Origin of the sequence: Microcoleus sp. K5-D4 (assembly GCF_036704575.1) — a bacterium.
Lineage (GTDB): Bacteria > Cyanobacteriota > Cyanobacteriia > Cyanobacteriales > Microcoleaceae > Microcoleus.
The window spans coordinates 1-57,671 of record NZ_JAUBSD010000018.1 but is presented as its reverse complement, the minus strand read 5'-3'; the positions used below and the strand labels follow the sequence as shown (position 1 = coordinate 57,671).

The window sequence follows — 57,671 nt, the reverse complement described above, 5'->3', positions numbered from 1 at the left end:
TGCCTTTAACCGCGATTTCCCGCCAGACAATCCCAGAAACTTGATGTTCCCGCTGGTATTCGTGCACGGCAGCCTTAAAATTTTGATAAGCAGTGAACTTCTGAACTCCCTCAGATTTGAGAAAGCGGTCAATCACGGGGTTGCCTGTAGCAGGAGTTTCAGTCAAATTGAGACGCCGCCCATGCAAGCAGGCTTGGCGCTCTTCTTCGAGGATTTTAATGAGTTCCGCCGTGCTGTAGACCTTGGACATCTTTATTGAGGCAAAATCAAGATATTGGCTGATATTCGGCTGGTTTTCTCGACTAATCTTCGGTAAAGATAGTTTGGCTGTTCTTGGCAATATTCAGTTTTGCCGTTATTCTAACTTTTCTTGCTGCTTAATTCTAGTTTGATAGTTTACAGGAGTCGAGCCGCGAAATCCCGACAGCCTCTTAAAAAAGCAGTTAAGAGGGTACTGAATTACGAACGAGACAGGGAACTGCACCGCCGACGTACCTCGCGGGATTTTTCGCCAAAAACAAAGCCCCCTCGAAGGAGGGGGCAAAACTGATTTAGAGGTTTGGGAGTTTTATGTGATGGGTCGATCGAACCACCAGAAAAAGAAGCAGCATTCGCACCTGCCGTCAACTACCACAACTCAAATTTTCAGTCTCAAAGTTTAGTAGCGTCCGCGTGAAGAGCGATCTTTGTCGCCCCAGCCGCCGCCACCCGATGAGCGTTTGTTGTCTTCGCGAGGTTTGGCTTTGTTGACTTTCAAGTCGCGGCCCATCCATTCAGCACCGTCTAGAGCTGCGATGGCTGCTGCTTCTTCTGCCTCGCTTGCCATTTCCACAAAAGCAAAACCCCGCATCCTGCCTGTTTCCCGGTCCACTGGCACTTGGACGCGGCTTACAGTACCGTACTCGGCAAATACTTCGTTGAGGTCGTCTGATGTTACCTCATATGAAAGATTACCCACGTAAATCGACATAAAATCTCCAGAATCATTAGGGTGCAGAGACTTAGATTCGGAGAGACGCTTGTAAATAAACACCAACAAACTACGCAACCGAATTTAATTCTTGGAAAACCACTATAACATGAAGCCACCAGAATCAGCAATTGGCTGTCATAATTTTCAATTTTCTGTGCCGTCGGGCAATCGCCAACAGAAAGTATTCGTGATAACTGACATCTTACACTCTTGGCATCCTCCACTTGGTTTCTTGCTGCGCGATCGACCTGATATCTGAGATTTTTCATCGCTGTTACCAGGTTGATTGGGTCTGATTGAGAACAGTGCCTGAGATTCAGTTATAACTGACATCAGGCACTGTTCTCCTTGGGCAAGCCTCCTGCCCGTTCCACCAGAGATAAATGTTTTTAGCCCAGGATTAATCTTCGGAGTCAATCTCCCATCTCCCATCTCCCGTCTCTTATCGCATCCGATTTAGCGCCAGAGAATGGCGGTTCCCAAATAATTATCAAAATAGTTATTAGCCATATCTACGCGCATTTTATACATATAGACATCAAATTTCACCCGATATAGAGGGACTTTGCCAGAATTGCCCTCTTGAATTGTGGCTATTCCTCCATAAGGAGGAAAATCACTTGTAATTTTTATTCAAAATAGATTCACTTTGAGCTTATGAAAAATCTCATTGGCGACTCTCAATACATTGTAAAAATGTAAAAAATGATTGTACTTACCCGGTAAAAAAAATTAAGTGTTGATATTAGGGAACAGAATTGCTCACGGCTTCAAAACAAAACTGACTTTTAAAGAAACAAGAGAGGTGATTATCTGGTCTTTATCATACAAACTATATCTATCTTCTGTATTTGTGAGCTACTTAATTTTGTGCCGTCGCTAGTTTTTCAAGGAGCTGCTAATCTTTGAGCGGTTCCTCTGCCAAATTTATATTCTAATTATTGGTGAGGTGGTAATATTATTATTTAACCACCCTTAAATATTAATATACTCATCTTTTAGAATTGCTAAATTCTCTGGATTTTTCTAAATGAACTAAGAAAAAAAATAAACAAAAAACACAAAAAATCAGCGGATTTAGCTATATCGTTGCATTATTCAGTAATGATGTAATCATTATTTTTAATATAAGGTTTCCCTTTTATTCGTTTTTTAACGCTTTCTGTAGTTTCTCTATTGGCTCTTTCTCTGAGATGATTCTCTGCTGTCATTTTGACACTAATTACATAAAGTTTGTTTTGGATTATCCCGTATTTCAATGCCTAACAGCTTATGTCCTGGGAAAGATGCGATCGCACTCCTACCTCCCTAGCATTGTAAAAGTTGAAAGCCCACAGTTCACAAAGATTGTCTGGTACAGAGATAAGCAAGCCTAGACAAACGAGCGTGAAGCAGTTACAGAGGATTTTAAATGGTTATAAACAGTTCGTTGACCCGGCCCTTGGCTGTAGTGACGGGTGCCTCTAACGGTATCGGTTACGAACTCGCCAAACAGTTCGCTCAAAACGGATTCGATCTCCTAGTCACCGCCACCGGAGCGAGCATCAATGAAGCGGCTCAAGCCTTTGAGGGGCTCGGTGCCAAAGTCGAGACAGTGCAGGCAGACCTCGCTACCTACGACGGTGTTGAGACGCTCTACAACCAGATAAAAGCGACTAACCGACCGGTGGATGCGATCGCAATTAATGCCGGTGTCGGCGTCGGGGGCGACTTTGCCCGCGAGACAGACTTGAAGGACGAACTAAATCTGATTAACCTCAACGTTGTCTCGTCTGTGCATTTGGCTAAACGGGTAGTTAAGGATATGGTCGATCGCGGCCAGGGACGGATTCTATTCACTTCGTCGATTGCCGCCCTGATGCCCGGCCCGTTCGAGGCAGTCTACGCGGCATCTAAAGCATTTATACACTCCTTCTCAGAAGGGCTGCGTAACGAGTTAAAGGACACAGGCGTCACCGTTACCGCGCTGATGCCAGGGCCGACGGATACCAACTTCTTCCATCGGGCGGGAATGGACGACACGAAGGCGGGCGCAGACAAGAAAGACGACGCGGCCGAAGTTGCCAAGCAGGGCTTCGAGGCGCTGATGGCGGGTAAGGACGACATTATCGCCGGTTCACTCAAGACAAAGATTCTGGCCAGCGCGAGCAAGGTTTTGCCTGATACCGTTAATGCCGAAATGCACCGCCAGCTTACTGAACCGGGATCTGCTAACAAATAATTCGCGCCCGTCTTATCTATTCTTATGTGCAGATTTAAAGGACGTAAACATCGCAGATAATGGCAAGATTGCTGCCGATAAAAGCGTGTTTACTTCTCCGAGTAGTGACGATTTAGCACAGTTTTCTCAGGCGTTCATCGATGGCATTATGCAGCATCGGCATTGGATGCGAACTGAGGAATAAATGGTTCTCGCCTAAGTAATTTAGTGCAGCACATTTATGCAAATTCATCATCTCAATTGTGGCTGTATGTGTCCCATTGGAGGGGCGCTTTTCGATGGCTTCAGTCGGGGTTTGACGGCTCACCTCGTCTGCCACTGTCTGCTCGTTGAAACGAATCAGGGACTTGTTCTGATCGATACCGGTTTCGGATTGCGGGATATCGAGTCGCCTTACTCCCGGCTCAGCCCGTTTTTCGTCCACTTTAATAACATCCAGTTCGATCGCAAGTACACGGCAATCCATCAAATTGAACAGCTCGGATTTTCACCAAGCGATGTGCGCCATATTGTGCTAACCCACCTCGATTTCGATCATGCCGGTGGTCTAGAGGATTTCCCGGAAGCAACGGTACACGTCATGCAGGCTGAAATCGATGCCGCACAGGATCGGCACGGTTTCATCACAAAAAGGCGCTATCGTCCGGGGCAGTGGGATGAAGTCAAACGCTGGAAATACTATTCGGCGGGTGGCGAACCTTGGTTCGGTTTTGAAGCTGTCCGCGACCTCGACGGGTTGCCGCCGGAAATTTTGCTAATCCCGTTGGTGGGGCACACGCGGGGTCATGCTGGCATTGCCATTGATACACCCGATGGCTGGCTCCTGCACGCAGGCGATGCCTATTTCTACCGACACGAGATGGATGCCACTAACCGGCGCTGCACGCCCGCTTTGCGCGCCTACCAATGGATGATGGAGGTCGATCGCAAGGCTCGGTTGCTCAATCAAGGCCGGCTGCACGCATTATCGGTGGAACATAGTAAAGATGTGCGCCTGTTTTGCAGTCACGATGCTATTGAGTTAAAAGCCTTCGTTGACGGGTCTAGTAGCTCTTAAAACTAGAAATTTCATCATTACTATTGATTAGGTAAAGTAGGCGATTGGAGAAGTTGCACCCGGACTGCTGTCTGGATTTTGAGACATCTTAAATTTACAACTCAAAACTCTTTAGTGCAGCGAAGCGGTGAGTGAGTCCTAGTAGTTTCTTGAAGAAGGCATTTATGAATATCAGCAGACGCAATATGTTAAAAGTAACTTCTGCTTCGGGTTTGGTTGCAGCAGGGCTGGCAGCTTCCGAAGGGTTGTTGAAACCTGTGTTAGCTCAAGATGAACCGACCCAACTAGATGCTGAAAGTCCAGTTGCCCAAGGTCAAACCCAAAGCGGCGAGATGAGTTACAGGACGCTGGGACGCACAGGAGAGCGAGTGTCTGCAATTGGCTTGGGGGGACACCATATCGGACGCCTTCGAGAGGAGCAAGAAGCTATTAAGCTCATTCGCAGTGCGATCGACCGCGGCATCAATTTCATGGACAATTCTTGGGATTATCACAACGGACGCAGCCACCGTTGGATGGGACAAGCGCTCAAGGATGGCTACCGACAAAAGGTGTTTCTGATGACCAAAATTGACGGCCGCACTAAGGGCGCTGCGATGATGCAGATTGATGAGTCACTGAAGGGGTTGCAGACCGATCGCATTGACCTAATGCAGCATCACGAAATTATTCGGATGGAAGACCCCGATCGCATTTTTGCTCCCGGCGGGGCTATGGAGGCCGTAGTAGAAGCGCAGAAGGCGGGCAAGATTCGTTACATCGGCTTTACAGGACACAAAGACCCTTTGGTTCACCTGCGAGTGATGGAAATTGCCGCTCAAAACAATTTCCGTTTTGACGCGGTACAGATGCCGCTGAACGTGATGGACGCTCATTTTAGAAGTTTTGAGCAAGAAGTTCTGCCGGTGCTGGTGAAGAACCAAATAGGTGTATTGGGGATGAAATCTATGGGCGACCCTTATGTTCTTAGAAGCAATACAGTAAGCCCGATCGAATGTCTCCACTATGCGATGAATCTGCCTACTTCTGTTGTGATTACTGGCATTGATAGTATGCAACTCCTCGATCAAGCGTTTGAGGCCGCTCGCACGTTTAAGCCGATGGATCGAGCACAAGTTGCAGCAATGCTTAATCGCACTCGCGAGGCGGCGGCAAAAGGGCAATACGAACTGTATAAAACTACCAACCAATTTGATAGTACCGCCATGAACCCATCGTGGCTAGGTTGACACTCCCCTGGCTAAAGCCGAGGGGATTCTTGTTTCGCAGAATCGACTTGCCGATGCAGAATTGCTTCAACATCGGTAGCGGTCAATTCTCCACAAGCGTTCGGATCTAAGATCCAAGTTCCGGTGTGCCCCACCGTACTTAATCCCCGACTCAGGATATTTCTAGCGGCGTTCCAATCTCTATCAAGGGTGCATCCGCACTGACAAGCGTGGGTTCGCGTTGATAGACTTTTCTTAACAACTGTCCCGCAGCTAGAACATTCTTGACTTGTTCCATTGGGTGGCACGGCAATCGTAATCCTTCCGAATACTTTGCCGAAATATTCCATCCATGTTCGGAACATATACCAAGATGCGTCGTTAATCGATTTGGCTAAACAGTGATTCTTCACCATATTTTTAATCCTCAAATCTTCGTAGGCTACACAGTCGTTTGACTGGATGACGCATCTTGCCAATTTCACGGCAAAATCTTTACGCTGTCTACTTATTTTGAGGTGGCGCTTTCCTAGAATCACTCTAGCTTTTCTTCTGTTTTGCGAACCCTTGACTCGTTTTAAAACTCGTCTTTGAGCTTTTTTTAATCTGTACTCTCCCTTGCCCAGAAATCGCGGATTTTCGACGGCAACGCCATTTGAGTCTGTGTAGAACTCTTTGAGCCCCACGTCTAATCCAATCGCATTGCCTGTGACCTCAATCTTTTGAGAGCGGTCAACTTGGACGCAAAACTGGACGAAATATCCGTCTGCTCGCTGTACTAAGCGTACTCGCTTGATTTGACGGAGCTGATAAAAATGTAAGTCGCGCGTCCCTTTTAGTTTGAGTTTCCCGATTCCTTTCTTGTCGGTAAAAGTGAGAGATTTCCGGTCGGTTGCCAGACGCCATCCGGTTGTCTTATATTCGACCGAGCGGTTGTCTTTCTGGAACTGCGGAAATCCCTTTTTTCCCGGAATTTTCTTTTTACAGTTATCGTAGAATCGGGAGATTGCCGACCACGCTCTTTCTGAGCTAGATTGCCGAGCCATGCTGTTCAAGTCATCGCAAAACGAAAATTCTTTAGCTAAAACAGCGCTGTACTTATTTAAGTCGTATTTATCGACTTTTTGGTTGTCCATCCAAAAGCGCAATGCTTTGTTGCGGATGAACTGCACTGTTCTAATTGCTTCATCTATAGCATCTAATTGCTGCTTTTTACCGTATGCTTTGAATTCAAAAACTAGCATGACTTCGACCCGATCACGATACTCTTATGCTAGCAACGCTAGCTTAACATCGCTAAACTTGTTCACAAAGCTTTACAAGTACGTGTCGTATCCCCTACATTAGGAGAAAGCCGTCGAGCGAAGGACGGGGTTTTAAACCCAATTTCTTGATAACCCACCAAGGCTAGAGGAGAGGTTGTCTCCGGCTCTTTTGGATTGTTTCTAGGGAGCAGAGAGAAGAGGGAAGTTTTTTAGTTTTAACTTAAATAGTTCAAGCTTTACCCCAGCGCAGTATTACGAGGAACAAAGCAATTTCAAAAATCAAAACTATCTGTCAATTTCCCCTTACCACTTTCCTGACATCGCGCCCTTGAGCCTCAATTCTTCTCGACTGACTAGAGCTTCGTAGTAATCGGGTTTGATTTCGAGGGCGACTCCGTAAGAGCTAATAGCATCTTGAGTTCGCTGCAATTTTTGCAAAACGTCGCCCCGCTGCGCCCAAGCTTCCCAGTTGTCTGGCTTGAGTTGAATCACTTGGTCAAAAGCGACGAGTGCTTGGGAATAGTTCTGCATTTCCCCTAGGATCAGACCTCGCTGTACCCAGCCTTGATAGTTGTCGGGCCAGACAGTAATTGCTCGATCGTATGATGCTAGAGCTTGTTCGTACTGCTGCAATTTTGACAAAGCGTTGCCGCGTTGCAACCAAGCTTCAAAATTGTCTGGCACGATTTTTAGTACGCGGTTGTAAGCTGCGACGGCTTCTTCGTAACGCTGCAATTTTTCCAGCGCTGCGCCTTGCTGCAAACCTACTTTTGATGTAATTTCTGATTCTGAAGTCAGAGAAATTACTTTATCAAAACAGGCGATCGCTTCTTCGTATTGCTGTAATTTTTCCAAAGCTTCCCCTCGCAAGTTCCAAGCTTCTAGAAAATTACCTTCAATTTGTAAGGCATTGCTGTAAGCGATAATTGCCTCTTTGTAGCGTTCCAATCCTGCCAGGGCGATGCCTCTACCCAGCCAAGCTTCGGGAAAATTCGGATTAATTTGAACGGCTTGGTCAAAAGCAGCGATCGCCCCTTCATAATCTCTCGCTTCTGACAGTGTTTGACCGCGCCCGATCCATGCTTCGGGATAAAAAGAATTAATTTGAATTGCCCGATCGAAACAAGCAATTGCCGCATCCGCCCACTGGTGTTTGAGGGCCATTCCTTTATAAAACCACGCTTCGCAGTCGTTGGGCTGCATTTGCAGTACGCGATCGTAAGCTGTCACGGCTTCTGCATATTTGTGCAATTTTGCGGAAGCAATGCCCCGATTGAACCAAGCCAGACTATTTTGTGGTTGCAGTTGAATGGCGCGATCGTAAGAAGTTACAGCTTCAGCGTAGCGTTCCGCTTTCATCAAAGCCAAACCTCGGTTCAGCCAAGCTTCCCAATTAGTCGGGACGAGTTTCAGCGCGCGCTCGAAAGCGGCCACGGCTTCAGGATAGCGCTCCGCTTGAACCAACACGTTGCCTTGCCGGTACCACATGGCTGGCAAATTCGGATGAAGTTGGGTTGCTTTTTTGTAACAGCTTGCGGCTGCATCCCACTGCTGCAATTCCTCTAAAACTCGGCCTCGCTGATACCAAGCTTCGTGCTTTTCTGAATTGATTTGAATTGCGGTGTCGAAAGCCGCGATCGCTTCTGAGTGATTTTGCAAACTTAACAGCCCTGTGCCGCGCAGCATCCAAGCCCAGTATTCTTCGGGATTAATTGCTGTAGCTCGATCGGCGCAGGCTACGGTTTCTGCGTAGGAATGCAGTTGCTTGTAAGCTTTGCCCAGATTCAGCCACGCCCGGGCCCAGTCCGGCTTAATTTGAACGGCTTTTCCGTAGCAAAGGACTGCCGCTTCGTACCTTCCTGCGGCGTACAATCTATTGCCCCGATCGTAATCTGGAAATGCTGCAAAAATTCTTAAAATCGGCGGCAGCAGAGCTGGTTGGGGGTTTGAGGAGTTTTCTGTAGCCGAAGTCGAGAGGTCTGGCATACGCCTTTCACATAAAAATTTAGTGGGATAACAAGCTTGCGGTCTTATATATTAACTTATGCTTTTCTTAATATCGCTGCTGTTTTGAAACAAATTTAGCATATCAGGCTTGGTGCGACAAATCCTTTTTACTTAATTCGAGTAGGTATAAAATTATGCAGCCTTCTCACTTTTGGTACACCCCTGTAAGATACGGTCAGTCGATTTTCGATTTTCGATTGACCGAAAGCATCGAGGACACAAGCACATATGCCCTAATTCAGGTTTAAAACCAAATTTAAGATGCTAGAGTTGCACACGCTTTTAGATTTCACTGACTGCGATCGGGAGTCGATGCACTCCCACCCGAATTATTGGTACGAAGGCCGTTGTCCTCAAAGCGGCGAGCTGCTGAGACTGCCGCGCACTCGAATGTCCGAGGATCTCGCCCGCGGTTTGATGCGGTACCTTGCGACTGACGATTCCGACGATCGCGAAGGGAAGATGTACGGCATATTACTGGTGGAGATGCCTTCGGGGGAACAGCGGATACTCAAAGCATTTTCCGGGCTGCTGAACGGTTGCAGCATTGTTGAGGGCTGGGTGCCACCGATTCCGGGACGCGATCGAGTTGCTTTTGAGGAAGCCCGCACGTTAACTCAATTGGAGGCGATGAAACAGGAACTTATTGCACTGAATCAACTCCCGCAGCGACAAGAGTATGAAGCCTTATTTCGGGAGTTTGAATTGCAAATGCAAGTTCTGAGCGATCGGCACCGCAATTGCAAGCTGCAGCGAGATGAAAAACGCCAGTTACTGTGTCAAACTATCGCAGCAGAAACACTAGCAGTTGCCCTGGAACAACTGAATCAAGAAAGCCGTTTGGAAAAAATGGAACGCAGGCAATTAAAACGGCAGCGGGATGAAACATTGCAGCCGCTAAAACAATTAATTGAAGCTGCAGATGGGCGGATGCGGGCGCTGAAACAGCGGCGAAAAGAACTTTCCCGCGAACTTCAGACACAAATGCACGCGGCTTACACTCTGGTGAATTTTTTGGGGAAATCGATCTCGCTATCCTCATTGATGCCAACCAATTCTATTCCCACTGGCACCGGCGACTGTTGCGCGCCAAAATTGCTCCACTACGCGGCAGTACACAACCTGAAACCGCTGGCAATGGCTGAGTTTTGGTGGGGACCACCATCGGGCGATAAGATACAAGGAGAATTTTATGGTGCTTGTAGCGATCGGTGTCAGCCGTTGATGGGTTTTTTGCTGTCAGGGTTGGCTCAAAATCCGACTGTTTCTAATATGGATGAGGGTTTGACGGGCGGGCTAGAAACCCACGGCACAAGGAATAATTTTTCTTGTGGAACAGGCATCTTGCCCGTTACGGAAATGCTACCGATTATTTATGAAGACAAATGGTTAATCGCGGTTAATAAACCCTCTGGCTTGCTGTCAGTTCCCGGTCGTTATTTGGAAAATCAAGATAGTGTTTTTAGTCGTTTGCGTAACTTGTTACCGGATAGTTCAAATTTGACAGTTGTGCATCGTTTAGATGGGGAAACATCTGGGATTTTGCTATTGGCACGGGACAAAGAAACTAGCAGTCAACTCAGGCAGCAATTTGAAACTAAGCAGGTTCAAAAAGTTTATGAAGCGGTGCTTTCGGGTACTGTAAAAATTGATGCGGGAACGATCGAACTCCCACTTTGGGGCGATCCCGCAAATCGCCCTTACCAGCAAGTAAATTGGGAGTGCGGAAAACCCAGTGTTACTCGTTTTCAGGTAATGGCGACAGAGGGAAATTGCGATCGCGTCGAGTTTTTGCCGCTGACGGGACGCACGCATCAATTAAGGGTTCATGCAGCGGATGTTCGAGGGTTAGGAATACCGATTTTGGGCGATCGGCTTTATGGATGTCGGGCTGCTGCAAAGCGGCTACACTTGCACGCGCGGGAACTTTCGTTTGAGCATCCGCAGTTGGGAGAAAGGTTATACTTAAAGGCAGAAACACCATTTTGAGCTAAGGGCGGCAACGAAGGATTGTTACGCAGTAGGAATTACAGATAGAGGCAGGCCATATTTATTGTTGAGTAATTGGAGCAACAGATGGGGGGACTTCAGCTTAACTTGTCACCCATGAGTAGAGCAGGGAACGAGCTACTTATTACTGATTACTTCTTACTTCTTTTATATCGCCTTACTCGGAAATCTCTGCTTCAAAACAGGCATTATCGGACAAGGTTTTTGCTCCTGTAAATTCTCTGGTTTGTTCCAAGTAAAAGGCCCTTTTTTCTCCGCAGCCATCCACAGCAAGCTTTTTGCTCGCGTCATCGCCACATACAGCAGTCGAAACTCTTCGGCTGTTTTCAAATAACCTGCTTGTTCCCAGGCTTCGCCTAGATTTGGTAAAGGATATTTTTCGTGCAAACTTGCTCGAATTTGTGCTCTCGCTACCTCTGCTAAAGTGAAATCTCCTAAAAATCGGGCTTGCGGCAAAACTCGCAAATTTCCGGGGATAGTTTGTTCGTGCAGAAACGGCAAAAATACGCAATCCCAATCCAATCCTTTAGCTTTGTGCATGGTAATAATTGTTAGTTGACCTTTGCTGGTATAACGTTCTTCTATTTTGTCATCTGCATCCACAGGTTCAAATCTTTCGGAACTGACAATTTCGCTCAGTACGGCCAAAATATTACGCATTGAATTGTTGCCGGCTGTTTGGATTGCTACCCGTTCTGCTAATTTGTCGGCGGTGGCTAATTCTGTTTGGTCGTATTGCAGCGCTAAGGCTAAGAAGGAAATGATTTGGTAGGGTGGAAGTTCTAAGCTGGCTTGCAGCAAACCGCAGCAAAAATAGCGGCATTTGCGAACGGGATCTGACTGCTGGGGGTCTAGCGGGCCTGGGTAAAGAAATTGCTCGGGGCTAGTCGCAAAAGCATTGTAGTCTTGTTTGGGGATCAGTTGCCGATCGCTCAAAATCTTTAAGGCTGCTTTCAGGTAGTCTGGAGAGTGCGGGCGATCGAGGAATTGCAGCAGTGTTAAAATTTCCCAAGGTACTTGAGAATGTCTGTCCCGCTCTCCCACATCCTCAATTTTAATCCCGTATTTCCGCAAATCAAAGCTTAATCCGTGTTTTCGAGGATTTTCCAGCACTTCTTTGATAAACTTACCTTGTTTGTTTTCCCGCACCAAAATAGCCATCGATTTCAGATTTTCTAACGGCAATTTGGCACTATTTTCCCCCTCGCTCGCTTCCGCGCCTGAATCGATAGCTTTTTCATTCCTTGCGAATTCAAAATCGGGGGGTAAAAATTCCTCAACTAACTCAATTACCCGCTTGCCAATTAACTCAATTGTATGGTAAATATCGCGGGGAGTATGCAATTCTAAGCCGCGACCAATTGGGGCCGGATTGGCATTCTGCTGCGGGTCATGGCTGGGTACTGGCTTAATAGTTTGGTCGCGAAAAGGCTGTTCGGTTCCCGCTAATTTCGAGCTATTTACCCATTGCAACATAAAGTTAGCCGCATCGATAATCACCTGGGTGCTGCGACCTGCCCCGTCCATTGTCGCTAACTTATTTTCCACTTCGCACCGATCGCAAAATTGGTTAAAATAAATCGGGTCTGCGGGAGTGAAAGTAGAATTAATCGCTTGATTTGGGTCGCCAACTCTGATAAAATTGGGAGGTAAAGTAGGATGATCGGGATCGATCGCCAATGTTTCCAAAAGCCGAGTCTGCAAAGGTGTAGAATCCTGCGCTTCGTCCTCGAAAACAGCAAATACTTGCTTTTGCTCGATCGCCCTCGCCCTCGGATTGTCCAACACCCGCAAAGCGGCTAAAATCATTTCGTCGTAATCGATGAATTCCCGACTCCTCAACAAAGCCTGATATTTTTGATATAAACCCCCAGCTACTGCTAAAATCTCATAACCATCCCCTGTATCAAGAGCATTCATTTCTAACAACTGTTCGGGAAATAAACCCGAAGATTTCGCCTCGTGAATCACAGTTTTAGCTACCTGCGGCAAAATTTCTGTCCGCAAAACCGATTGTCGCCGCAGCCTCTCCGTTTCCTCTCCGTCGAATTGCTGTCCTTCCAACAAAACTTGATATCGGCGGGGATTTTCGGCAATCCAAAGTTCTACACAGGTACGAATTAATCGGTGACTTTGAGTAGGAGTAACTAAGGTTGAATTTTCTAAATTTAAACCAGACAAATCCGGATGGCGCATCGCAATATTCAAAGCTAAACCGTGCAAAGTGTGCACCGCAAAACCGCCTTGAGATAAAGACAATTCTGCCAATCTTTCCCGAATTTTAGCTTTAATATTAGCAGCAGCCGATCGCGTAAATGTCACGACAATTAACTGGCGGCGGCTGTGAAGCTGGTTGCGGGCGATCGCAATTGCCGACGCAGCAGCCATTCCCGTAGACTTCCCGGCCCCCGGAACAGCCGAAACAGCAAGGGGGCCACCTTGCCAATCCGCCATGTCCTGCTGCCCCGCACGCAAGCTTTCGCGAATTTTAAGGCAAGCTTGTTCTCGCAAAACGGCGGCAAACCCTGATTCTGAGAGCGCTGAGGCTACATCCGGGCGATCGATCTGGGTTGTCGATCGCATAAAATCAGTATCAAATTCATCTGTCATTCGATTTTAGATTTTAGATTTTAGATTTTAGATTAGAAAAATATTTGTCGCGTTCAGCCTTTTCAAACGGTATCAGAAACCGAGTTGCTTTAGTTGCGATCGCGTATGGCCAGAACCCAAACCGTCAATCGATTTTAGATCTTAGATTTTAGATTAAAGAATTGAATAAAGCGACCCCGCTGAGAAATCCGGGCGCTGGTCATTGGGAGCGAGGAGCTTTTTTATCCCTCCACGGATGAATCCGGGGACTTGTGACCCAATTGTTTTCGGTCATCACACCGATATTTATTGGCTTTCATCTGCGTTCATCTGCGTTTATCTGCGGTTAAAAATCCCAAAGTATTCAACCTCTACCGTTTCCATTTCGGTATCGGCTAAACTAACACTATCTATTGAAGCTTAAATTGAAACCAGCATAAAATTCAATACCCAAGACTTTTTAGAGGAGTCACCCAAATGAAAACTCACCTCAAAATCAATTCCCCCCCGCCCAAGCCAAACCCAAACCCAGCCAAGAACAGCACAACTCGTTTTGCTGTGGCGATATTCTTAACTGTATCTTCAACAATTGCTTTGCCTAGCTGCGGAGGAGCTCAAACGTCCAGCAGCGCTCCAGGCGGCGCAGGTTCATCCAGCGGCCCTGAAAACCAAGTTGCGGCATCGGCTCCACAATCGGCACCAGCACCCGAACCAGCAGCCCCAAGGTCACAAACTGCTGCTGTACCAAAAAAAGCAGCAGAAACTCCCGCAACCCGTCCCCAACTGATTAAAAAAGCCGAACTCAGTGTAGTTGTCAAATCTATTGACGCCACCACTAAATCTGTTACCAATATTGTCGAAAAACAGCAAGGCGATATCTTGGGTTTCCAAAACCAAAAGCCTCCGGATTCCAGTGTCCGCCAAACGGCGTCTGTCGAGATTCGCGTGCCTCAAGAACGGTTAGAAACTACTTTAGAGGCTTTGGCAAAACTCGGAACTGTAGAGAACCGTTCTCTGACGGCTGAGGATGTTACCGCTCAATTAGTTGACAGCGAGGCTAGACTGCGGAACCTCCGCAAATCGGAAGAAATGGTGTTAAAAATTATGGAGCGATCGGGATCTGTCGGCGATGTGCTCAAAGCTGCTCAGGAGTTGAGCAATATTCGGGAGTCGATCGAACGCATTGACGCTCAGTTAAAAAGTTTGCGAAATCAAGTAGCCTATTCGACTATTAGCTTAACTCTAGAAGCAGCAGTATCGGCTCAACAAACTCAGGAACCCTCTCTAGGTTTGCGGGTACAGGAAACTTGGGGGAAAGCGACTCATTCGGTTGGTGAATTGACGCTCGGTTTGTTTGCTTTGGGTATTTGGCTGTTGGCTTACAGTCCTTATTTTCTGTTAATTGCGGCGGCGGTTTACGGCTTTAATCGATTTAAGAAACAGCATTCTGATCCGACAACTCCAGAACCGAAACCGCCTCAGTAGTCATTAGTCAGTTGACTGTTGACTGTTGGCTGTTGGCTGATAACAACTAACAACTGACAACTGACAACAACTAACAACTAACCACTAACAACTGACAACTGACTAATCATCAATTTGCCATCCATCTTTGGTATAGTCTTCATCCACAATCTTTTTGGGACGCATCACCAGAACAACTCGCCCCAAAATAGGAATATCCGGGGATTGTTCAAACCAGTACAATTCTAAATTGCCAGCGTTATCGGCAAGGAAATAACTCTCAGCATCCCACTGTCTTTGAGCTCGATCGGCAATAATCAAAACTTCTTCAACTTTGCCTTGCAGCGGTACCGGCAATTTATCACTCATTCCCAAAACCGCCACCGGATCTTCAGCGTTCAAAATTACCTGCCATCCGGGAATCGCCACCCAAGCTCCGGCTCCGGAAAATTTTACCATTCGGAACGGCTCGATTTCCTCCGGCAAAGGCACTGCCACCAAATCTGTAGTAGAAAGCGGCAATTTGCCCACAACCGGGACAACGCGCGGCAATTGTTCCTCGGTATCGAGCCGGTAGACGGGCAATCGGGGCGCTTCCCGTCTCGGAACTACGGTAAAATCAACCAGCAATTGCTCGATTTGCGCCCTAGCGGTTTGGCTGCTAGCTAATTTTAAACCGCGAGCAATTAAGCGCGATCGCTCTTGCAAATCGCTTTTCTGTCTCGCCAATTGCCAGCATTGGTAAGCCATAGCATCGCCGGGAGTGTCTGTGAACCCTTGGGGGAGACTCCCGAAGTGCGAAAACTCCTTGATGGCTTTAGCAACTTGGCGAGCATCGTCAACATCCAAATTGTGGGTTAGCATCAAAGCAGCCGCCCCGGCCCGCTCTACTTGAGAGAGAATCCGAAACTCGTATAAGATATCACTACCTTTGCCCAAAAAGTGCGATCGAACTTCGTCTGAAGCCCCAGCATTTACCATGCTGGTGTAGACTTGGGCTGCGACGCTCACTTGATTTTGCTGAATTGGCTCAAAACCTGTTTCTTCAAAAATCCTTTGAGAGTTGTAGCCAGCTTTTAGCAGTGCAGTGCAGGCTTGTCCCCACTCTACCCAAGTGCCTTCTTTTCGGCGGAGCGATCGAATTAACTTTTCGGCATCCACAGCAGTTGTGGAGGATGCAGATGCAGGAGGGGATGAATCTTGCGGTGTATCAGTCATAATTGAATCAAAAACTAGCGCTAAGTTATGTGTGGTTGGATACCGGCAAGGCTCGTGTCGCGGCAGAGCGATAGATTAATAGTAAGTGAGTTATGAGACTATTGTTACAGAATAGTTGCTCGCCTAAATTTACAAAGGGGAGTTTATCGTATTGTTATGGATAATGCCATTTCAGAGCTAGATCAAATTAAACGCCAGCTCATGACCCTACACAGACCGAAAAAGCCCAAAATGCTGGTAGTAGACGACGAACCAGACAATCTGGATTTACTCTACCGCACTTTCCGACGAGATTTTAACGTGCTCAAAGCTGAGAGTGGAATTCGCGCCTTGGAAGTCCTCGGCATCGAAGGCGAGGTCGCCGTCATCATTTCCGACCAGCGGATGCCCGAAATGAAGGGAACGGAGTTTTTGAGCAAAACCGTGCCCCAGTTTCCGAATACGGTCAGAATTATCTTGACTGGTTTTACGGACATTGAAGACTTGGTGGATGCGATTAACTCAGGACAGGTTTACAAGTATATCACCAAGCCTTGGGACCCGAACGAACTGAAAATGGTGGTGCAAAAGGCTGCCGAGACTTATGAAATTCTCAAGCAGCGGACTGAGGAATTGGATCGCGCCCAAAATCAAATACAACTGTTAGCAACAATCATGCAAACGGCTGTGGATTATCCGAGTTTGGAAGCAAGTTTAGACCCAATTGCTACTGCTATAAGTGATAATTTTTTGGCGGACTATTGCATTTTACAACTGGTGGACGGAAATGTTTTAATGCCACTCCAAGGCTGTCACACCACTGGTTCACCTGTGGAAAATTGGCTGGCAGATGATCCTCTGGTTCGAGAAGCAATTACCTCTCAAACTATTCAGGGTGCTGTGAATATTGGACTCGACACAAACCTAGCGAGTCTGCCGCACTATCAGAAATCCGGCATTCAAGCTCACCTGACCATCCCGGTGATTCACAAAGGTCGATCGATCGCCCTGATTTCCATGCAGTGGAAGCAGCCTTGTTCCCTGCGCCCAGACGAACTCACAACAGTTCACCTCGCCGCTCAAGAAGTTGCTTTGGTATTGACGAGTTTTCAGGGTCATTAGTCATCAGTCATGAGTCATCAGTCATTAGTCCTTAGTCCTTAGTCGCCTCTAAGTCTTGAGTTTAAAATGATAGCAAACCAATGAGTTTCGACAAAAGCTCAGCGCTCGCTAACAAATAAAAAAGCATTAATGACTGGCGACAGCATGACATGAATGCACGGATTAATTATTTTTTCCGGCTGACTTTACAAATTATCAATCACCAATGACAAATGACCGATGACTAATAACGCCGAACAAATTAAAACTATATTTAATCGAATTGCACCAGTTTACAACCAATTGAACGACTGGTTGAGCTTTGGGCAACACCGGATTTGGAAGCAAATGGCGGTGAAATGGAGCAGTGCGGGCCCCGGAAATACTTGTTTAGATTTGTGCTGCGGTAGCGGGGATCTCGCTTTGTTGCTGGCTAAACAAGCAGGGCCGACCGGTTGCGTATTTGGAGTAGATTTTTCCGCCGAACAATTGGCCGTGGCTGCCCGGCGCGATCGACCTTTTCTCACCCCTATAAGTCCCATTTCCTGGGTAGAAGCTGACGCCCTAGACTTGCCTTTTGCTGACAATTACTTCGACTGCGCCACAATGGGTTACGGCCTGCGTAACGTGACAGACATCCCCCGCAGTCTTCAGGAATTGCACCGCGTGCTCAAACCCGGTGCCAAAGCAGCTATTCTCGACCTCCACCGCCCCAGCAATTCCCTAATGCGGAGTTTTCAGCAGTTTTATCTGGACAGTCTCGTAGTGCCCATTGCTCAGCAATTTGGCATGACTCAAGAATATGCTTACATTAATCCTAGTTTAGAAAAATTCCCGATCGGCCAGGAGCAAGTCGCGATCGCCAACAAAGCCGGATTTGCCGCCGCCACCCACTACCCCATTGCTGGAGCTATGATGGGAGTATTGGTACTGGGCAAAGCAATTTAAAATTAAAAATGCTTGCAGTCTAGATCGGCTATCTAACTATAGGGTGCACCGATCCCTGTGCACCTTACTCTATTTTTAATCATTTATGAATCCGTCTGAAATTTGGCTGTTGTTGGCCCCACCTGTAGTGGGAGGAATTATTGGCTATTTCACTAACGATATAGCTATCAAAATGCTGTTCCGCCCCTATCGAGCTATTTACATCAAAGGGCGGCAGTTGCCTTTCACTCCCGGTTTGATCCCCCGCAACCAAGAGCGTTTAGCAAAGCGAATTTCCGACACAATTATGGGTTCCCTGCTGACGCCGGAGGAACTGCAAAACTTGGCGCGCCGCCTCCTGCAAACCGAGCGGATGCAGTCGATAATTCTCTGGCTGTTGCAGTTGGCGCTGGATCAGGTAAAAGCAGACGCCGAGCAAAAAACCGCTAAAATTCTCGCAAACATTCTGCGAGATTTGCTGGGGGAATCTATGCCGCGAATTCTCAAAGTTTTGGCGCGCCGGGAAGATTTTTTAGAAGTTCAGCTAAATCAAATTTTTGACCAAGTTTTGCTGGAGATTCAGCTAACTGAAGCTCAGGCTGCTCAGCTTGCTGAGTGGTTGTTGCAGGTAGTAATACCCCCGGAAGTGCTGCGGCAGGCTTTAATTGACTTTTTGACGGATCGCAATATTTCGATCATCGATGAAGGCTTTCGAGAAAAAACCAGCGGCACTTATTGGGTAGTAGCAAATTTGTTTGGTTTGCGGAATACTTTAACTCGGCTGCGGACTTTTTGTCTTGATGACAGAGAAGCGACAAATCAGCGCTTAGCAGAGTTAACTATTTCTTTGGGAATTCGCGGGCGAATTCAGGAATGGCTGCAAAATTTGTCGATGCAAAATTTACCGGTTTCGACTGTGAGACAGTTGCGAAAAACTATGCGCGACAGCGTTCGCAGCTACGTTCAACAGCGCGGTACAGACGTACTTGAGGGGTTGAGCAAATCTATTGATTGGGAAAATATTTCGCGGTTGCTTCTCAATCGATTGCAAACTTCAGCGGTGATGAGCGCTTCCCTCGGAATTGTCAGCCAAGAACTGGCTTTGGTTTTAGAGCGCTATTTAGAGCGGGATTTAGAAAATATTGTAGCTCAGGCTATCCCGATTTTGAATATTGACCAGGTGATTGTCGATCGAGTAAAAGGTACTTCTCCTGAAGAGTTGGAGTTAGCTATTCAGGGAATTGTCCAAAGCGAGTTGCAGGGAATTGTAAATTTAGGAGGGATTTTGGGTGTTTTTGTCGGCTGTTTGCAGACAGTTGTGGTTTGGATTCAACGGTGATTTATTTCGGCAGTTGTGAGATATTTGTTGTAGTCTAATATTCGCTCTCTCTGGCGCACCCAGTACCAAAAACCAGGTTTTTCGGCAGTAGTTGCCACCTAAGCCAGAAGGTTTTTGGTAGAAACCGGGTTTTTGTGGCCCAATCCTAATTTACCTATTTCCTAAATCTATGCCAGCCCCCAATTCGGACGATCGCACAAACATCCCCAAAAACCCGCGCAACCTCAGCCGCCAACAATACGAGCGTTTAACCGCAGAAATGGCCACTCCCTACCGGCCTCTGCGACAGTTTGTTTACATAGCTTGTGGCGCTTCGGGCTTTATCGGCGGCTTGGTTTTCCTCGCTAAAATTGCCTCTGGGCGGGAAATTGGTTCTGCTTTGCCTAATTTTGCCCTCCAAGTCGGAGTTGTGGCACTGATGGTGTTCCTGTTTCGCTGGGAGCAGCGCGCCGAGGGCCGATCCCCGAAGTCGAAGTAACAAAAGTTTACAAATGGAGACAAAAATCTATCTGAGGCAAGGAAAAGTTAGAAATATAAAGAAATTATTATGAAATCGTGGTTTGCCAGCGATCCCTGTAATTATAATAATGTGGCTTCAATTGGGGTCAGCAAATTTAAAGGCCCTAATCATAAACCGCTTGTAATTCGTTCAATTGGGGTCAGCTTTCATAAAGACCCTAAATATATTAAATAAATTTAAGCCCAGCGCCAGCCTTCACTGATAGAATAGCTGGCGTTCGGCATTTTGCTAGGATCGGGAGCTTGGGAGAGAGAATCATATCAATTTCGGTTGCACCGTCGGTGATGCTTGACTGTTGACTGTTGAGTATTGACTGTTGACTGTTGAATCGTGGTCGCAAAACTGAATGGTTGAGTGTTATCAGTAGGGTGTGTACCGCGTACAGAGAGGCCGCTACAAGTGCCCTGAACCGAGTTTTTTGCCTAGCATCCGATATAGGTAATACCAGTTCCCCAAAATCATCCAACTGTAGACTTGTGATCGAAACCACGATCGTCATCACTCATTCGCAATTCTAAAATCTAAAATCTAAAATGGTATAAGTGCGGGGGCGATCAAATAATTTGGTATTTCCCGAAGACCTTAGCCTGTGCAGTAAGTAATGAAATGTGTCAAAGTCGAAGTAGAAAAAGATGTTGGGAGATTTTACTATGGGTCGATCCTTTTTCAAAGGGCGGTGGACATTATTTTTAGCAGCAGGCGCGGGAATTGTCTTTTACAGCAATGCTGCGGCGGCTGCCGAAAAGGTAGTGCTCAAATACAGTGCGATCCGAATGACTTTACCTGTCAGCGAATTAGAAATTTTTGCAGAAACTGGGCAAATGTCCCCCGCGTTAGAAATGCTGCTGGGAAAGGCAAAAAAAGACCCGGAAGCGGTTCGCAACAGTCTGATGAGACCGGTGAAAGTCAGTCAAAGCTTTTTGGATCGCACGCTTAACAGTAAGGTTGGGGAAATAATTCTCGATGAAGTGGGTCAGGTAATTCGCACTCCTTCTGGGGATGCAAATCGAGAAGCTTTGCGCGAGGCTTTGGTGCTATCGGCCACTAATGATAACGAGATTACACTGCTGGAAGCTATGAAGAATTATCCTACTCCAGAAGTTTACGTTGAGGGCGATCGTTTAGTTGAAGCTTACGGCAAACTTGTAGCTTTGTCAGAACAATTGGGCGGCGTTTCAGAACGGCTGCAAGACATTTTGAACAAGATTCGTCTGCCTAGATTGTAGTAGTGGATTTTGTCAAGGACGGTTGATTGCTTCGAGCGATCGCAGAATATTGCTGAACCTGCATCAATTACAGGGAAGTTACCTTTTTTTTGTGCAAAATTTGCCTAATTTTGACACGAGTTAAAAACAAAATCTAACTCCAGGCAAGCTTCAAACCAGACGGAAATCAGTCATTCCTAATGCAAAAATCAAAAATCAAAAATCAAAAATCAAAAATTAGATAACTTCCCTGTAAAATCTATATGGGGATAGATTTTCGACAGTTGACAAAAAAATTATCCCGAAGTAGTCTTGTTTTTTTTGAATAAAGTATTTAAAACACAAAATGCACGCAAGAGCTTGTGTATCGCCCATAAAATGAAATCCGATCGGGTGGACATGGGAGATTATCTATATTAATATAGAGAAACGCTGTCAGAATCAGGCGCTTGCGGAAAAACGGCTGGTCATTAGTAAGCTCGTGCTATAACAAATGCCATTGCGCAAGGCATCCCCAAAACTCTTGACTAAAAAAAGGTGAGAGAGTGGATTAATTAACAGCACCTCCAATCCCAATAAAATCTTACTTTTTAGGGGTCTACACTTTCACTCGCTCGACTCTATTTACTGGGTAACACTAGAAAAATGAACAACAATCCTATTCGTTCAAAAGACCGTTTTTTGGTTTTCGGCGCTCCGGCGATCGAAGATGCTGAAATTCAAGAAGTGGTGTCAACCATGAAAACAGGTTGGTTAGGTACAGGCCCTAAAGTCATGAGTTTTGAAAATGACTTCAAAGCTTACAAGGGTTCCCAGTACGCGATTTCAGTCAATTCCTGTACGGCGGCACTGCACTTGAGCATCCTCGCTGCTTCGTTAGAACCGGGGGATGAAGTCATTACTACTCCGATGACTTTTTGCGCTACAGTTAATGCGATCATCCACGCCGGGGCAACACCGGTACTGGCGGATGTAGATCCGGTGACAATGAATATTGACCCGGCTCAAGTAGAAGCTAAAATAACTCCAAAAACAAAAGCAATTTTGCCGGTTCATTTTGCAGGCCGTCCCTGTGACATGGATGCGCTTTGCGAGATTGCTCGCCGTCACAACTTGAAGTTAATTGAAGACTGCGCTCACGCGATCGAAACAGAGTACAAGGGGCGGAAAGCAGGCACATTTGGCGACTTCGGATGCTTCAGCTTTTATGTTACCAAAAACATTACGACGGGCGAAGGAGGAATGATTCTGGCCGGCCGTCAAGAAGACGCCGACAGGCTCAAAATATTAGCGCTGCACGGTATGAGCAAAGATGCTTGGAAGCGCTTCGGAGACTCGGGTTACAAGCACTACCAAGTGGTGGAGGTCGGTTTTAAATACAATATGATGGATTTGCAAGCTGCGATCGGCATTCATCAAATGAAACGAGTTGCTCCTTATTGGCAGCGGCGGGAGCAGATTTGGCAGCGCTACAACGAAGCATTTGCGGATCTGCCGATTACTTTGCCCGCCAGCCCCGAACCGGATACAATTCATGCTTATCACCTCTACACCATTCTGGTAGATGAAGCCAAAGCAGGAATCAGCCGCGACGAGTTTCTCAACGCTATAAATGCTGAAAATATCGGTGTCGGCGTACATTACATGAGTATGCCGGAACATCCTATCTATCAACAAATGTTTGGATGGCAGCCGGAAGACTATCCGAATGCTAGCTACATCGGACTGCATACAATTAGCTTGCCGATTTCGGCCAAACTAACAGATGCAGATGTGGAAGATGTAATTGCTGCTGTTAAAAAATGTTTGGCGATCGGCAAAGATCGGACTCAATTAGAATTGACAGCCGGCCAAGCCACCTAGACTATTAGCTAGACAACAATGTGAAACCTCTCCGGCTAGTCACCATCTATTGAAGAACTGCTCACATTCAGTAACCTAAAATTCTACACCCTTTCAATGTAGTGGGGTTGGAGTCTTTTTTTCCTACATCTAGACTTTTGGGTATCCCCAAAACTATATTTGTAGCTATTAAAAATTCTGAGACATGAACTCTTTGGGGTGCCGAATGTGAGTCCAAATCCTGTGAACCTAGATTTTGTAAAGCTAGTTATTGAAATCACCGACTACCTCTCCCAAAAAAATGGCAGGGCGTGGGTTCAGCCAGCTAAAAATCATCTTTGCTCAGGAACAAATAACCGATGGTTTAGCATATTTCAATTTGTCAAGTTGCTAAGGAAAATAATCAATAATGAATAAACAGATTGGCTACTTTATCCCTGAATTTCCCGGACAAACTCATACTTGGATATGGCGAGAATATCAAGCAATGCTCGATCTTGGTATGGAACCTCACATGATATCAACCCGCCGTCCGCCCACTCAAGTTGTACATACTTGGGCTGAAAAAGCGCAAAGTATGACTGATTATTTGATACCATTTGAGATCAAAGATTTTGTGAATGTTCCCATAGAGCTCATCAAAGCTGGCCCGATTGCCTGGTGGCGCTGTCTCAGTGTAATTGCTAATATTAAAAATATATCCTTTTCTCAAAGACTTTACTATTTGGTATTGGTTGTTATGGGGGCTAAGCTAGCTTGGCTTGCCCGAACCCAGGGCTGGTCTCACGTCCACGTTCATTCCTGTAGCAATGCTGCTAATATTGCCCTATTTGCCTCCATACTTTCGGACATAACTTATAGTCTGGCTCTTCTCGGTCAGTTAGAAGATTTCGGGCCCAATCAAGAACAAAAATGGAAATATTCTGCTTTTGCTTCTGTAATGTCTGAACAACTCCTCAACTCGGTTAAAAATGACCTGGCAGGCTTCTTGCCAAAGGATGTGAGGGTGTCACCAGTCGGTGTAAATCTCGATGAAATTAAGCGTGAAACTCCCTATACTCCTTGGCAGGAAGGCAGTCAATGCCTAATTTACACTTGTGGCCGTCTCAATATAGCCAAAGGACAAAAGTACCTGATTGAGTCAATTAAGTTGCTTCGACAACAAGGGTTTGATGTCCGCTTGCAGATTGCTGGGGAAGATGCAAACTCGGGTAATGGCTACCGTAAAGAACTCGAGAAATTCATTCAAGAGCAATCAATGTCTGATTATGTTGAGCTGCTTGGTTCTGTCTCAGAAGAACGAAATCGCCAAGGTTATCAAGAGGCTGATATTTTTGTTTTACCCAGCTTGAAAGAGGGAATTTCTGTAGCTGTTATGGAAGCAATGGCTATGCAAACTCCTGTAGTAGTGACGCAGGTGGGTGGAATGGCGGAACTGATAGATAACGGTGTTGACGGTATGCTAGTCCCGCCGGAAAATCCCGAAAAAATGGCAGAGGCCATAGCAAAATTGCTAAAGGACAAAGAATTAACATTGAGCCTGATTCAAAAATCACGACAGAAGATTGCTGCTAAATTCCACCATCGGCGTAGTGCTCAGATATTACTTCAATCCTTGGAGGAACTCACTTCACGGGGTGAAAAGCAGGTTGAAAGCATTGCTGCGTCAAGGTTTTGAGTAAATGGTCAAGCGAAAATATCTGTGCGGGCATGAGTCAATAAAAGAGAGTGGCGATCGTAGAGAATCAGGTTCAAGCCTATCTCGGACGATCTTATGAGTCAATAAGCCTGTCTAGAATCCGCTATCTTTGTTGAGGTTCAGGGGATTCAATGCTTTTACTATCAAGGTAAGATAGGCGTTGTCGCCCCCTTAAGGAACTCAGCTCATTTTTTTAAGATGGAACACGGTGATTTTTTTGAGTAGGTATCGATAACGTCCTAGCTCCTGAATAGAAGGAGCTAGGATATCTATGATTCATTCTAAAACGCCCTTTGTTCTGAAAAATCGTGAAATTAACGCCGTGTTTCAAGTTGGTTTTAAACATGGGGCGATGGGAAGGTACTATCGGTTACAGCATTTGGCTTGGCTGCTCTCAATAAGCCAAAGTTTCTAAAGTTTCCCGCAGATAGGAACGAACCTGCTGATCGATGGTGGCATTTTGCTGCTGACGATCAAAATTGAGTTCTAGCTGCCAGCGTTGAAATCCTGAACTTGCGCCGATCGCTGATTTGAGACTGCCCCAGATTTCAGAATCTTCGCACAGCTCAATCGGCTCGGCGGCTTGAGGTTCTTGCGCGAGCGGTAGATAATTCGCCATATTGTTATACCTCTGTTTTAATCCCCTGTAAGGATTGAAAGCTGACCTTGACACTCTCTATTATAGATTCTTCTCTCCAGATAGCCAATATAAAATATCCACAACCTGCGATTAAAAATTAAATATTAAGACTATTAATAATCTCTATCCGAAGAGGGGCCTTACCTATTTTTTTCACAGCATACATCTGTACAAATTAAAGTAGCTTAAACTACAATTGTCCCCCTCTTAATTTTTAATTTAACTTTTTTTCGCTCGACTGTTCGGGTAGAGATTTAAGGCCGTTGCTGTCAGCAGGTTGTGGGTTGACAAGACTGCCGACTGACGAATTCCCTATGGCGGATGCTGGCCCAATTGACTCTACGGGTGCAGCCACAGTGGCAGTTGTCTCGGCTGCCAAAGCCGGCAAAAGTCGATCGACTTGCCAAGGCGCGATCGTAAAATCCTGCCGAATTTTTTCTAAAACATGAGGCTTTGTCGCGGCAAATTCTGATTCCGGCGTCAGCAAAACCGCCATGACACTAGCAGACACCTGGAAAAACAAATTGCTAGATAAAAAAGCAGAAGCTGCCAACAACAATCCAGCCCACCGCCAGGAAGGAGGAAAGGGAGCCACCGAAGCCGCCAGGGGGGCCCATCGGTAAAGCTGCCACAAAATTACTGCCAGCAAAACAGCGACAAAAAGAGCGAGTCCTTGATTTAACTTAGTTTTAAACCGAGTCAGAATCCGCTGCTGCACAGAAGTTAAATTCTGCGGTTTTACCGCCACCACTAAAATACTAAAAATGTAAAAAGGGCGGAACCACTGCATCCACAGCACAGGAACAATACCTGCTACAGCCACTAAAAATATTTCTAACCAGACAGGGAGCAGGGGAGAACCCACTGCGAGTCCCAGCAAGCACAGTCCCAGGAAAATCGGCAGTGTAGCCGCCCCAGAAAGGTGAATCCACAAAAAAGGATCTGACCAAAAAGAACGCACTTTCAATAATTATGAGTTATGAGTTTTTAATTTTGAGTTTTGATAGTGTAGGACGCACTCTTAACCAATAAACCCGGTGTGAAGACTACATATCTAGCGGTAACACCAAGCATTTTGGGAGGAAACTCGATTGCTGTGCGTAAGTTTTATTGGAGTTTTAAATTTTGAATTTTTAGCAACAGCCAAGACGATGAGGACGTTGTTAATTGCGGACATCTTTGCTTTTATTACTTCTTCCTTCTCTCCTCGATAACTAAAACCTTCTTCCTTCTGCTATAAGTTAAAAACAAAAGTTGCGAGTGATGAGTTTGGGAGTATTGAGTGAAGAGAAGAGTTGCGAGCGATCGGCAATTTGGTTGCGATCGCTCAAAAATTCTCTTCCCCCTCAACACTCATAACTCAAAACTATTGAGAGAGAGTCCGGCGTTTAGTAACCATCCGGTAGGCTTCGATAATATCGCCATCCGCCCAGTCGCTAAAGCCGCTCAAGGAAATGCCGCATTCAAAGCCAGCATTGACTTCCTTGGCATCTTCCTTCATCCGTTTTAGGGAGTCGAGGACACCTTCGTAAACGACATTGTTACCCCGGCGTACCCGCACCTTACAGTTACGGATGACTTTGCCAGAGAGTACCATACATCCAGCCACAGCCCCGCGACCTATCGCGAAGACAGCGCGCACTTCGACTTGACCCAAAGGTTCTTCGACCAGTTCGGGTTCCAGCAGACCTTCCATCGCCCCTTGAATGTCATCCAAGAGGTTGTAGATGATGCTGTATTCCCGCACGTCTACCCCCGCTTGGTCAGCCGCGAGGCGAGCGTCAGTGGCGAGAGTAGTATTGAACCCGATAATTACAGCATTACTGGCTGCTGCGAGGTCAATATCCGTTTCTGTAATTTCCCCAGGAGCAGATAGCAGCAGTCGGAGTTGAACTTCTTTTTGAGGAAGTTGAGTCAGAGCGCCGACAATTGCTTCGAGGGAGCCTTGGACATCTGCCTTCAAGATCAAGTTGAGTTCCTTGAGAACGCCTTCCTTAGCTTGTTGAGAGAAGCCGCTGAGGCTGATCCGGCCGCCTTGCAGCAGGCGTGAATCTCGTCGGGAGGTAGCTCTTCCAGAGGCGATCGCCGCAGCTTCTTTTTCGTTTGCGAAGACATCAAACTCGTCTCCGGCGCGAGGAACTTCCCGCAGCCCTAGCACTTCCACCGCGAAGGATGGAGTTGCTTGCTCTACGCGTTCGCCCCGGTCATCGATCATTGCCCGCACCTTGCCCAAAGCCGAGCCTGCGACCACAATATCGCCCACTCGCAGAGTGCCGTTCTGCACCAGCAGAGTTGCCACAGGCCCCCTTGCCTTGTCGAGGTGAGCTTCAATCACAGTACCCTTAGCCGGTCGGTGCGGGTTGGCGTTGAGGTCTTCCATTTCCGCCACTGTCAGAATCATTTCCAACAGCGTATCCAGGTTTTCGCCTCGGATCGCGCTAACTGGAACCATCGTGATATCGCCGCCCCAGTCATCTGCCACCAAGCCGTACTCAGTAAGCTCTTGCTTCACCCGTTCCGGCTGAGCACCCTCCTTGTCAACTTTATTGATAGCCACGACAATTGGCACTTTCGCCGCTTTCGCGTGGCTGATCGCTTCAATTGTCTGGGGTCGCACGCCGTCGTCCGCCGCCACCACCAAGATGGCGATGTCCGTAACCCGTGTTCCCCGAGCCCGCATCGCTGTAAAGGCTTCGTGACCGGGCGTATCCAAAAATACCACCTGCTGGCTCTTGCCTTCGTGTACCACATCCACGTGGTAAGCACCGATGTGCTGGGTAATGCCCCCAGCTTCTCCCTGAGCCACCTTGGTTTTGCGGATCGAGTCGAGCAAGGTAGTTTTGCCGTGATCCACGTGTCCCATAATCGTTACCACTGGGGGACGGCGTTCGAGGTATTCCAAATCCGCTTCGTCCAGCATCTCGATCACTTTGATAGCTGGGGCTACTTTTTCTGGGGTTTCCACCTCTACGCCCATTTCTTCGGCTACCATTCTCACCGCTGAAATGTCCAAGGTTTCGGTAATGTTGACCGCAATACCTTTAGAGAACAGCCGCTTAATAATTTCGGTTTCGGGAACTGCCAAAGTAATTGCTAGTTCCTGAACGGTCATCGGCCTGCTCAGCAGCAGCTTTTCTGGACGTTCTACCTTAGCTTCGGCTGTTTTGCCCCGGTTGCCGCGTCCCCCACTAGAACCAGAAGAAGAACTTTTATCGTGAGAAGGGCCCGGTCTTTTATTTTTTCCACTGCTTCCGGGTGCGCCCGGAGTTGGTGTTGACTTGGGTGCTGCTTGTGACTTCGCTTTAGCTGGGCGGGCTAGGGACAGGCTGACCGTGACCGGTGCTGGCATATCCAAGCCGTTTTCTAAGTCATCGTCATCCTCGTCTATGGGTTTGAGGCGAGAACGTTTTGCCTTAACAGCCTTAGCAGCTTTTGCAGCATCTGAGTTTTCGTCATCATCTTCTTCCCAAATGACCGATGTCTTTTTGGCAGGACGAGGGAGGGAGGGCCTTTCGAGGAGAGGAATCTCCAGCAACGGCGTATTATCTTCTTCATTGTCATCCGTGTCATCCCCTAGGGCTCCGGTGTCACCGCCGCGGCTACGCAGCCCGGTAGCTGACGTTGCGGGGGCAAGGCTCCGGCGCGGGCCACCGGGCTGGGGTCGAGCGGCCAGTGGAGTTTTTACTGGGCCACCAGCGCCTTCCCGGCGCGGTCTTTGCGCGTCGCGAGATTCGGTAGGAGCTCCCGGTGTCGGTCTGCTGGGCCGGCTCGGTTTAGCCGGCGCTTCCAGAGTTTCTGACTGTTCTGATTGCTCTTGCTCGGTTTTTGCAAGTTTGAGTACCGGCTTATTCCCCAGATTTTGTGGGGTACGGCTAGCCGACTCTGATGCCCCTCTGACTGGCGGCGACGTGAGTTTGGCCGACGGCGCAGGGGGGGCGATCGGCGGTTGCTTGGTGCGTTCGGGAGCCTTTTCCGACGGCGGTTGAGGTGCCGCAGGTGCCTGAGCCTGGGCGGTTGTTTCCGGGGCGATCGCACCTACATTTTCCGAGACTGTTTCCGAGACTGTTTCCGACACTATTTCTGACGGAGCCGCCGAGACTGCGACATTTGGCTTCGACAGTACAGGTCGATTGATATTCGGTTTAGCTGGAGGCTGGAGTTGTTGAGCTGCAGGCGACTTGGGAGGAGTTGCCACGGTTGCCGCCGGCTGATTTTTGTTCTCCTCGTTGCCTGCAGGCTGGGAGTTTGCACCAGCCGGTCGTACTTTTGGACTGCGTATTTCTAAAATTTGCTGCTTTTTTTGTTGGTCGTTAGGGTGAGGGCCAGATTCTCTAGATGGCGCTGCTGCTCTTTCGGGTGGAGCTGGCTTGCCGGGGGAAGAGTGGCTACTGGCTACGTATTTTTCCGCCGTTTTGCGAATGCGCTCTGCTTCGGATTCTGTAATTGTGCTGCTGTGGCTCTTGACTGAAATATTGAGCCGCTCGCATACTGCCAAGATGTCTTTATTATCCAAATTTAGTTCCCGTGATAATTCGTAAATTCTTACTTTGCCGTTGTTCATCCACTCTGCCCTCTTTTGTGCCAACCAGTTTTTACATTGTGATTTTTTGTTCTAATGACGACATCATTCGCTGTGATTGATTCAGTGTCAGGAATCGGGGTTTTGGTACTCGCTCAGCAATTTTATCTAAAAGATGCAACTCGCTGAAGTCTGCGGTTGAAGAATTCTCAAGTCTGTTTGGGAACTTGGAACTCCGAAGTCTGAGTTTTGGCAAAACCCACTCTCTCAAGCTTCAAAGTTTGCCTTTCCACCTTGAGGATACCTCTGCTAGTACCCTACCCTTATCTAATCTGACACAAATCTTTCCAGACTGGTGGGCAGATCGGATTGGGGTTTTATAGCTGGCGCTACCGGTAATTACTGGTAGGGCTGCCAAGAGGGTTTATACAGTCGATGCCGAACTATTGTCGGTTTTTCGTCCGGGTGAGCCAGAGTAAGATGTACAGTCAGATGTGGCTAAACGCTGCCAAAGTGTTTGGTACAGTTCGTCAGACACAGGCGCTTTGAGCGATCGCCCAAGTCGATTTTTTTTCTGAGCTGCTTTGAGGCATTCTGTTTCCCGACAAAGGTAAGCAGAACGGCCCATGCCACGATCTAATTGTACCTGATGAGAAGGATAGAGCCTGACTACTCGCCAAAAAGCTTCCTTAGGAGCTATTTTTCGACAACTTGCACAGCACCGGTAGTTCGGTTTCATTTCTTGTGAGGGAGAGAGAGGGGAGTAGGGGACAAGTCCTGCTTGTCTCCCGAAGAGAGAAAATCTTGTAAATGTCACAGTTTTTAGACTGTGGCTTCGGTTTCCTCCGTGGTGGCTGCCTCCTCTTCCTCAAATTCTGCGGTTTCCTCGTCGCTGTCGTAGTCGCCCGCTTCGTCTGCGTCGTAGTCGCCTGCTAGTTCTTCGAGCCTAGTTGCTTCTGCGGCCAATTTGCTGTCTTCGGCGGCGCGATCGTACTTAGCAATATCTTTGATATCGATTTTCCAACCTGTCAGGCGAGCTGCGAGGCGGACATTCTGACCTTCTTTGCCAATGGCAAGACTCAGTTGGTCTTCAGCGACCAAAATGTGAGCTCTCCTGCCTTCTGGAGCAACCAAACGCACTTCATCTACTCTAGCGGGACTCAGAGCGTTAGCAATATAAGTTGCTGGGTCTGGAGACCAGCGGATCACGTCGATTTTTTCGCCGCGCAATTCGTTGACTACTACCTGAATCCGCGATCCCCGCGCTCCGATGCAGGCTCCTACCGGATCTACGTCGCGATCGAGAGTATCAACTGCTATTTTAGTCCGGGGGCCGACGTGCCGGGAGGGCGGATTTGCCTCCCTAGCCACCGCGACAATCCTCACCACCCCGTCTTCTATTTCTGGTACTTCGTTAGCAAACAGGTATACCACCAAACCTGCGTCGGCTCTAGAAACAAGTAACTGCGGCCCTCTAGTAGAGCCTTCGCCTACCTTTTTGAGATAAACCTTGAATGTAGCGTTGGCCCGATAATTGTCGTTGGGCAACTGTTCGCGCTTAGGGAGTTCGGCATCTACTTCTGGCTGACCGAAACTGCTGGTAACTGCTAAAATTACCGACTGCCTCTCAAACCTGAGCACTCTTGCTTGAAGAACAGTTTCTTCTAAATCTTTAAACTCTTCTTGAATCATTTTGCGCTGTTGGTCGCGCAGTTTTTGAGCGAGAACTTGTTTGGTCTGGATGGCGGCCATGCGACCAAATTCTTTTTGATTTGGTGTTACGTCTACGAGTACGATGCTCCCAGGCTGAGCTTCCGTGGCTACTTCTTGCACTTCCGTAAGTGAGATTTCGTGATCGGGATTGATGACTTCTTCGACAATAGTTTTGTTGGCTAAAACGCGGAAACCTTCTTGTTCTGCGTCGAGTTCTACATCAAAGTTGTCGAAGTATTCTTCGCTGAAGTGATCGAGTTTTTGGGTACGGCGGTAGCGTTCGTATCCTTTGAGCAGGGCTTCTCGCAAGGCTGCTTGGACGGCGTGTTTGGGTAAATTGCGTTCTTTGCTAATACCTTCGACCATTTCTTTTAGTCCGGGCAGGGGAACCATTGACATATAAAACTCTCCTTTTTTGCTGTGGTAATAAGTAACTGGTAATCGGTAATTGGTACTTGGAAATTTTCAAGAAAAAGTGATGACAGAGGAGTGATGAGTTACTGGATAGGATTAGGGAAGCTAGGTGCAGTAACAATTTATTTGTTGTTCCTCTTCAACCCGCTGCTACAGATGTGATTGTTAAAAATTAACTCGCAGCCAAGCGTTTTCAGCTTGCTGCGAGGCAATCGCAAAACTCAAAACTCAAAACTCAAAACTCAAAATTTCCCTTTACATCTCCTTTCCTTCGTCTAGTTCAACTTTGACAATCTGAGGGCGGGGAATTTTAACCTGTCGCCCTTTTTGATTGAGATAAACCGCTGTTTCATCCCGGCCCAGGAGTAGTCCTTTCCACTCTTTGATTCGCGAGTCCGGTTCGGTGGTTTTGGCTGTCACGGGGAAACCTTTAAAGGTAATAAATTCTCGATCGCTGCTGAGCAATCGGGATATTCCGGGACTGGAAATCTCTAGCACGTAGGCATCGGGTATGATGTCGGCTGCCTCTAACTCAGCATCGAGGGCTGTGCTCATGCGCTCGCAGTCGGCTAAACCAGTGTCTTGTTGGAGGTTGCGGATGTCTACCCGCAACACGGGAGGATTTTGGTTGGTGTGAAACACTGCTCCCACTACTTCCAATCCCAGTGTTTCCGCAACGGGGGTAGCTAAGTCAATGATTTGTGGGATTAGGGGATGAGTCATATCGAATACTTAAGTTAAAACTCCTAAACTCGGACAGGGGCAAGGAAAAATTTGGTGTTGAGATTGCTTGGCTTTGAGGTGGTTTGATTAGGTGGCTGCGACTTTCGTCTTCAACTTTGGGACTTACCCAACATCCCAGCAGGGGATCTCAAGCGGGGGGTACCCTTACTAAATCAGTCCTCAACTTGCAAGTCAGACGCCCCGAGCTCTTTTCCTGCGACTAATGCAACAAAAAAAGTGGGCTTGACCCACTCCTAGGTAAAACAATTTCTTCCAAGAAGTTTGAGGACTTCTTCTGATCGAAGGGAGGCCTCTGTTCTCAGTTTAGCTCGATCGCCCGCCCGGTGACAAACCGAATCGGCATCGGCGGACTGTCCGAGGGCAGAAGAGGAGAGCTGACAGGGGAAATAAGGACGACTCGATCACCGTTTTGGAGCGGGGTGGGGCGAGGGCAAATTCCTGGTTGATACCGAAGCCGGTGCGATCGTCCCTAAAACTGTTGGCGATGGTCACTCAGGCGTTCTAGGACTTGCGATACGGGAGTTTCTTGGGGAAATTCTCATTTTAGTTCGGACAAGCCCTCTGCTTCTTGATAGGTGGCGAAGAGTTTGACAGTGAGGGTGATTGGTAGATTCGACATGAGCGATCCCATGATTAACGGTATATTGACAAAACAGCAAAACTAAGATTTACCCTAAAAAAGTCCCCTTACTAATGCTGGATTGGAAGCTCAATTACAAACTCTACCCCCCATTCGGGCGAGGAAATGCAAGTCAGCTTACCACCATGTTTTCGTTCTACGATCTCACGGCTAATAGACAAACCTAAACCTGTCCCTTTACCTACAGATTTAGTAGTAAACATCGGCGTGAATAAATGCTGCATTACTTCCTGAGTTATGCCAACCCCATTATCAGCAATCCGAATCACCACTCTGTCATCCTGAAGCATTTCAGTGCAGATCCGAATCTGTGGAGTCTCATTGCTCTGTTTGTTTTCCCCGCACAGCGGACAACTAATCGTAGACTCTTCTAAAGCATCAATTCCATTCGCCAATATATTCATAAACACCTGATTGAGTTGCCCCGGATAACACTCTACTAGCGGCAATTCCCCATACTCTTTAATCACTGCAATTCCTGGGAAACTTCCTTTAGGTTTCAGTCGATGCCCTAAAATTAATAAGGTACTATCTAGCCCATCGTGAATATTCACTGGCGTTAGTGCCGATGTATCCAAGCGAGAAAAATTACGCAGTGACATAGAAAGATTGTAAAGTCGCTCTGTTCCGACCGCCATTGAATCAAGAATTTTTGGCAAATCTTCAACAATAAAATCTAACTCACTCTCCTGGGACTTATCCTCAAATTCTGATGTCGAAGTAACATTGTGCTGGCACAGCCGAGTCATTCCGATCAAATCGGCAATATATTCCTTGGCAATAGGGATATTATTGGAGATAAAACTAACTGGATTGTTAATTTCATGAGCTACCCCAGCTACAAGTTGACCAAGGCAAGCCATCTTTTCACTTTGAACGATTTGCACTTGAGCTTTTTTAAGATTATCCAAAGCTTGAGAAAGTTCAGAGGTTCGTTCTTCCACCCGTTTTTCTAACTGCTGCGCGAGCTGATGCAACGCTGCTTCTGCTGCGAGCCTGTCTTCAATTTCCCGTTTGAGAAGCAGATTTTGGGCGGCGAGAGTTTTAGTCAAAGAACGTAGTGTTAAATGGAGATTGACGCGAGCTAAAACCTCCTTTTGTTCAAAGGGCTTAGTAATGTAATCTACAGCCCCTAGATTAAAGCCTTTGACCTTATCTCCTATGTCAGACAGAGCCGTCATAAAAATTACCGAAATTTCGTTCGTCAACGGACTTGCCTTCAGGCGATGGCAGGTTTCAAACCCGTCAATTCCTGGCATCATCACATCTAAAAGAATCAAATCAGGCTGAGTATATTCAGCCTGTTCGATGGCACTTTCACCATCAGTTGCTACCAATATCTCCCATCCCGAACCCGCTAAAGCTTCAGAAAGCACGTCCAGATTGCTAGGATTATCATCGACGATTAAGATGCTACTTGTTTCCATATTTGCTGCCTTCATTCTTTTTCTATTCTGTGGGATGTAATAAACTCTTTTATTTTTTTGACTTGATAGCCTTGGGCTAAATGGCGCAGCTCAACAGCAAAGGACACAAATTTCTGATCCAATTTCTCTAGGTGTTCACTGCGCTTCACAATTCCTTTCACGTTGCCTCTCATCGCCAGTTCAAGTAGGAGTTCAATTTCTCCGGGCGGGGGCGCTACTACAGAGGTCGATTCAGAAAGTGATTGAGTATCTGATGAAAAAGGAATAGTGCTGATTTTTTCATTCTTTTGTTCCTCATATATCCATTCAATTTTTAAATACTTTTGCAACATCTCAAATAGCTCTTCTGCCTGCACAGGCTTACCGAGAAAATCCTTTGCTCCCCCCTCCAAGCTTTTATGTTGGTCGGTAGCAAATACACTGGCAGATGAAGCAAGGATTGCCACGTCTTTATAGTGTGACAAATTTCGGATACGGCGCATCATCTCAAAGCCATCTAAGACTGGCATCACTAAGTCAGTGATAATCAAATCGAACTTAAACTCTTCTACTTTTTCTAAACCTTCTTGACCGTTTTTAGCTTGGGTTACTTCAAAGCCGAGGGGTTCCAGGAGATTGACAATAACTGAGAGATTTTCCCATTTGTCATCCACAACCAAAACTTTCTGCTTTCTACCTTGGTAGCCAACCAGCTTTCTTTGCTTGGCAATCGTGGCTGTATTTGCCCAGTCTGCAGCTTCCGGTAAATTCAAATCTACCCAAAAAACACTGCCGACTCCTGACTGACTTTTTACTTGAATGGCACTACCCATCATTTCGACAATTTTCTGGCTAATTGTTAAACCGAGTCCGGTTCCTTCCGCCTGACGCTTACTGTCTCCTACTTGTTCAAAAGGCAAAAATATTTTTTTTAATTGTTCTGGTGTCATACCAACGCCAGTATCTTCAATTTGAAACCGAATTTTGTGAATTGGTGAGGCTGGCTTTTGCTCATAGCTTTGTACCTTTTCACCTGTGTGCTTTTCCAGATGTTCTATCTTAAAAGTCACTCGTCCCGAGTCTGTAAACTTAATTGCATTGCTCAGTAAGTTAATTAGTACCTGTCGCAAGCGTTTCTCGTCAGCGTAGATGCCAGCAGGAATTTCCGAACTGGGTTGATAAACAAAAGCAATTCCTTTTTGTTCGGCTCGGATGCGGCAGATTTCCGCGACTCCCTGCAAAAAGGAAGGAAAATGGAAATCTTTCGCGTACAGTTCCAATTTCTGAGCTTCAATTTTAGCGAGGTCTAAGATGTCATTGATCAGGGTTAACAGGTGGGAACCACACTGGTGAATAATACTGATACCTTGGATATCTTTCGGAGCCATCGTTGTTGAGCGTTCTAGGATTTGAGCGTATCCTAAAATTCCATTTAGTGGCGTTCTCAATTCGTGACTCATATTCGCTAAAAATTCACTTTTAGCTTGGTTGGCAGTATCAGCGATTTGTTTGGCTTCCCTGAGTTCGGCGGTGCGTTCTTCTACTCGGATTTCTAGCTCGGAATTGGTCTTGGCTAGCGCCTCAAAGGATTCGCGCAACTGTTGTGCCATAAGGTTGAAAGACTGACCCAGAACTTCTAGTTCTTCTACGCCTTTTACCTGCACATTTTTCTCTAAGTCGCCACTGGCGATCGCTCTAGAAGCTGCGCTCAAACGGAGAATCGGGCTGGTAATCCAGCGTGCGGTTAAGATTCCCAAAACGGTAGCTAGCGCCAAGGCTCCGAAACACAACAAAATCGTAGTCTGGGTATTGGCGTTAATTTGATCCATGAAATCGCTTTCAGGAACTACGACGACGATCAGCCAGTCCAATCCTCGGCTATCCTGAAAGGGCATAACTTGGAGGAATTGCCGCTCGCCGGCGATCGTAAAATCCAATTGCTGAGAGCTATTAATTTTAGTGAGGTCGCCAAAGTGTTCTTTTAAATGCGCTGTTGTCAGCCGAATTAAATCATCTGTGCTATCTAAAGCATTCAGGCGATCGAGCTTGTCATTGTTGGTGATAAATGCTTCTTTTAGATTGGAACTGGCTACTAGGAGTCCAGAACGTTCCATAATGAATGTCTGTCCCGATCGACCGATGTTTAAGCTGTGCAGGAAGTCACTGAGGAAAGAGATCAGAAAATTAGCAACGAATACCCCGCGCAGCTCGCCACTTTCGTCATAAACTGGATGTCCGGCAGGAAGCGAGAGCGTTTTCTGACCTATAAGCGAAAAAATTTCGCTCCATGTGGGCTTGCCTAAGCGTACACTGTCTTTATACCATGAACGGGTGAGTATATTATAGTTGCGGGAGACTGTTAAGAGCTTTGTTTGATTGCCTTTGCTATCTGATTCATAAATATGAAGTTCATTCGGATGCTCTTTGTCTGCTATTTTAAAAACTACTTTGCCATTCTCTTGGCGTTCAATGGCAATGAATTCTCCATTTTTAGTAGCAAAACCCATATTTGGCAGAGAAGGAAAGGCTTGAATTTGCTCCCACAAATAGCGCTCCGTACTCTCCAATTCGTCGGGATTTAAGTATCCTAATCGAAGGGCATTGGCATTCAGTTGATTGACGCGAGGCGCTGTATCTAGGTATGTGTTGAGCTGCTGCTGGATGCGGGCCGTAATTTCACTCCGCAACTGGCTAGCAACTTCGTTGACTGCTTTTTGCCCGTTGCGTAAGGAGAGCCAGCCTGTGAGTCCGACGGCAGCAAAGATTTGCACGACGAATGGCAATACTAAAATCAGGCGAAGTGACACCTTTTTTTGAGAACGGTTTGACAGAAAAGTGGTTGGAGAGGGAGAGGTCTGTGACATTGATTGGTGTTACTCCTGGGGTAACGAGTTGGCTGAAAAATCTCAGGGGATTTAGTGAAATGAGGCTGAGGAAATATATATTGAAAAGCAATCTATAATAGTTACTGTAAATTTTTAGAAAGTAATTCACTTGAACAAGCATTGCTATTTAACTATTTTTTCTGAGAGCTTTATAATTATAGCTGACTGAAAATGCTGACACGCCTTCTTTTTTTTTTAGCAGTTATAATTTTTTTATCGCTGAGCAACGCAGTTAGAAATCATATCTAATAGATTACCTCGTTTAGAGATATGTGTAGTAGTTTTTAACTTTACTTTACACAGTGGTAATAAAAAGTATAACTTCATCAAAGTTACATATAAATTGATATAATATACGTCTAAAAAAATTGACCCTTCGCGCTAAAAAAATGACACGTCAGGCCGGTGAGAACCGTAACGGCGGTCTAACTCACTACCGCGCTGAATATTTGATGCACAGCCCTGCAGATGACTCTCGTAGACAATGCCTATCGCACATGAAACTTTACAATTCCAGCAAGTTTCATTTGCAGGAGTTACAGCAGGGTAATTGCTAATTGCTGATTGGGGAAGAAAAAAATAAGTAGAGCGCTGGAGCAGAGGGGATTATGACACAGAAGAGGGCTAGGGCTATTCTTTTAATTCTGCGACACTATCTCAGCTTAATAGTGAATTTGGTATTAGAGGTAAACACATGGCTGGCAAGGATTTTAAGGTTCTTCAAATCCGAGAGGCTAGGGTTTGTCATCAGTTGATGTAAAGGAAGGTAAAGGAGAGATATAGCCGACTAGAAGGATTCTATGGGCAGGAAAAGTCGCCGTTATGCCATACGGGATTAACAGTGGGAAAGGATCAAAGATTTGTTGCGCGGATGTGAAGGTTATGTGGGTGGGACAGTCTGCCTACAATCGGTTGTTCGTGGAAGCGGTGTTGTACCGCTACCCAGCGGGCACCGCGCGGGGAGGCTTGCCCGAACGGTTTGGGGACTTCGGAGTGATGACACGGCCTAACGCGGGGCTATCCGTTGCAGTTCTTTGGCTTGTTCTAAAATTTTCTCGAAGTCTTCTTCGCTCAACCGCTGAATGTAGTTGATTTTGAACTCTTCTAGGAAGTCGCACAGCAGCAGTTGTATTTCTTGCCAGGTTTGCTGCTGTTGCAGTTCGGTTCCTAAAGCTTGCCCGAAATGTTGGACTAGCTGACTGGAGAGTTTGATGCTTATGGGGTCTTCGCTCGCGATTTTGAAGGCTTCGTAGGCATCTTGGGGGCCGAGGGTGGCTAATTTTGAGAGTTCTGCAACTAATTGCTGTGCTAGTTGTTCGGGCAGGTTTCCCAGGCCCGGTACTTGCTTCCATCCTTGATAGAGGGGGGATTGTTTGAGGAAGGTTTCAATATTGTACCGGAGCAGGGCTTCTAGGTCTGGCTGGAGTTGGGGGAGCACTTTGTAGACGGTTATTTGCACTAGATGGGTGGCGATCGCTTCTATTTCATTGATATTGTTGATGTCTAGATAGCGCTGTTTTTTAGATTGAAATAGTTGACGAGCCAGTTCGCCTGTGGTAATTGATTGTTGCATCTGATTGATCAGTTGAATTACTACAACTTCGGTCAATTCTTGGGCGAAGTTGGCGACGAAACCTCGGCTGATTTGGGTGCGTATGGGTTGGAGATCGGGCATTTTGGCTTGGTGAATGCGAATTGTGACGGGTAATACTCGCAACAGGCGCCAGAATGGGAGGAGCAGAAAGATGTCGTACCATCGCCAAAGCATAGCTGATCGCCAAGTGACGCTGCGGTGGCGGCGGCTGATCAAGTAGGTACGGGCTAGAAATTCGATCGCGAATATGGCAATAAATGGCAGGTCGATTAGCCAGAAATTATCGGTGAATTCGCCGTTTTCTCCAATCTCGCGGAAATAGTTGGTGGCGATTAATGGCTTGATTTTGGAGTCAAACCACTTGATTTCTTTTTGCCAGCCTTGTTTGTTTAAATAGTCTTGGCTCCAGAATCTTTGGAATGATTGTTTAGCGGAGTCTTGCGGATTCGGGACGCGATCGCGCATCCGGTCTTTTATTTTTTCTAGAGTGCCGCTTTTTGATGCTACTCGAAAGGGATCTTCGTCGATCATTTTCGCGCTCAGATTGTTTATTTCCTGCAATTTGGCTGCTACTTCGGGAGAAGGCAACCCTGTTTGCACTACTTGAATTTTTAATTCTTCTAAGGTTTCCAGATATTGCTGGGTGTCTCGGTGGGGTTTAATACCTTTAAATGGGTCGTATACTTGAGTAAGAACTGGCAGTTGCCGGAAGTAGAAATCTCGTCCGGGCACGTAAGTTATGTCAAATATTACTAGGCTTAAATTTCCCAGGGCGACCAGTGCCATGAACCGCTCGAACCAAGGTACTTTTGGTAATTTTTTTCGGGTGTTTGGAGTTGGAGAGGGCTGTAGTTTTGGTGTCACTGGCGATTCCTAATTAAGTAGACCCAACGAAATAGATGTAAGTGGTAATAGCTGAAAAAAACAAACAGGAAAAACTGGCTAATTGTCTGGTCGCGCTCGGATTGCGATCGCGGAAGCTAGTCTTTATTTTAACGTGCGTTTGTTGGGGAGTTTTGGATTGTTGATGCCGCCTGGTTAGGTAATAAATTATGCTGCTAAAATATTAAAGCCGATCGAACTTGACGGAAGCTGTGGCTCCCGTTAGTGTGCTTCTCTCTGGCAATAAAATTATATCTCAGGCGGAATCCTCAGTTTTTTTGGCGTTGCAGAGCTCACGGGGCTGGTAATAAATTACTATTTCTGTTTGATCTGGAGGCTCTTTGACCGCTAAATCAAATGTATTGCACGGATCGGAGTCTAAGGTTAGATATGGACTTCGAGTTTGAGGTCAAACCCTCAAGAGAGTTATACTTGCTCAGGGGCAGTCTGGTGAGAGCGCCCCCTCTGATGGCGAGGGTGGCTGCCGCCTCCGTAAGGTTCGAGGTCTCGCCTCTACAAAAACCAGCTCGCGATCGGACTCTTGAATAATATAAAACCCTGAGTATAATTTTGTTCGCATTTTTTTAATATATGACATACTGCCTTAATCTCGATTGCCCAAGAGACAAGCGTCAGAACCCACCAGGCACAAAGTATTGTCTTAATTGTGGTTCCAAGCTGCTGCTAAAAGACCTTTATGGAGCAACTGAACCGCTGCGCGATGGGGGATTTGGCAGGACTTTCCGAGCTGTTAATCATGGAAAATTTGAGGAATTGTGCGTAATCAAACAGTTGTCACCTCCTCAAGAGTTTCAGCGGAAGCCCGGTCATTTTAAAAAATATGTTCGACTGTTTGAGCAAGAGGCAAGGCGGTTATACGAACTGAAGCACCCGCAAATTCCTCAGTTAATTTCTTATTTTGAGGAAGATGGGCGATTGTATTTAGTCCAAGAGTTTATTGATGGCAATAATTTAAAGGATGAGTTAGATAAGTACGGTGCTTATAGCGAAATTAAAACTTGCGAACTGCTGTTAGATTTGCTGCCTTTATTGAAGTTTGTTCACGACAGAAATGTAATTCACCGCGATATTAAGCCTGAGAATGTGATCCGCAGATCTCGCGATCGTAAGTTAGTGCTGATAGATTTTGGGGTTTCCAAACAAGTAGTAGCTGCTGCTCCGACCAAAACAGGAACGAAGTTGGGAACTCCCGGCTACGCGGCTCTAGAACAGCGTCACGGTAGGGCGGTTCCTGCTAGCGACCTTTATAGTTTGGGGGTGACTTGCATTCGCTTGCTGACTTCTGTTATGCCTTATCTGGATATCTACGGGGACATTCACGATGACCTTTACGATCCGCTTGAAGGCCGATGGCTTTGGAGGGAGGCTTTGCCAAAAGGAACACAAATTAGCGACGATTTAGGTCAGGTTTTGGATAAGTTGATTCAGGAATATGTTAAAGATCGCTACAAATCGGCTGTGGAAGTTTTGGATGCTTTAAAACCTCCTGTTGTTGTTGTCCCCGTCATGGAAAAGTCGCAGCCGACAACGGTCATCAGTCCTTCGGTTCCGACTCAACAGGTGACTGATACTCCGCTAGTTTCTGTGAATTTAGAGTCGGAAAAAGGTATTGATTATTCTCACTTGGCAAGGCTGCTAGCTGCTAAAAATTGGCGTGGTGCTGATGAGGAAACTTCTGTGAAAATGCTGGAGGTGATGCAGCAAAATTCACGGGGTTATTTGAGTGAGGAAGATATTAGGAAGTTTCCAGCTAAGGATTTGCAGACTATCGATCAACTTTGGGTGCGGCACAGTCACCGCAGATTCGGTTTTTCTGTGCAAAAGGGTTTGTGGCTCAAGTTGGGGGGAAAGCCTGGTGTTTATGATGCTACAGTTTGGGAGAAGTTTGGCGATCGCGTGGGCTGGCGGGTTAACAGCCAGTGGGTATACTATTCGGAGCTGAATTTTACTTCTAAAGCAAAGCCTGGACATTTGCCGGGGGGGACTGTTTTTGGGTGGGAAGGCGGGGTTTTGTGCGGTGTTTTGGGTTTGGGTGGGATCTGGTTTCTGCTGTCGCGGCGGGATTTGTAGAAGGAAGGTAGAAGGTAGAAGGCAAAATTTATTAGTCAGACTGCACCCCAAGCGAAGTCGAAGTGTTAGTCATGAAATATAGCCTTTCTCAGTAACATGAGGTGCACGCTTGATAAGCGGGCATCGGGCATCGGGCATCGGGCATCGGGAATACCTCACCAAGATTGAGAACTGCTATAGTTTTGAGTTGGGAATTAAAGTGTTAACAAGTTTTGAGTTTAATCATCTGTTGTGTAGAAAATAGCTCTAAAAAAAGCGACAAATAAGATATAATCACAAACCTTTTTTTTTGTGCTATGTTCTTAGAGAAGGGCAAGTTTGCAAAGTCAAAAGCCAGTCCTCGGCGGTGTCCAACCATGGGGAGTGGCTTTTGCTCCAATTTACCAAGGAGATTTATTTAGTATGTTGCAAGAAAAACGTCTCAAGCCGTGGACTATAGTTCGCTCGCTTCCAAATGTGGAAAAGGTGGTTGTGGGTGAGTTTCGCAGTTGGTCTGATGCAGACGGTCACTTGAAAATTCTCAAGCGGATGGTGCCGGCGGATCGATTGAGTGTTGTGTTCGATCCGGTAGTTCAAGCGTAACGTCGCTGGTAAATTGATCAGCGTGCGATCGCTCTTTGAGCTAAGCGATCGCCTCTTTTTTTAGATACTATTTTTTTACATAAAAAATGCGACCGCTAAACAGGCGATCGCAACTTGAATCATTGTCCTTAACTGCGGCGAATTTCAGTAATTTGGTCGGCAACATCCAAAATTCTTTGGGGCATGGATGGCCCGGTAAAAATCATATCCAAATGATGCGGCTTGCTGTCAATCAATGCCACCACTTCGGCTTCGGGAATCAACCCCAAATTAACAGCTAAACTCAATTCATCGAGAATAACTAAGGAATAACGACCTTCGCGCACCGCATTTTGAACATACTGCCACAATTGTTCGATCGATCGCGTCTCCAGCTCATCTAAATCAGCATTCTCAATCGAGCGTGACAAATCGCAGCGCACCCAATCTAAATTTTGCCCCAGCCGCACCGGATGCTGATGCCCTTGATTAATTCCCCCTTTGAGGAACTGCACAGCTAGCACGGGAGCTCCCTGTCCTGCAATTCTGAGGGCTTGAGCCATGACACTGGTAAAAAAGCAGCGGTGCGGGCCTGTAAAGACTTGCACCAGCCCTTGAACTGTGTAGGGCAAGCTGTGGTTTAAATTTAGTTTAGGGGTTTGTAACTGAGCAACCATAGGGCAATATTTAATCAGCAACTAAGTCTTGAGTGCAGCTCCGACCTTGGCGTGGCTGAAGCCTGCTTGACAATATATAGTGTACGGGGCCGAGTGCACATCGGATCGAACACTATATATACAAGTTGTCAAAAGCTCGCGGCAGTGGCATTCGCAGTCGTTTGTGCGATTTTTGAACTCTATTAGCACTTACGCAAAAACGGGTTTTTTAGCAAAATACGGCGTGGAGCTTGACATTTATACAGTTATACAGTTATAGGGTGAAAAACCAAGGTGATGAGAGTGTTGCTGCGTCCAGGGCTTTTAAGAAAATGTACACACATCGCGTAAAATTTGAATGTCGCGGCACTAGGAGCAGGGACTGTGAGAGTGGTGATTCTGGGAGGGCCAGGAGCGGGAAAGGGAACTCAGGCTGAACTACTGTGCAGCAATTTGAGCCTTCCTTTGCTGGCTGTGGGGGACATTCTACGGGAGGCGATCGCAGAAGACACAGATTTAGGCAAGCTGGCGGTGTCTTATGTAGAAAGAGGGGAATTAGTTCCCGACGCAACTATGATTGAATTCTTTCGCCGCCGGCTGCTGCTGTGGGATGTCTTTAATGGCTGGGTGTTGGAGGGCTATCCGCGAACGGCTTTTCAAGCTGAGGAGTTGGATTTTTTATTAGAGGATTTGGCTCAGGAGCTAGATTGGGCAGTTTGGCTGAAAGTGCCGATCGAGGTTTTGCTGAGCAGGTCGATCGAGCGCGATCGATCGGATGACCATCCTGAAATTTTACAGCGTCGCCTCGATTTGTTCCACGAACGCACTATTCCTCTTTTAGAGTATTACGAATACCGCAACAAACTGTTAACTGTGGATGGCGATCAATCCCCAGAAAAAGTCCAGCAGGATATTCTCCAATTGATCGAGGCTAAGGGCCAATCGTCATAGCAGTTTAGATTTTAGATTTTAGATTGAATGAGTGCATATTTACCGAATCAAAAAAACCGGAAGATTAATCACAAATTTTAATTTTTTAATACCCAATTACCCATTACCAATCACCTAAATATTATGTCTTTCCAGCGTCCAGATGGCAGACAACCAAATCAAATTCGTCCGATTAGTTTCGATCGACAGTTTACTAAATTTGCTAGCGGTTCCGTACTAGCAAAAAGTGGCGATACTCAGGTACTTTGCAGCGTTACAATCAAGCCGGGAGTGCCTAGATTTCTGGAGAATACCGGACAAGGTTGGCTGACAGCGGAATACCGAATGTTGCCGGGCTCGACACCGCAGCGGCAAGAGCGGGAATTTATGAAATTATCGGGACGGACTCAAGAGATTCAGCGGTTGATTGGGCGCAGTTTGCGATCGTGCTTGGATATGCAACTATTGGGAGAACGCACAATACTTGTGGATGCGGATGTTTTGCAAGCGGACGCGGGGACTCGCACGACTTCAATTACTGGCGGGTTTGTGGCTGTGGCTGATGCTTTGAACAAGTTGGTGCAAAAAGGTGATTTAGTGCGATCGCCCTTGATTCGCCAAGTGGCGGCTGTGTCTGTGGGGCTTTTGGAAGGCGAACCGTTTTTAGATTTGAATTATGTTGAAGATGTGGCGGCGGAAATTGATTGTAATGTGGTAATGAATGGAGATTTGAATATCATCGAAATTCAGGGAACTGCGGAAGAAGGAAGTTTCAGTCGGAGTCAGTTAAATCAAATTTTGGATTTGGCAGAAACCGGGATTCAGGAATTGTTGGAGGCTCAGCGGCAAGCTCTTTAGACCGATTGATTTTAACCCCAATTGTTGGAGATGTCTGTTTGAATTTACGGTTGGGTGGGGACGGGTTTTCCGGTCTTTATGGCAACCGGAAATATTGTTGATGAAAGCCGCCCCAATAGATTTATTTTTATTACACTTGACAAAAGTGGCGGTAAGTGCTATGCCTAGAAAAATAGACGGGGCGTTGATCACTCTGCCCTCCGAGTAGTAAAATCTACGCGATTAATGCAGGGACGCGAACAGCCATTGCTTTCAACTCCCCAAAACCTTTGATGCCGTCAGGCGATTAACTAAATTATTCCCGAGCAGGCTAGTGAATACTACCTCTCTCAAAAATCAAATGTCTGCACTCCGAGTAACAAGTTCGACAGACATTTCTTTCAGAGTAAATGGCTTATAACTCCCAGCAGACCACGGTTATGGGCTGTTTGCAGCGATTTGCGAATTAGTGCCGATGTTGCGGGCCGATCGCACAATTCGGCTGCTGACGGTGGCGGGATATCCAGACAGACAGGGGAAAATTACTCTCAAGCGCGAGATCGGGCGATCGTCGCGAATACGGATCAGGGTGGCAGCAGAAAACGCGCACCATTTCTTTAAACTCGGTGGCCGGCAATTGTCTGTGGGCATCCACCAAGTCGTGCTGGGAGTGCCGACAATATTGCCCTTAAAGCCTGCTGCTGACTTGTTTGCTCGGGTTGTGGTGATTTCTGGCTACGAACAGCAGGATTATTTTTTAGCGGCGGTGAATCGGCAACTGAAAGCGCTGGGAGTGCGATCGGGCAATGCTGAAATTCCCCTCAATCAATACGGCGAAATCGCCAGAAAAACTATCAAAGTTAAGGGCGATACAAAAGTAGGTTATTCGGTGAAAATATCCGGGCTTACTGATGAAGATTCTTTGTTGGTGCAGCATAACGGTATTGGCGGCAAAGGACACATGGGAGGTGGCTTTTTTGTGCCTCACTGGGAGGCTAAATGAAAGTGAATTTTCCCCGACTTTTTGCTAAGTCTTTGCCCAAGGATTTTTCAATGCTGCCTAAAGAAATTCAGTCAGCTCACTTTTTGCCCGGACATACTGCTGCGGTGTACTGTTCTGCTGAAATCATTCTCAACCGATTGCTGCCGATTATGTTGCGTCAATTAGGTTTGGGCGATGAATGGGCGAAATTGCTGTTGAAAACAACTTTGATGGGATGCTACATTCACGATTGGGGGAAAGCCAACCAGCACTTTTTGGGATTGATGGCAACCGAGTCAGTGCATTATCAAAAGCATCCTGACTGGCTACAAACGATTAAATTAGAATTGCCAACTAACGAAAGAAATCAAGTCCAACAAATAATCCGTCACGAAATTTTGAGCGGCATTTTGGTGCTGCGAGTTCCCGAATTTAGGCAGTGGCTACAAAGTTGCGAAGATGTCGATTTGTTGGTGGCTGTTTGGGGGGCGATCGGACACCATCTCAAAGTCGATCCAACAAAGGAATTTGTCAAAACTAAGGGCTGCGGCAATGCCCCGCTTTATGTATTTTGCCAGCACAAAATTCCTTCTAAACCAGATTCAAAACCCGTCCGAGATGATTTTAGGGCGCTGCTCAAAATAGGGACTGACAGCAAGTTAAAATTGTCGCCAAAACTGCCCAATGTCAAAAAATCAAATTGGACGCAGGAGGAACTAAAATATGCTGTTGAGGCAGTAACGGACGAATGCGAAGCAATGGCAAAAACTGTGGGGCGAAATAGCGATCGCCAGCGGTTCATTGCCGCAGTGAAAGCGACTCTCATTGCAGCGGATATCGCAGGTTCTGCGGTGCCCGAAATCGCAAATCAGCGGCAATGGTTGAGGCAAGTTTTGGAGCAAGTATTGAGCCGGGAAGATTTACAGCAGGTTATCGATTGCCGGCTCAATAAAAAGCACCCGCGGGGTTTTCAAAAGTCTGTTGCTGCGACCAAAAGTAGAATTACTTTAGTTAAAGCTGGTTGCGGAACTGGTAAAACAATTGCTGCTTATTTGTGGGGATTAAATTGGGCAATTAATAGAAAGCTGTTTGTGCTTTATCCTACTACGGGGACGGCTACTCAGGGCTTTTTGGATTACGGCACTTTGACTGAAGCTGAAACAGCTTTAATGCACTCTCGATCGAACATCGATTTAGAGGTGTACCAAGCTTTGATTAATGAAAATGACGACCACGTTGAAAATGAGTCGAGACTGCAAAGTTTCAAAGCTTGGATTGCCAAACTCATCGTCGGCACGGTAGATTCAGTTTTGGGATTGATGCAGAACTACCGCAAGCCGATTTATGCGTGGATTGCCATCGTCCAAGGTGCTTTTGTTTTTGACGAAGTTCACGCATACGATGACAAATTGTTTAGCGCTTTGCTGAGATTTATCCAGACGTTTAAAGGCGCGCCGATTTTGCTGATGAGCGCTAGTTTCACTCAGGAACAATTGGCAAAAATCTACGCTACGGTGGCGGAGTTGGGCGAAGAGATGACCGAGATTGAAGGCCCGAAAGATTTGGAGGATTTGCCGCGCTATCAATTTCAAGTAGTTGAAAGTTCCACCGATGTCATGGTGGATGTCGCGGCTGCTTTAGCAGCCAATCAAAAGGTTTTGTGGGTCAACAATTCTGTAAAAAGTTGCGTTGACACTTACAATTTTGCTGTGAATGAGTTAGTTAACTACCAGAATTTAGATTTTTTGCCTTTAGTTTACCACGCTCGATATCGGTACAAAGATCGGGTCGAGCGCCATTCTCAAGTCATGTCAGCTTTTTCGCAGCAAACTAAAGGTGTGCTGGCTGTTACCAATCAAATCTGCGAAATGTCCCTCGATTTGAGTGCCGATTTGCTGATAACGCCATTTGCAATTTTTGCAGCGCTGATTCAGCGGCTGGGGCGGCTTAACAGGCAAGTTAAGTTTGATGCTACTGGCAATTTGGTACTAGCATCGGGACGAATTTGCCAAGCTATATTTTATCCGACTAAAACTCCTTATCCTTATACGGGAGAACAGGTAAAAGCTGGTCAAGAATTCGTTCGAGAACTTGCGGAATTGGGGGAAATTTCGCAGACTGATTTAATGAAGGCGGCTCTCAAAATCACCGGCGAACCGATCGCCGAATATGACTCTGCATGGCTTGACGGCTTGTGGTGTACCAGTCGCGAATCTTTGCGAGAGCCTGGTAATACCATGAATGTGATTTTAGCAGAAGATAGGCAAAATATAGAAAAAATTGCAGAGGAAAAAAGGGCGAAAAAAGGCATCAGTAAAAATAAGGCTTTGGCTGAGGAAGCACTAAAATGGGCGGTTCCGGTGCGGCTTCCCAGTCCTATTTCTCAACTCACAGATTGGAAAAGATTTCAAAAATTTTATCCGATCGCCCCAACAGATGCCGTGATTTACAGTGAGGTAACGGGAGCTTGTGAACAGTACAAATGTTGAAATTGTTCTTAACTTGCACAGCCCGCATTATACGGATATGCACGCGGCGGGTTTGGCTGGTTTGTGGATGACTTTAAAGCAATTTAATCTGGAGGGAATGAGTTATGATAAACTGAAATGGGATCTCGGCGAATATGAACTCGCGCTGAATATTCAAGGGAGTCATTTAGAGGCGATCGAATGGTTGATTCAACAGTCGTTTTTGCTGAATGACGGATTGATTGGATTCCGGGGAATCGATTCGGAAAATCTCTTGCCGGAGTCGAGAGTGGCGCTGCATCAAGGATTGTTGAATACTTTTTTGCAGCAAGGGATACTTTCTAAAAGCGACGGCATAAAATCTCAATCTTTTGAGATTGATGAGGGCGAGTTGCCGCTAGTAGTAAGTTACAAGTCGCTAACTGAATACAGCCATCAAAAGTTTGCTAAAAATTTGTGCGATCGCGCGGGTTTCCTGCTAGAGAAACCCTTGGCAGTAGCGGGCTGGCTGAATCCAGGCGCTACAGTCAAACACACTGCTTTCACAGGCAAAACGAGCATCGAACAAAACGCTTTAGATGCTTTAGTGTTGCTTTACGCACCCGTAGTTTGCTGTTATTTCAAAATTCGATCCTTCGCAAAAGGAGAAAAAGCATCTGCGGCTTTGATAATTCCTGAAATCTTGAATCTCAAACAGTTTGCTGAAACTAGAATGAGTTACGCCAAACGCCATCAAGCGTACAAAAATTTTCATGCTTCGGGGATTGGAGATGCAGCGCTGCGTTTTTTAGTGACTTACGAATCCGCAGTAGAGATTGCGAAAACTTACAAAGTTAGCCGCTGTCGCGCTGTGATTTTTGGGAAAACGCCGTGGAATCAAAAGCAAAAATCTCCGACGGACAAGTATTCCGTAACTGCGGATGCAAAAATCTGTGCCGCTTATCAGAAAGCGCAAAATGCTTTCAAGGATAAGTATTTAGTTTACGGAGATTCTGGCAGTGCCATTGTCCCCAGCTTGGCTAAAGGTTTAATCGCTGAGGCTTTGATTAAACACCTTCCTTGGTACGGAGAATTGGCAGCAAAAATAACTAGCAAAGAATTGTTCGATCGACTGTGTTATGAAAGTAAAGGTTTTCGAGATATGGTAGAATATGCGGAGTGGAAAGAAGCATCCCACGGGCGGTTTGTTGAGGCTTGTCACGATGCTTTGAGAGGAATTTACGCTGGTTCTTTTAAGCAAGGAAATGCTGAAGCAAAGCGCCAAAATGCTAGCGAAGAACACGGCAAAAGTTTAGGTGAAAAGCGGCTCTCAGATGAGCGGGAAAAAGTGCGCTCGAAAATGATTCGCTGCAAAAACTTTTCAGCATTCTGTTCTTTCATCACGGAATTTTGGTCGAAAGCCGGTTTTTCGCGAGTGCAGCAAGAATATCAAGCAGAATTGTGGAATTTAGTATTAGATGATTGGGAAATGGCAAGAAATTTAGTCTTGCTTTCCCTCGTCAGTTACAAAGGCAGGAAATCTGCTGAGTTGCCGCCTGAATTGCCAAGCAGCAATCGGGTGGAGGCTGAAGATTCTGATGTTGATTTAGATGAGGATGATGGGGATGAGGAAGAAGAAGATGACGAAGATGATGATGATGGTGAAAGCGTGCCTTTGCCATCATCCCTTCGCAATTTACATTAGGCGGAACTTACGCACACACTATATCTGTAACTGAGGAAATACCATGACTTATCATTTGTTTGGCAACATTTTGACCAATTACGGCATCGCTGCTAACAACCGGGGTGAAAACCAAGGTAACGTCACAACTTTGCAGCGCTTAGCATGGAAAAATTCGCTGCGGACTACTGTATCTGCTGAGGCTATTCGGTGGGCAATTCGCTATCAGTGGCAGTTTTTAGGAGAAGATGTCAACCGCAAATGGGATGATGATAAAAATGAAAATTATCGCGTTCAAGAAGGTGTTTTCGATCCAGAAATATACATTGATGATGATGTTTTGGGTTACATGGATGCGAAAGCCGCAACGGAAGATATCAATAATGATGGGGTTCCAGAGTCGAGCGACACCAAACCAACTGCTAAAGGCGGCAAGGCTAAAGCTAAACTGAAAAAAGGGGAAAGCATTGCTCGCAGGGGGGTGCTAGAAGTGACTCGCGCGATTTCTTTGACTGCGGATACTGGCGATTTGTTTTTTGGCTCGACTAGCGGCAAAAAAGACCGGAAATCTATTCATCAAACGGAGGCTCACGCTACTCGCTATCAGTACGGTTTTGCGATGACTCCGCACCGTTTGAAGGTTGCGAATCGGGTGATTTCTGTTTTGGATGCTTTGGCTTCTCTCGGAGGTGTTGCGGGAAATCACGCTCGGTTTCTTTACGATTTTTCTCCTGAAAGTATTGTGCTCAGGTGGACTCACGATTTTGCTCCCCGGATTCTTTACTGCTTTGAGGAAAATCGCAAAGGGGAGATTTCAATATCGGATTTGGTGCGCCGCATTGAGGCTGGAGATATTGACCCGAATGAGGTGTGGATTGGCGGTGCAATTTCTGTGGAGCCGGAGGTGGAAGAATTGGAGCAATTGGGTGTGAAAGTTTTTCGGGGAATTAAGCCGGCGGTGAGGGATTTGCAGTCTGTGATTTTGTCGGATATCGATCGGGAGGCTGCATGATCGGGTTGCGAATTGAAGTGCCAATTGCTTGTTGGCGGCAGTCTTATTCGCGGGAATATGCGGAAAGTTATCCGGTGCCGCCGCCGGCTACGGTGTACGGAATGCTGCTGTCAATGGTGGGGGAAATTAACCGCTATTCTCACTGTGGCTGTAAGATTGCGATCGCCCTTTTGTCTGCTCCCAAAAGTTCGACTTTGCTGCGGACTGTTCGGCGGGTGAAAGTTGCGAAGGAGGAGTTTGCGGCGGGCAATGCGCGGCCGGATTTTCAGGTGTTGCTGACTGGTATTGATTTGGGAATTTGGGTGGATTTGGGCGGGGATGTTGGCAATCCCAAGCTGTTGGAAAGATTGCGGGAGGCAATTTTGCGGCCGGAGTCGGTGAGTAGATTTGGTGGGGTTTCGCTGGGGGAAAGTCGGGATTTAATTAATTCTGTTTTGCTGTGGCGGGATGAGTTTGAAGCTGATATTTGTCAGTGGTTGATTTTAGATCGAAATGGGTATTTGGCTTTGCCTTGCTGGGTGGATCATGCGGGTTCTAAAAAGACTAGGTGGCAGCGCTATGTTTTGGCTGATGCTGGGGATTTTTTGCTGGCGGATGTGTTGGCTGGGGTTGATTGCTGGAGTTCGATCGGGCCTGAGTAATTGCAAGGATCTCTGAGTGTAACGGGTTTTTGGGTGCGCGTAATGTCTGGATTGTTTGTGGGGATTGGTTTTGAGGTTGTTGTGTTTGATGTTTAGGTACTTGCACGGTTTGAATGCTTTGATTGGTGAGGGTTTGAGATGCGCGATCGAACTGCTTTGATGTTGGAAGGAGGTTTTAAGGATTTAGTCGGGCAAGGTGCTTGCAAAAATGGTTTCGAGGGTTTATTCTTTAAGGGGTTGGGCGATCGGTCTGAAATAACCTTTGATGCCGTTAGGCGTTGATCACTCAGGAGGATTAGCGGGGAAGGCTGCTACTTCGCTGAAATAACCTTTGATGCCGTTAGGCGTTGATCACAACAAAACCAACTGAACAACAGCGGTGCGGACGGGGCACTGAAATAACCTTTGATGCCCTTAGGCGTTGATCACTACATACCGAAGTTGATTGCGTCGTGTTTGAGAAACTGAAATAACCTTTGATGCCGTTAGGCGTTGATCACTGTTGAACAAATTACCCCCGCGCCCCGGATCGTTCAATCCTGCTGAAATAACCTTTGATGCCGTTAGGCGTTGATCACACACCTGCGATTGTCTATGCCGACATTCAACTTGACTGAAATAGCCTTTGATGCCGTTAGGCGTTGATCACAAAGCATCTTTATTGGCTGATTATGTAATTATTTCTGAAATAACCTTTGATGCCGTTAGGCATTGATCATGAAGAGTTGGATCGACTTATAAACGGCTTGAGTTCGCTGAAATAACCTTTGATGCCGTTAGGCGTTGATCACCACCACACAATTGCGATCGTTGTTAGTCGCCCGTAGTCTGAAATAACCTTTGATGCCGTTAGGCGTTGATCACTGCTCTGGTGTTTTCTCCAGCCAAATTTCGTTGCCTTCTGAAATAACCTTTGATGCCGTTAGGCGTTGATCACCGATTACTCGCTGCACATACACGCTCGCAGCCAGTCTGAAATAACCTTTGATGCCGTTAGGCGTTGATCACTGGTGGATGTGGTGGATTTTCAAATTAAGAGTAAACTGAAATAACCTTTGATGCCGTTAGGCGTTGATCACAACATTGAAGGAGATTTTAGATTCAGCCTAGATTTTTGAAATAACCTTTGATGCCGTTAGGCGTTGATCACGGCAGAATGTCAGATATCTTAAGAGCGGATGAGCTTCTGAAATAACCTTTGATGCCGTTAGGCGTTGATCACCAAACCTTGAAAGATGGTAAACCAGAAGCGTTACTCTGAAATAACCTTTGATGCCGTTAGGCGTTGATCACTTTATAACATTACAGCCTCTTACCCGTTATTTACCTGAAATAACCTTTGATGCCGTTAGGCGTTGATCACAAGCGTTATGGCGTAGAAGCTAAGGCTTTAAGCCCTGAAATAACCTTTGATGCCGTTAGGCGTTGATCACCGAGAAATCGATTGTCAACATATCGAACCAAATCTGAAATAACCTTTGATGCCGTTAGGCGTTGATCACGGTTTCATTGTCACGTTGCGTGTACTGAATATGGTGTCTGAAATAACCTTTGATGCCGTTAGGCGTTGATCAGATCAACCGCGCTTGTCAAGACAATTCTATCTTGTCAAAATGTGATGGTGGAGGTAGTAATAATGCTAATCATTATATTTTCAAAGAAGATTTGCAGAAATTAGTTAATGAAATAGGAATTGAGATCAAAATTGCTCATTACCCTCCTTATACATCTAAATATACTCCCAGAGAACATCGACTTTTTCCTCATATTACCAGGATCGGTCAAGGAGAAATTTTTACAATTTTATAATTAGTCAAAGTTTTGGTGGAAAAAACTCCCACTAAAACGGGAAGATCTGTAGCTGTAAATATCCTTAATAAAGTTTATAAAACTGGTCGAAAAATGGCTAATAATTTCAAAAATACTATGCAAATTGTTTTTGATGAATTTTTGCCCAAATGGAATTATTGAGCCATACTCTACCCTGAGTAATTCATTAAGTTATTTATTTTTAATTTTTTAAGAAGTTTGCGATAATTATTTAAGCTATCCCTTGTAATGTTTGCTCTATTTTTTGGGGGAAAACCACCCAATTCAGGGGATTATTTTATGGCAATATTTGACTAAATTTTTATCATTTAAAAAGCTCTGTAAAAGCATTTACTAGAAGTGCAAGATACAGTTGTCTTTCTGATTACGTCCGTTTTCAGATGTCATAGTAAAGAGTATATTGACCCAAAGCTTTCTCTAAATCGGCAATTCTAGACTCTCGGATAAAACTTTTAACTTCAACGGCTATGTTGCGATCGTTGTTCTCAGCAGCTAATAGCTGTTCGGTACCAAGATCGATAGGTTTCTCTTCGCCCAAGCCAAGGGATACGGATCATGGGTAATTGTCCAGCCAGCCTTAATCAGAGCCTGTTTGACAACTTGATGATAAATGTCTCTTGCTGGCAGGATCGCTCTCTTTTGCGATAGAGGTTGACACTGACTATTATAATGTGCAGAAGTCTCAACCATTATTCGAGAAATTCAATCTGAAACAACACGATCGCCCAATCGCCCCACACAAATAGTCCTGAATCCACATCGAGGCCAGAAACCGGGTTTCTTCCTATATCTCTAGCCCAGAATCTGCGATTTTTCATAGAAACCCCGTTTCTTCGCGTAACTCCTACCAAATCAAAATCTGGCAATACGCTAAATATAATTAAAATTTGTTAAGATTAACTCGACCTCAGCGCCGGCATCCCATCCGCCGCTAAACCTGCCCTTCCCCAGTCCCCACAACAATGCTGCGACTCGAACACATCAGTAAAATTTACCCCACAGGCGTCGTACTCAAAGATGTCACCTGGGAAGTCAAACCGGGCGATCGCATCGGCTTAGTCGGCGTTAACGGTGCCGGTAAATCCACCCAACTCAAAATCATCGCCGGCGAAATCGAACCCACCGCCGGCGAAGTTATTCGCCCCGCCAGCTTGCACATCGCCTACCTCTCCCAAGAATTTGAAGTAGATCCGACTCGCACCGTCAAAGAAGAATTTTGGCGTGCCTTCAGCGAAGCCAACGAAGTCCATGAATCCCTAATGCAAGTCCATCGAGACTTGGAAAACTCCTCCCCAGAAAATCTCGACGAACTGATCCACAAAATGGATCGGCTGCAACGGCAATTTGAAGGCTTAAACGGCTACGGTTTAGAAGCCCAAATCGAGAAAATTCTGCCCGAAATCGGATTTGAACCCGAAGACGGCGATCGATTAGTCAGCGCCTTCAGCGGCGGCTGGCAAATGCGGATGAGTTTGGGCAAAATTCTCCTCCAAAAACCCGACATCCTGCTACTCGACGAACCTACCAACCACCTAGACCTAGAAACCATTGAATGGCTGGAAGTTTACCTCAAAGGGCTGACAACCCCAATGGTAATCGTATCCCATGACCGAGAATTTCTCGATCGGCTCTGCACTCAAATCGTCGAAACTGAACGCGGTGTTTCCAGCACTTACCTTGGCAACTACTCCTCCTACCTGCTGCAAAAAGCAGAAGCCAGAGAAGCCCAACTCAGCGCCTACGAAAGCCAGCAAAAAGAACTCGAAAAACAGCAAGCATTCGTAGAAAAATTCCGCGCCAGCGCCACTCGCAGCACCCAAGCCAAAAGCCGGGAGAAACAGTTAGACAAAATCGAACGCATCGAAGCCCCCACAGGCGGATTAAAAACTTTGCATTTCCGCTTTCCCCCCGCACCCCGCAGCGGCCGCGAAGTAGCAATAATTGAAGATTTGGTGCATACCTACGGCGAAAAAATCCTATTCTTGGGAGCCGACTTGTTAATTGAAAGGGGCGATCGTATTGCCTTCCTCGGCCCCAACGGCGCGGGCAAATCAACCCTGCTGCGCCTGATTATGGGTTTAGAAAAGCCTTCTGAAGGTACAGTCAAATTGGGAGGTCACAACGTCATCCCCGGTTACTTTGAACAGAATCAGGCAGAAGCCTTAGATTTGAATAAAACCGTGATGGAAACCATTCACGACGAAGTACCGGACTGGAAAAATGAAGAAGTTCGGACTTTGTTGGGGCGGTTCTTGTTTACCGGCGAAACAGTATTCAAACAAGTCGGCGCTTTGAGCGGCGGAGAAAAAGCCCGTCTGGCTTTAGCAAAAATGCTGTTGACTCCCGTGAATTTGCTAATTTTGGACGAACCGACCAATCACCTCGACATTCCGGCGAAAGAGATGATGGAAGAAGCGATTCAGAATTATGACGGTACGGTAATTATCGTTTCGCACGATCGCTATTTCATCTCCCAAGTAGCTAACAAAATTGTCGAGATTCGGGATGGAGAATTTCGCCCTTATTTGGGAGATTACCACTACTATCTAGATAAAATTGCTGAGGAACAAGAGCTAGCTAAGTTAGCCAAACTTGAAGCAGAAAAAGCGGCTAAAAAAGCCGAAAAAGAGGCAAAGAAAAAAGCTGCCGCTAAGCAAAAATAAACTTGCATCCCTCGCAGATAAACCTTAAATCCGCGTTTATCTGCGTGTAGCTGCAGTTTTAAAAAAAAAGATTATTAACTAACCCAAAATTCGATTAATCATTTGATTCGCCTGGGAGTCGTAACTCCCACCAAACAAATTAAAATGATTTAAAATGTGATACAGATTATAAAGAGTTTTGCGTTCTTCATACCCTGAATCCAAAGGCCAAACCTGATTATATCCCCGGTAAAACTGCGCCGGAAATCCACCAAATAGCTCAGTCATCGCAAGATCAACTTCTCTATCTCCAAAATATGCCGCCGGGTCAAAAATCACCGGTTCCCCCGCAGATGTCACCCCCGCATTTCCCCCCCACAAATCTCCGTGCACTAGCGAGGGTTGAGGTTCATAACCAGCTAACAATTCAGGAATCCTCTCTAATAAACGTTCCCCTTGTGGAAAATGACCGCCCCGACGCCTAGCCAATTTTAACTGATAACCAATCCGATGTTCTGCCCAAAATTCTGCCCAGTTTGCCGTCCAATTATTAATTTGTATAGTTGAGCCGATCGTATTATTAATATCCCACCCAAAAACTCCCCTCCACAAGCCCGAATTAGGCTCTTCTTTCCCCCTTAGCAAGGGGGGATTGGGGGGGGTGTATTTGTGCATTGCGGCGAGTTTTCGCCCCATTTCTTCCCAAGCTCGATCGCCACCGCGACTTCCCAAATCCAGCCATTCCAGCACAATATAAGCTGAATTTCCCTCAGTTCCCCAGCAAATCGGCTCAGGTACTCGAATCGTCTGGGTTTCCCCCATTTGCTGCAAACCCCGCGCTTCCGCTTCAAACATCGCGACTTGGGAAGCTTGATTGATTTTCGCGAAGTAAGCGCGGCAACTGCTGCTGATATAATAGCCTTGATTTATGCAGCCCCCGCTGACAGAACGCCGATGGTCGAGAGAAAATATTTCTCCGGTTGTTTCACAGATATGCGCGGCAATTTGGTCCCACATAGCATCAAATCGTTTTGAGGGCGATCGAAATTAGTTTAACAGGTATGGCAACTTAATCAGCAAAAAAAACAAAGCCCCTATCTGAAGCTCAGAAGAGGCTGTGTAATGTCAAATATAATCGCAAGCATCGAAATATTTTCGAGATGCAGTGAGGGGGGTCAAATATCTTCGCCACATGGGCGTTTAACAAGCCAAAAGTTGTCAGGGTAAAAAACGCTGAAGACTGCAGAGAATTAAGTCATCAATCACCATGTAGAAAGAGAGGTCAAGCCCTCGGTCT

General features: G+C 46.3%; 42 protein-coding genes, 4 pseudogenes and 1 CRISPR repeat array (1 of these 47 running past the window's edge). Of the genes and pseudogenes, 26 read left to right on the top strand and 20 right to left on the bottom strand.

The annotated features are described in order from the left end of the window. Both QUA77_RS08365 and QUA77_RS08360 read right to left on the bottom strand, forming a co-directional pair. Positions 1-250 carry the start of a hypothetical protein gene (locus QUA77_RS08365; RefSeq protein WP_333040725.1) on the bottom strand. The gene continues 362 nt to the left of window position 1, outside the view, so only the first 250 of its 612 coding nucleotides appear in the window; its start codon is at positions 248-250; its stop codon lies off the left edge, out of view. A 408-nt stretch (positions 251-658) separates the two neighbouring features. Further along, positions 659-970: an RNA-binding protein gene (locus tag QUA77_RS08360; RefSeq protein ID WP_333040726.1), complete on the bottom strand. Its 312-nt coding sequence runs from the start codon at positions 968-970 to the stop codon at positions 659-661. Positions 971-1,079: 109 nt separating this feature from the next. Here QUA77_RS08360 and QUA77_RS08355 point away from each other — a divergent pair, with 109 nt between their 5' ends. The 4 genes from QUA77_RS08355 to QUA77_RS08340 all read left to right on the top strand — a co-directional run bounded on the left by QUA77_RS08355 (position 1,080) and on the right by QUA77_RS08340 (position 5,480). Beyond that, the gene (locus tag QUA77_RS08355; RefSeq protein WP_333040727.1) at positions 1,080-1,232 is read left to right on the top strand and encodes a hypothetical protein; all 153 of its coding nucleotides are present in this window, start codon (positions 1,080-1,082) and stop codon (positions 1,230-1,232) included. Positions 1,233-2,384: 1,152 nt separating this feature from the next. Then, positions 2,385-3,194 (top strand): SDR family NAD(P)-dependent oxidoreductase, encoded by an 810-nt coding sequence (locus QUA77_RS08350; protein ID WP_333217421.1) that lies wholly within the window; start codon positions 2,385-2,387, stop codon positions 3,192-3,194. A 220-nt stretch (positions 3,195-3,414) separates the two neighbouring features. Next, positions 3,415-4,251 carry an MBL fold metallo-hydrolase gene (locus QUA77_RS08345; protein ID WP_333119824.1) on the top strand — a complete coding sequence of 279 codons (837 nt, stop codon included), beginning with the start codon at positions 3,415-3,417 and terminating at the stop codon, positions 4,249-4,251. A gap of 164 nt (positions 4,252-4,415) precedes the next feature. After that, positions 4,416-5,480, top strand: a complete 1,065-nt coding sequence (locus QUA77_RS08340) for an aldo/keto reductase (RefSeq protein ID WP_333449819.1) — start codon at positions 4,416-4,418, stop codon at positions 5,478-5,480. Positions 5,481-5,491: 11 nt separating this feature from the next. On the opposite strand, the gene QUA77_RS08335 is transcribed toward QUA77_RS08340, so the two are convergent. Both QUA77_RS08335 and QUA77_RS08330 read right to left on the bottom strand, forming a co-directional pair. Further along, a complete protein-coding gene (locus QUA77_RS08335) occupies positions 5,492-6,703 on the bottom strand; it encodes a transposase (protein WP_333449818.1) in 1,212 nt (403 codons plus the stop codon). A 324-nt stretch (positions 6,704-7,027) separates the two neighbouring features. Further along, positions 7,028-8,710, bottom strand: coding sequence for a tetratricopeptide repeat protein (locus QUA77_RS08330; protein WP_333449817.1), 1,683 nt, complete (start codon positions 8,708-8,710; stop codon positions 7,028-7,030). Positions 8,711-8,992: 282 nt separating this feature from the next. Between QUA77_RS08330 and QUA77_RS08325 the strand changes: the two genes are divergently transcribed. Further along, on the top strand, positions 8,993-10,720 hold the full coding sequence (locus QUA77_RS08325) for a pseudouridine synthase (RefSeq protein ID WP_333449816.1): 1,728 nt from the start codon (positions 8,993-8,995) through the stop codon (positions 10,718-10,720). Positions 10,721-10,888: 168 nt separating this feature from the next. Here the strand turns inward: QUA77_RS08325 and QUA77_RS08320 are convergent, their stop codons facing one another. Further along, positions 10,889-13,351, bottom strand: a complete 2,463-nt coding sequence (locus tag QUA77_RS08320) for an ATP-dependent helicase (protein WP_333449815.1) — start codon at positions 13,349-13,351, stop codon at positions 10,889-10,891. 456 nt (positions 13,352-13,807) lie between these two features. On the opposite strand from QUA77_RS08320, the gene QUA77_RS08315 reads away from it, so the two are divergent. Beyond that, entirely contained in the window at positions 13,808-14,815 is a 1,008-nt protein-coding gene (locus QUA77_RS08315) for a DUF4349 domain-containing protein (protein WP_333449814.1), read from the top strand. A gap of 102 nt (positions 14,816-14,917) precedes the next feature. On the opposite strand, the gene QUA77_RS08310 is transcribed toward QUA77_RS08315, so the two are convergent. Then, positions 14,918-16,012, bottom strand: coding sequence for a RuBisCO accumulation factor 1 (locus QUA77_RS08310; RefSeq protein WP_333449813.1), 1,095 nt, complete (start codon positions 16,010-16,012; stop codon positions 14,918-14,920). Between the two features lie 156 nt (positions 16,013-16,168). Between QUA77_RS08310 and QUA77_RS08305 the strand changes: the two genes are divergently transcribed. The 7 genes from QUA77_RS08305 (at position 16,169) to epsE (ending at position 24,603) form a co-directional block, all read left to right on the top strand. Further along, positions 16,169-17,113 (top strand): response regulator, encoded by a 945-nt coding sequence (locus QUA77_RS08305; protein WP_333040938.1) that lies wholly within the window; start codon positions 16,169-16,171, stop codon positions 17,111-17,113. A 219-nt stretch (positions 17,114-17,332) separates the two neighbouring features. Beyond that, complete coding sequence (ubiE, locus tag QUA77_RS08300) at positions 17,333-18,040, top strand: bifunctional demethylmenaquinone methyltransferase/2-methoxy-6-polyprenyl-1,4-benzoquinol methylase UbiE (RefSeq protein WP_333217430.1); 708 nt, start codon at positions 17,333-17,335, stop codon at positions 18,038-18,040. Positions 18,041-18,125: 85 nt separating this feature from the next. Next, positions 18,126-19,358 carry a DUF445 family protein gene (locus tag QUA77_RS08295; RefSeq protein ID WP_333186408.1) on the top strand — a complete coding sequence of 411 codons (1,233 nt, stop codon included), beginning with the start codon at positions 18,126-18,128 and terminating at the stop codon, positions 19,356-19,358. A 169-nt stretch (positions 19,359-19,527) separates the two neighbouring features. Continuing rightward, on the top strand, positions 19,528-19,836 hold the full coding sequence (locus QUA77_RS08290; RefSeq protein ID WP_242723760.1) for a DUF3493 domain-containing protein: 309 nt from the start codon (positions 19,528-19,530) through the stop codon (positions 19,834-19,836). Between the two features lie 692 nt (positions 19,837-20,528). Next, the gene (locus QUA77_RS08285; protein ID WP_333040943.1) at positions 20,529-21,104 is read left to right on the top strand and encodes an alpha/beta hydrolase; all 576 of its coding nucleotides are present in this window, start codon (positions 20,529-20,531) and stop codon (positions 21,102-21,104) included. 624 nt (positions 21,105-21,728) lie between these two features. After that, positions 21,729-22,946 carry a DegT/DnrJ/EryC1/StrS family aminotransferase gene (locus tag QUA77_RS08280; protein WP_333040944.1) on the top strand — a complete coding sequence of 406 codons (1,218 nt, stop codon included), beginning with the start codon at positions 21,729-21,731 and terminating at the stop codon, positions 22,944-22,946. Positions 22,947-23,334: 388 nt separating this feature from the next. Then, positions 23,335-24,603 carry an exopolysaccharide biosynthesis GT4 family glycosyltransferase EpsE gene (gene epsE / locus QUA77_RS08275; RefSeq protein WP_333449812.1) on the top strand — a complete coding sequence of 423 codons (1,269 nt, stop codon included), beginning with the start codon at positions 23,335-23,337 and terminating at the stop codon, positions 24,601-24,603. Between the two features lie 415 nt (positions 24,604-25,018). Here epsE and QUA77_RS08270 read toward each other — a convergent pair whose 3' ends face one another. From QUA77_RS08270 to QUA77_RS08230, 9 genes are all read right to left on the bottom strand, one after another. Further along, entirely contained in the window at positions 25,019-25,243 is a 225-nt protein-coding gene (locus QUA77_RS08270; protein WP_333060937.1) for a hypothetical protein, read from the bottom strand. A 235-nt stretch (positions 25,244-25,478) separates the two neighbouring features. Further along, positions 25,479-26,225: a low-complexity tail membrane protein gene (locus QUA77_RS08265; protein ID WP_333449811.1), complete on the bottom strand. Its 747-nt coding sequence runs from the start codon at positions 26,223-26,225 to the stop codon at positions 25,479-25,481. Between the two features lie 405 nt (positions 26,226-26,630). Continuing rightward, a complete protein-coding gene (infB, locus tag QUA77_RS08260; RefSeq protein ID WP_333040949.1) occupies positions 26,631-29,825 on the bottom strand; it encodes a translation initiation factor IF-2 in 3,195 nt (1,064 codons plus the stop codon). A gap of 382 nt (positions 29,826-30,207) precedes the next feature. Beyond that, positions 30,208-30,522, bottom strand: coding sequence for a YlxR family protein (locus QUA77_RS08255; protein WP_333449810.1), 315 nt, complete (start codon positions 30,520-30,522; stop codon positions 30,208-30,210). A gap of 83 nt (positions 30,523-30,605) precedes the next feature. Then, entirely contained in the window at positions 30,606-31,895 is a 1,290-nt protein-coding gene (gene nusA / locus QUA77_RS08250; protein ID WP_333449809.1) for a transcription termination factor NusA, read from the bottom strand. Between the two features lie 270 nt (positions 31,896-32,165). Continuing rightward, positions 32,166-32,633: a ribosome maturation factor RimP gene (rimP, locus tag QUA77_RS08245; RefSeq protein ID WP_333040953.1), complete on the bottom strand. Its 468-nt coding sequence runs from the start codon at positions 32,631-32,633 to the stop codon at positions 32,166-32,168. Positions 32,634-32,957: 324 nt separating this feature from the next. After that, positions 32,958-33,146 (bottom strand): hypothetical protein, encoded by a 189-nt coding sequence (locus tag QUA77_RS08240; protein WP_333449808.1) that lies wholly within the window; start codon positions 33,144-33,146, stop codon positions 32,958-32,960. Positions 33,147-33,344: 198 nt separating this feature from the next. Further along, positions 33,345-34,736, bottom strand: a complete 1,392-nt coding sequence (locus tag QUA77_RS08235; RefSeq protein ID WP_333040954.1) for a response regulator — start codon at positions 34,734-34,736, stop codon at positions 33,345-33,347. Further along, positions 34,733-37,564: an ATP-binding protein gene (locus QUA77_RS08230; protein ID WP_333449807.1), complete on the bottom strand. Its 2,832-nt coding sequence runs from the start codon at positions 37,562-37,564 to the stop codon at positions 34,733-34,735. The genes QUA77_RS08235 and QUA77_RS08230 overlap by 4 nt, the downstream gene beginning before the upstream one ends. A gap of 410 nt (positions 37,565-37,974) precedes the next feature. On the opposite strand from QUA77_RS08230, the gene QUA77_RS08225 reads away from it, so the two are divergent. Together QUA77_RS08225 and QUA77_RS08220 are read left to right on the top strand one after the other, a co-directional pair. Next, positions 37,975-38,142 carry a hypothetical protein gene (locus tag QUA77_RS08225; RefSeq protein ID WP_333449806.1) on the top strand — a complete coding sequence of 56 codons (168 nt, stop codon included), beginning with the start codon at positions 37,975-37,977 and terminating at the stop codon, positions 38,140-38,142. Positions 38,143-38,436: 294 nt separating this feature from the next. Then, positions 38,437-38,575: pseudogene (locus QUA77_RS08220) on the top strand (IS5/IS1182 family transposase); the annotation flags it as partial. Between the two features lie 16 nt (positions 38,576-38,591). Here QUA77_RS08220 and QUA77_RS08215 read toward each other — a convergent pair. Next, positions 38,592-40,043 (bottom strand): hypothetical protein, encoded by a 1,452-nt coding sequence (locus QUA77_RS08215; protein WP_333449805.1) that lies wholly within the window; start codon positions 40,041-40,043, stop codon positions 38,592-38,594. A 609-nt stretch (positions 40,044-40,652) separates the two neighbouring features. Between QUA77_RS08215 and QUA77_RS08210 the strand changes: the two genes are divergently transcribed. Together QUA77_RS08210 and QUA77_RS08205 are read left to right on the top strand one after the other, a co-directional pair. Then, the gene (locus QUA77_RS08210; RefSeq protein WP_333449804.1) at positions 40,653-42,152 is read left to right on the top strand and encodes a GUN4 domain-containing protein; all 1,500 of its coding nucleotides are present in this window, start codon (positions 40,653-40,655) and stop codon (positions 42,150-42,152) included. Positions 42,153-42,470: 318 nt separating this feature from the next. Then, complete coding sequence (locus QUA77_RS08205) at positions 42,471-42,734, top strand: hypothetical protein (RefSeq protein ID WP_333040959.1); 264 nt, start codon at positions 42,471-42,473, stop codon at positions 42,732-42,734. Between the two features lie 128 nt (positions 42,735-42,862). On the opposite strand, the gene QUA77_RS08200 is transcribed toward QUA77_RS08205, so the two are convergent. Continuing rightward, entirely contained in the window at positions 42,863-43,390 is a 528-nt protein-coding gene (locus QUA77_RS08200; protein ID WP_333040960.1) for a P-loop NTPase family protein, read from the bottom strand. Between the two features lie 363 nt (positions 43,391-43,753). On the opposite strand from QUA77_RS08200, the gene QUA77_RS08195 reads away from it, so the two are divergent. The 8 genes and pseudogenes from QUA77_RS08195 (at position 43,754) to QUA77_RS08160 (ending at position 53,873) form a co-directional block, all read left to right on the top strand. Then, on the top strand, positions 43,754-44,320 hold the full coding sequence (locus QUA77_RS08195; RefSeq protein ID WP_333449830.1) for a nucleoside monophosphate kinase: 567 nt from the start codon (positions 43,754-43,756) through the stop codon (positions 44,318-44,320). Positions 44,321-44,443: 123 nt separating this feature from the next. Continuing rightward, positions 44,444-45,157: a ribonuclease PH gene (gene rph / locus QUA77_RS08190; RefSeq protein ID WP_333060920.1), complete on the top strand. Its 714-nt coding sequence runs from the start codon at positions 44,444-44,446 to the stop codon at positions 45,155-45,157. Positions 45,158-45,569: 412 nt separating this feature from the next. After that, positions 45,570-46,139 (top strand): annotated as a pseudogene (gene cas6, locus QUA77_RS08185) (type I-MYXAN CRISPR-associated protein Cas6/Cmx6); the annotation flags it as partial. 50 nt (positions 46,140-46,189) lie between these two features. Continuing rightward, a complete protein-coding gene (gene cas3 / locus QUA77_RS08180; RefSeq protein WP_333449803.1) occupies positions 46,190-48,607 on the top strand; it encodes a CRISPR-associated helicase Cas3' in 2,418 nt (805 codons plus the stop codon). After that, positions 48,588-50,270 carry a type I-MYXAN CRISPR-associated Cas8a1/Cmx1 gene (gene cas8a1 / locus QUA77_RS08175; protein ID WP_333449802.1) on the top strand — a complete coding sequence of 561 codons (1,683 nt, stop codon included), beginning with the start codon at positions 48,588-48,590 and terminating at the stop codon, positions 50,268-50,270. Before cas3 ends, cas8a1 begins: the two co-directional genes overlap by 20 nt. 43 nt (positions 50,271-50,313) lie before the next feature. Continuing rightward, positions 50,314-51,261, top strand: a complete 948-nt coding sequence (locus QUA77_RS08170; protein WP_190738796.1) for a DevR family CRISPR-associated autoregulator — start codon at positions 50,314-50,316, stop codon at positions 51,259-51,261. Continuing rightward, positions 51,258-51,902: a type I-MYXAN CRISPR-associated protein Cas5/Cmx5/DevS gene (gene cas5 / locus QUA77_RS08165; RefSeq protein WP_333449801.1), complete on the top strand. Its 645-nt coding sequence runs from the start codon at positions 51,258-51,260 to the stop codon at positions 51,900-51,902. Before QUA77_RS08170 ends, cas5 begins: the two co-directional genes overlap by 4 nt. Positions 51,903-52,152: 250 nt before the next feature. Continuing rightward, positions 52,153-53,477: direct repeats of the CRISPR family, unit length 36 nt; unit sequence CTGAAATAACCTTTGATGCCGTTAGGCGTTGATCAC. Beyond that, a pseudogene (locus tag QUA77_RS08160) lies at positions 53,478-53,873 on the top strand (ISAzo13-like element transposase-related protein). 235 nt (positions 53,874-54,108) lie between these two features. Here the strand turns inward: QUA77_RS08160 and QUA77_RS08155 are convergent. Both QUA77_RS08155 and QUA77_RS08150 read right to left on the bottom strand, forming a co-directional pair. After that, a pseudogene (locus tag QUA77_RS08155) lies at positions 54,109-54,422 on the bottom strand (element excision factor XisH family protein). Then, positions 54,422-54,550, bottom strand: a complete 129-nt coding sequence (locus QUA77_RS08150) for a hypothetical protein (protein WP_333161152.1) — start codon at positions 54,548-54,550, stop codon at positions 54,422-54,424. Before QUA77_RS08150 ends, QUA77_RS08155 begins: the two are co-directional and overlap by 1 nt. Before the next feature lie 144 nt (positions 54,551-54,694). On the opposite strand from QUA77_RS08150, the gene QUA77_RS08145 reads away from it, so the two are divergent. After that, complete coding sequence (locus QUA77_RS08145; RefSeq protein WP_333449800.1) at positions 54,695-56,395, top strand: ABC-F family ATP-binding cassette domain-containing protein; 1,701 nt, start codon at positions 54,695-54,697, stop codon at positions 56,393-56,395. A 78-nt stretch (positions 56,396-56,473) separates the two neighbouring features. On the opposite strand, the gene QUA77_RS08140 is transcribed toward QUA77_RS08145, so the two are convergent. Further along, positions 56,474-57,391 (bottom strand): fructosamine kinase family protein, encoded by a 918-nt coding sequence (locus QUA77_RS08140; RefSeq protein WP_333449799.1) that lies wholly within the window; start codon positions 57,389-57,391, stop codon positions 56,474-56,476. Between the last annotated feature and the right edge of the window lie 280 nt (positions 57,392-57,671).

Coding starts and splice junctions, on each gene's coding strand:
- infB (WP_333040949.1), bottom strand. CDS start 29,825: ATGAACAACGGCAAAGTAAGAATTTACGAATTATCACGGGAACTAAAT.
- rph (WP_333060920.1), top strand. CDS start 44,444: ATGTCTTTCCAGCGTCCAGATGGCAGACAACCAAATCAAATTCGTCCG.
- QUA77_RS08335 (WP_333449818.1), bottom strand. CDS start 6,703: ATGCTAGTTTTTGAATTCAAAGCATACGGTAAAAAGCAGCAATTAGAT.
- QUA77_RS08280 (WP_333040944.1), top strand. CDS start 21,729: ATGAACAACAATCCTATTCGTTCAAAAGACCGTTTTTTGGTTTTCGGC.
- QUA77_RS08140 (WP_333449799.1), bottom strand. CDS start 57,391: ATGTGGGACCAAATTGCCGCGCATATCTGTGAAACAACCGGAGAAATA.
- epsE (WP_333449812.1), top strand. CDS start 23,335: ATGAATAAACAGATTGGCTACTTTATCCCTGAATTTCCCGGACAAACT.
- nusA (WP_333449809.1), bottom strand. CDS start 31,895: ATGTCAATGGTTCCCCTGCCCGGACTAAAAGAAATGGTCGAAGGTATT.
- QUA77_RS08150 (WP_333161152.1), bottom strand. CDS start 54,550: ATGAAAAATCGCAGATTCTGGGCTAGAGATATAGGAAGAAACCCGGTT.
- QUA77_RS08210 (WP_333449804.1), top strand. CDS start 40,653: ATGACATACTGCCTTAATCTCGATTGCCCAAGAGACAAGCGTCAGAAC.
- QUA77_RS08270 (WP_333060937.1), bottom strand. CDS start 25,243: ATGGCGAATTATCTACCGCTCGCGCAAGAACCTCAAGCCGCCGAGCCG.
- rimP (WP_333040953.1), bottom strand. CDS start 32,633: ATGACTCATCCCCTAATCCCACAAATCATTGACTTAGCTACCCCCGTT.
- QUA77_RS08255 (WP_333449810.1), bottom strand. CDS start 30,522: ATGAAACCGAACTACCGGTGCTGTGCAAGTTGTCGAAAAATAGCTCCT.
- cas5 (WP_333449801.1), top strand. CDS start 51,258: ATGATCGGGTTGCGAATTGAAGTGCCAATTGCTTGTTGGCGGCAGTCT.
- QUA77_RS08320 (WP_333449815.1), bottom strand. CDS start 13,351: ATGACAGATGAATTTGATACTGATTTTATGCGATCGACAACCCAGATC.
- QUA77_RS08315 (WP_333449814.1), top strand. CDS start 13,808: ATGAAAACTCACCTCAAAATCAATTCCCCCCCGCCCAAGCCAAACCCA.
- QUA77_RS08235 (WP_333040954.1), bottom strand. CDS start 34,736: ATGAAGGCAGCAAATATGGAAACAAGTAGCATCTTAATCGTCGATGAT.
- QUA77_RS08330 (WP_333449817.1), bottom strand. CDS start 8,710: ATGCCAGACCTCTCGACTTCGGCTACAGAAAACTCCTCAAACCCCCAA.
- QUA77_RS08310 (WP_333449813.1), bottom strand. CDS start 16,012: ATGACTGATACACCGCAAGATTCATCCCCTCCTGCATCTGCATCCTCC.
- QUA77_RS08200 (WP_333040960.1), bottom strand. CDS start 43,390: ATGGTTGCTCAGTTACAAACCCCTAAACTAAATTTAAACCACAGCTTG.
- cas3 (WP_333449803.1), top strand. CDS start 46,190: ATGCTGCCTAAAGAAATTCAGTCAGCTCACTTTTTGCCCGGACATACT.
- QUA77_RS08305 (WP_333040938.1), top strand. CDS start 16,169: ATGGATAATGCCATTTCAGAGCTAGATCAAATTAAACGCCAGCTCATG.
- QUA77_RS08355 (WP_333040727.1), top strand. CDS start 1,080: ATGAAGCCACCAGAATCAGCAATTGGCTGTCATAATTTTCAATTTTCT.
- QUA77_RS08325 (WP_333449816.1), top strand. CDS start 8,993: ATGCTAGAGTTGCACACGCTTTTAGATTTCACTGACTGCGATCGGGAG.
- QUA77_RS08285 (WP_333040943.1), top strand. CDS start 20,529: ATGGGTCGATCCTTTTTCAAAGGGCGGTGGACATTATTTTTAGCAGCA.
- QUA77_RS08345 (WP_333119824.1), top strand. CDS start 3,415: ATGCAAATTCATCATCTCAATTGTGGCTGTATGTGTCCCATTGGAGGG.
- QUA77_RS08230 (WP_333449807.1), bottom strand. CDS start 37,564: ATGTCACAGACCTCTCCCTCTCCAACCACTTTTCTGTCAAACCGTTCT.
- QUA77_RS08225 (WP_333449806.1), top strand. CDS start 37,975: ATGACACGTCAGGCCGGTGAGAACCGTAACGGCGGTCTAACTCACTAC.
- QUA77_RS08170 (WP_190738796.1), top strand. CDS start 50,314: ATGACTTATCATTTGTTTGGCAACATTTTGACCAATTACGGCATCGCT.
- QUA77_RS08350 (WP_333217421.1), top strand. CDS start 2,385: ATGGTTATAAACAGTTCGTTGACCCGGCCCTTGGCTGTAGTGACGGGT.
- QUA77_RS08290 (WP_242723760.1), top strand. CDS start 19,528: ATGCCAGCCCCCAATTCGGACGATCGCACAAACATCCCCAAAAACCCG.
- QUA77_RS08145 (WP_333449800.1), top strand. CDS start 54,695: ATGCTGCGACTCGAACACATCAGTAAAATTTACCCCACAGGCGTCGTA.
- QUA77_RS08340 (WP_333449819.1), top strand. CDS start 4,416: ATGAATATCAGCAGACGCAATATGTTAAAAGTAACTTCTGCTTCGGGT.
- ubiE (WP_333217430.1), top strand. CDS start 17,333: ATGACTAATAACGCCGAACAAATTAAAACTATATTTAATCGAATTGCA.
- QUA77_RS08295 (WP_333186408.1), top strand. CDS start 18,126: ATGAATCCGTCTGAAATTTGGCTGTTGTTGGCCCCACCTGTAGTGGGA.
- QUA77_RS08360 (WP_333040726.1), bottom strand. CDS start 970: ATGTCGATTTACGTGGGTAATCTTTCATATGAGGTAACATCAGACGAC.